This window comes from Phenylobacterium sp. (assembly GCF_041913825.1).
Taxonomy (GTDB): Bacteria; Pseudomonadota; Alphaproteobacteria; order Caulobacterales; family Caulobacteraceae; genus Phenylobacterium.
Genome location: NZ_JAYSEO010000003.1, coordinates 175,893 through 231,415 on the forward strand (window position 1 = coordinate 175,893; position 55,523 = coordinate 231,415).

The window sequence follows — 55,523 nt, forward strand, 5'->3', positions numbered from 1 at the left end:
CCCAGAGCTGCAGGATCTCCAGCGATCCGCCCTGGCGCAGGAACCCCTCGGGCGAGACCTCGGCGTGGACCAGGCCGGAGCCGGCCGTCATCCACTGCACGCCTCCGGCTTTGATGACGCTTTCGTGCCCGGCCGAGTCCCGGTGCGCCAACTCGCCCTCGAGGATGAAGGTGACCGTCTCGAACCCGCGGTGCGGATGCGGTCCGAACGGCAGGCCGCGGTTGTTCGGCGGATAGACCTGTGGGCCGTGGTGGTTGAGAAACAGGAACGGGTCCACCTGCGCCACCCGTGCGCCCGGCACCGGACGGCGCGTCACGAGGTCGCCGATGTCGTCGCGGGCGGCGGCGTGCTGGGCGATGACGGTCTTGGCGGGCATGACGGCTCCTCTTCGGGGGCGTAACGCATATAGAGGCGTTCGGCCTCTTGCGAAGCTGTCGCCTTGGCCCGAAGAACGGCGGCGATGGACGCTTCCTTCTTCGACCTGCGGGCCACCCATAACCCGCATCGCTGGTACATGCCGCTCAGCCCCGCCGTCTGCGTAGGCCCGCCGGACAACCTCTTCATGTTCGGCGGCGTGGGGCTGGCCTCGGCGGTGAGCGCCATGGAGCGCACCACCGGGCGGCCGGTGATCTGGGCGACGGCGCAGTACCTCTCCTACGCCCGGCCGCCGAGCGTGGTGGACCTGGACGTCTGGGTGCCGGCGGCGGGCAAGTACAACAGCCAGGCGCGCGTCACCGGACATGTGGACGACCGGGAGATCTTCACGGTCAACGCGGCGCTCGGCAGCCGGCCGAGCGAGCTGTCCGAGCAGTGGCTGCAGATGCCCGAGGCGCCGCGCCCGGAGGACTGCGAGCCGGCAGACCACTGGCGCGGCGGCGGACATGGCCTGCACAGCCGGATCGAGGTGCGGGTGGCGAAGGGGCGCTACGGCGCCGACCGCGTGGGCAACCCCGAGAGGGACGGGCGCTCGCTGCTGTGGGTCCGGCCGCGGGAGCGCTTTGCCATCGACGCGCCGATGCTGGCGATCATGGCCGACTTCGTGCCCTCGGGCATCGGCAATGCGCTGGGCCAGAACGCCGGCGGCAACAGCCTCGACAACACGCTTCGGGTCCGCCGGATCGTACCCACCGAGTGGGTGCTCTGCGACATCCGCATCCACGGGGTCCACGGCGGCTTCGGCCACGGCGCCATGTACCTGTTCGCGCAGGACGGCGAGCTCATGGCCACGGCCAGCCAGAGCCTGATCGTGCGCGTGCGCGAGACGGCGAAGGACCGCTAGGCGAGGGCGCTAGAACGGCGTCGCCACGACGCCCGAGCGCTCGTTGTCCCAGATCATCGAGATGATCTTCCAGGCGCCGTCCGGGCCCTTGTAGAGCTGGATGGAGTTGATCCCCCGACGCTCAGGCTCTGGGTCGGCTGGGTCGTTCCGGGCCTCGTAGAGGCTCCAGACGTGGGCCATGGCGCCCATCACGTCGATCCGCCGGGCAATCTCCACCTCGAAGAAGCCCGTTGTGTCGAAGAACGGCTGCACGTTCGCCCGGTAGTCCGCCGGGCCCATGATGGTGATCGTCGAGCGGCCGGCCTCGTCCACGCCGGTGCGCATCTGGCGCGAGTCCGGGTGGAAGAGGTCGGCTTGCCTGGCCCAGTCGCGGGGCCCGGCGGGCCCCGAGATCATGGCGTACATGCCGTCGATGACGGCTTCGATCGCGGTCCTGTCGTCCATGGCGGCCTTTGTCGCCGCAAACGACGCGCCAGGTCTAGAGGCGGCGGGGGATGACCACCGGAAGGTGTTCGTAGCCCTTGACGAAGGTCGAGTAGACCCGCTTCGGCTCGCCGACCACGACGATCTCGGGGAAGCGCTTCATGATCTCTTCCCAGATGATCTTGAGTTGCAGCTCGGCCAGGCGGTTGCCCACGCAGCGGTGGATTCCGAAGCCGAACGAGATGTGGTTCCGCGGCCGCTCGCGGTCGATGATGTAGTCGTTCGGGCGCTCGATCACCTCGTCGTCGCGATTGCCCGAGACGTACCACATGACGACCTTGTCGCCCTTGCGGATCTGCTTGCCGCCGAACTCGATGTCGGCCAGCGCGCGGCGGCGCATGTGGGCGAGCGGGGTCTGCCAGCGGATGGTCTCGGAGACCATTGACGGAATCAGGTCCGGGTTGGCCCGCAGCTTGTCGTACTGATCCGGGTTCTGGTTCAGCGCCAGGATCGAGCCCGAGATGGTGTTGCGGGTGGTGTCGTTGCCGCCAACGGTCAGCAGCACGATGTTCCCGAAGTACTCGCGCGGCTCCATGTTCCGGGTGGCCTCGCCGTGCGCCAGCATGGAGACGAGATCCCCGGTCGGCTCGGCGTTCACCCGCTCGTTCCAGAGCTTGGTGAAGTAGGCGTGGTACTCCACGAAGATCTGCATCTTCTGCTCGACGCTCTCCACGAGGCCGCCGGGCATCGGGATCGCGGTGACCACGTCCGACCAGTAGATGAGCTGGCGGCGGTCCTCCTGGGGCATGCCGAAGAGCGTCGCCAGCGTCATGCCGGTCAGCTCCTTCGACACGTTGTCGACCCAGTCGAACTCCTCGCCGATCGGCAGCTCGTCCAGGATCTTGGCGGCGCGCTCGCGGATCAGCGGCTCGAGACGCTGCAGGTTCATCGGCGACACGGCGGGCGACACCGTCTTGCGCTGCACGTCGTGCTTGGGCGGGTCCATGGCGATGAACATCGGCAGCGGGCCGTCGCCCTGTGTCTGCTCGGCGATGGTGATGCCGCCCTCGGACGAGAACACCTGATGGTTCGTGTCCACCGCCATGATGTCGTTGTACTTGGTGATCGACCAGTACGGTCCGTGCTCGCTCTCGGCGGTGTAGTGGACCGGGTCTTCCTTCCGCAGGCGTTCGAACATCGGCCAGTGGGCGTCGGCCGCGAACAGCGCCGGCTGGGCCGGATCGAGCTGATCGAGCGGGGTCGAATAAACCTCGTCCCGCGCCTTGTTGAGGGTCAGCAGATTGCCGTCGGCCATTCTATTTCCTCCGCCTGTTCCGCAATGGGTACAGGGAAGGTGACGCTGGCGTCAACTTTGTGGCGGGGCTAACGCGGTTTCGTGATCGTGCAGCCCACGACCGCGATCCGCTCCACGTCGGCGTAAGCCGGCGTGTCGAGCTCCTCGCCGAACACATCGGGATCGAGCTCGCGGTAGGCGAGGGCGCAGCCCGCCGCCTCGGCCATGGCGTAGAGTTCGCCCTTCAGGCGGTCGCGGCCGCCGCGGACGATGGCCGAGCCGGTGTAGAGCAGGAACCGGCCGCCGCCGGCGAGCTTGTCGATCGCCTGGCGCGCCCAGTCCAGCGAGATCTGGCCGCCCTGCAGGTCGCCGCCGTCCCGGTAGGCCCGGCCGGCCGGATCGACGATGTAGGGCGGGTTGGCGAGGACCAGGTCGCAGTCTGCGGGCGCGTCCTCCAGCCCCGAGGTAAGGCGGGTGGCGAGCGGCAGGCCGGCCTGACGGGCGTTGATGCGGGCGAACCGCAGGGCCTGCGGGTTCACGTCGGTCAGCAGCACCTCGCGCACCCAGCACCGGGCCGCCACGGTGAGCGCGCCCGCGCCCGCGCCGCCACCCACGTCCACGACCCGCTGCAGCCGGCAGTCGTGGCCCATCTCGGCGGCGACGAAGTCGGCGAACCGGTAGCTGTCGGGCCCGAGGAAGACCGAATTCTCGTCCTCGGTCGGGAAGGCCGAATGCAGGAACAGAAGGCCGTGCACCCGGGAGACCCGCACGGTGCTCTTCCACAGGTCGCCAGCCGGCTCGAGCACGCCGCCGGCCTGCAGCGCCTCGAACAGATCCCGCGGCAGCGCGGAGGGCTCGAACGGCAGGCTCCAGCCCAGCACGTCGCGCACGCTTCGCGCCAGGCGCATCCCGGGTCGCCGGACCACCCGCTGATGGGTCAGCGGCGTCGGGGTGACGAAGTCGTAGCCGAGCTCGTCCAGGCGCCGCAGCAGGGCGTGGAGGGCGTCGTCGGTGGAGGTGAGGGCGGCGGTGTCGGGCATCGCCAGTGAAAAGCGCGACCATGCCTGCGGGTTCACCGCATCCGATCGGCGAGGCTGGCGTTCCTGTCCCCGGTGTCCTCTTGAAGGAAGGAGCGCGCGTGGCGTCACGTTGGCCCGAGCGGCTGTGGATCGTCCGGCATGGCGAAAGCGCCGGCAATGTCGCCCGCAACCTGGCGGAAGCCGGCGGGCAGGGCCGTATCGACATCGCCGACCGCGACGTGGACGTGCCGCTCTCGCCGCTGGGCGAGGCCCAGGCCTGCGCGCTCGGCCGCTGGTTCGGCGACATGCCGGAGAGCGAGCGGCCAGAGGTGGTGCTGAGCTCGCCCTATGTACGGGCCCTGCGCACCGCCGACATTGTCCGCGACTGCGGCGGATTCTCGCCGGAGGCCCACCGGCCGACGCCGGACGAGCGGCTGCGGGAGAAGGAGTTCGGCATCCTCGACCGGCTGACCCGCCACGGCATCAAGGAGCTGCATCCCGAGCAGTCCGAGTTCCGGCGACTGCTCGGGAAGTTCTACCACCGTCCGCCGGGCGGCGAGAGCTGGTGCGACGTGATCCTGCGGCTTCGCAGCGCGCTCGACACCCTGTCGCTGCACCACGCGGACCGTCGCGTCCTGATCGTCACCCACCAGGTGGTGGTGCTTTGCCTGCGCTATCTGCTGGAGAACCTGACGGAGGCGGAGATCCTGGCCATCGACCGCGAGCAGGACGTGGCCAACTGCTCAGTGACCGAGTACCGCCTCGACCGCACCTGCGGTCCGAACGGGGAGCTGAAGCTCGCGCGCTACAACTTCACCGCGCCGCTGGAGCGGGAGGGCGCGCCGGTCACCCGCGAGCCGGACGCGGCGGTGGCGGCCCGATGAGCGGTGTGGAAGCGGTCACCGACGAGCTGCTGAGGTCTTGGCCGCCGCCCCAGATCAGCGACGACAGCGACAAGGAGAGCCGCGGGCGGGTGCTGGTGCTGGCCGGCGGCGCGCAGGTGGCGGGAGCGACCCTGCTCACGGCCGTGGCCGCCATGCGGGGTGGGGCCGGCAAGTTGCAGATCGCCGCGCCGCGCAGCCTGGCGCAGGGCCTTGCGCTGGCCATGCCCGAGGCCCGGGTGATCGCCGCGCCCGAAACGCCTGGCGGCGAGCTCTCGCCTGACGCGGTGGCGGTGCTCCAGTCGGCGCTCGGCCGCTGCCAGGCGGCGGTGATCGGTCCCGGCATGATCGAGGACGAGCCCGCCGGCGAACTCGCCCTGCGTCTGGTGGAGGCTGGCGGCCCGCCGATGGTCGTCGACGCCGCCGCCATGCGCGGCCTGACCGAGTCGCCGGAGCGCGCCGCCGCGCGCCGAGGCGAACTGGTCCTCACGCCCCATGCCGGCGAGATGGCGGGCCTGATGGGCTGCTCCAAGGACGATGTGATCCGCGACCCGCTCAGCCTCGCCCGGCAGGCGGCGGCCCGCTGGAAGGCGGTGGTGGTTTTGAAGGGCGCTCATTCCCTGATCGTCAGCCCGGACGGCAAGGCCTGGCGCAATGAGGGTGGCCACGTGGGTCTCGCCACCTCCGGCTCCGGCGACGTGCTGGCTGGGATCATAGCCGGCCTGATCGCCCGCGGCGCGCCGCCGGCCCAGGCGGCGGTGTGGGGCGTGGCCGCCCATGCGCGGGCCGGCGGGCGGCTCAGCGAGCGGATCGGCCGGGTCGGCTTCCTCGCCCGGGAGCTGCTGGACGAGGTGGCCCCGGTGATCGCTGGCCTCGGCGGCGCATGACAAAGCCGTAAGGCGCGGCGGCCGAAATCCGGTGTAGGAAGCCCCAAAGCGCGCGGGCCAAGACCCGCGCCCAGGGAGTTTCCATCCGCATGACCCTTCGCAAGTCCTGGCTCGCCGCGGCCTCCGCCGCCGCCCTCCTGAGCGCCTGCGCCACGCCCGTCGAGCCGCCCGCGCCCGTCGCCCAGGGACCCGCCCAGCCGGCGCCGGTGCGGCCGAAGCCGACGTTCGGAACCTTCGGGTTCGACACCGCCGGCATGGACCGGTCGGTGGCCCCGGGCGAGGACTTCTTCGAGTACGCCAACGGGACCTGGGTCCGCACGACCGAGATCCCGGCCGACCGGTCGAGCTTCAACAGCTTCACCGCGATCGCCGAGACCGCCGCCCAGCGTACCCGCGAGATCATCGAGCAGTCGGCGCAGTCGAACCAGGGCGGCGAGGCCCGCAAGATCGGCGACTTCTATGCGAGCTTCATGGACGAGGCTCGCATCGAGCAACTGGGCGCCGCCCCGCTGAAGCCGGCGCTGGACCGGATCGCCGCCATCCGCACCCGCACCGACCTGTCGCGCGCGCTTGGCGGGTCGATCCGCGCCGACGTCGACGCGCTGAACGCCACCGACTTCTACACGCCCAACCTGTTCGGCCTGTGGGTGGCCGAGGACCTGGACGACACCAGCAAGTACCGGCCCTACCTGATGCAGGGCGGCCTCGGCATGCCGGACCGCGAGTACTACCTGGGCTCCGGCGCGCGCTACGCCGAGCTGCGCAAGGCCTACCAGACCCATGTGGCCCGGATGCTGACGCTGGCCGGCTATCCGAATCCGGAGGCGGCGGCCGCCCGCGTGCTGGCGCTCGAGACCGCGATCGCGCGGACCCACTGGACCGTCGACCAGACGGCCGACATCACCAAGGCCAACAACGTGTGGACGCGGGCCGAACTGGCCCGCAAGGCGCCCGGGATCGACTGGGACGCCTTCCTGCAGGCCGCCGGCCTCGCCGATCAGCCGCGCTTCGGCGCCTGGCAGGACTCCGCCATCGCCGGCGCCGCCCGGCTGGTGGGCAGCCAGCCGGTGCAGGCTTGGCGGGACTACCTGGCCTTCCGCACGGTCGAGGACGCCGCGCCCTTCCTGTCCAAGGCGTTCGACGACGAGCACTTCGCCTTCAACGGCACGGCGCTCTCCGGCACGCCCCAGCAGCGTGAACGGTGGAAGCGGGGCGTGGACGTCACCTCGGTCGCCCTCGGCGAGGCCGTGGGCCGGATCTACGTCGAGCGGCACTTCCCCGCCGAGCGCAAGGCGCAGGTGGAGGCGATGGCGAAGAACGTGCTGACCGCCTTCGGCCAGCGGATCGACCGCATCGATTGGATGACCCCGGAGACAAAGGCGCGGGCCAAGGCGAAGCTCGCCAACTTCCGCGTCTACGTGGGCTATCCGAACCGGTGGCGCGACTACTCGGGCCTGGAGGTCGTGCGCGGCGACGCCTACGGCAACCATGTCCGGGCCGATCTCTTCGAGTACCGCCGGAACCTCGCCAAGCTCGGCGGGCCGGTGGATCGCGAGGAGTGGTTCATGACGCCACAGACGGTGAACGCCCTGTTCGCGCCGTCGCAGAACTCGATCATCTTTCCGGCGGCGATCCTCGAGCCGACCTTCTTCGACCCGGCCGCCGACCCGGCGGTGAACTACGGCGCCATCGGCGGGGTGATCGGCCACGAGGTCAGCCACGGCTTCGACGACCTGGGCGCCCAGTTCGACGAGCAGGGCAACCTCAAGAACTGGTGGACCCCGCAGGATCTCGCCCAGTTCAAGGCGCGCACGAAGAAGCTCGCCGAGCAGTACAGCGCCTACCAGGTGTTCCCGGACCTCAAGCTGAACGGCGAGCAGGTGCTGGGCGAGAACATCGCCGACGTGGCCGGCCTCGCCGCCGCCTACGACGCCTGGAAGCTCTCGCTGGGCGGCCAGGAAGCCCCGGTGCTCGACGGCTTCACAGGCGATCAGCGCTTCTTCCTGGGCTGGGCGCAGAACTACCGCTCCAAGTTCCGCGAGGCGTCGCTGCGTCGCGCAGTGGTGACCGGCGTCCACTCGCCGGGCCAGTGGCGGGCCTACACGGTGCGCAACCAGGACCCCTGGTACGGAGCGTTCGACGTGCAGCCGGGGCAGGGGCTCTACCTCGCGCCGGCGGACCGGGTGCGCATCTGGTAGCCGTCGTCCGCATCGAGGCTCCCGACGATCCGCGCATCGAGCCCTACCGCTCGGTGCGCGAACGGGACCTGGTTGGCCGCGAGGGGCTGTTCATCGCAGAGGGGCGCGTGGTGATCGAGAAGGCGGTCGCCGCCGGCCGCCACCCGCTCGCCTCGGTGCTGGTGGCCGAGCACCGGTTGTCGTCCCTCGGCGAGGTGCTGGACACCCTGCCGGCGGAGACCCCGGTGTACGCGGCCGGCCAGGCGGTGATGGACGCCGTCGTGGGCTTCCCCATCCATCGCGGCCTGCTTGCGCTCGGCCGGCGGGCGGAGCCCCTGGCCACGGACCTGCTCGCGGGGCTGCCCGCGGAGGCGCTGCTGGTGGCCCTTTCAGGCATCGCCAACCACGACAACATGGGCGGCCTGTTTCGCAACGCCGCAGCCTTCGGCGCCGACGCGGTGCTGCTGGACGCCGCGTGCTGTGATCCGCTCTACCGCAAGGCCATCCGGGTCTCGGTGGGCGCGGCGCTCACGGTCCGGTTCGCGCGGTTGGCCGCGGGCGAGGACCTAGCCGACACGCTGGCGGCGGCGGGGTTCGAGGTTGTGGCGCTGTCGCCGCGCGGCGAGGTCGAGATCGACGAGATCGAGCCAGGCGCCCGCACGGCGGCCCTGTTCGGCGCGGAGGGGCCGGGGCTCTCGCCCGAGGTGCTGGCGCGGACGCGCACGGTGCGGATCGCTATGGCCGGCGATTTCGATAGCCTGAACGTGGCCACGACCAGCGGGATCGTCCTGCACCGCCTGGCGGCGGCGCGCCGCTGACCTCAGCCGAAGCGGAAGGCGGAGACCACCACGTCCATCACCTGGTCGCGGAAGGCGACCTTGCCGGGCTCCCCGGAGGCCGCGCCTGCGGCCACGAAGAGGGGCGCGAGATGCTCCTCCCGCGGGTGGGCTTCGCGGGCGTGCGGGGCCTCCTCCCAGCGGGCGATGGCGGCGTTGCGCGCCGCCGGCTCGGCGATCGCCTGTTCGAGCCAGGCGTCGAAGGCGGCCGAGCGGGCGGTGAACGCCGGGCTGAAGCCGCGCATGTTGTGCCAGCTCATCCCGGAGCCGACGATCAGCACGCCCTCGTCGCGCAACGGGGCGAGCGCCCGGCCGGCGGCCAGGTGCGCCTCGGGGTCGAGGTCGCGGCGGAGCGAGAGCTGCACGACGGGGATGTCGGCCTCCGGCGTCACCAGCTTCAGCGGCACGAAGACGCCGTGGTCGTAGCCCCGCGCCGGGTCCTCGGCGGTGGGGAAGCCCGCGCAGCCCAGCAGGTCGCGCACCCGCCGCGCGAGCGCCGGCGCGCCGGGCGCGTCGAAGGTCAGCCGGTAGGTGTGTTCCGGGAAGCCGTAGTAGTCGAACAGCATCGGCGGCCGCTCCGCCGTCTGCACGGTGAAGGCCTCGGCCTCCCAGTGGCCGGAGACCACCAGGATGGCCTTTGGCCGCTCGGGGAGGTCGGCCACGAGGCCGGACAGCCAGGCGGCCGTCCGGTCCCAGGTGTCGGCGGGGCCGCGGGTCCATTCCATGAAGAAGCAGGGGCCCGCCCCGTGGGGGATGAAGAAGGTCGGGAGCGTCATGGGCAGGTCTCCGCGGCGCCCAGCGTTAGGCCGCCTCGCGGCGGACGGCCGGAGCGTTGCGCTCCACGAAGCCGGCGAAGGCCTCGGAGACGGTGCGCAGGAACTCGGCGGTGGTCTCGCTCACCAGCGTGCCCGCCTCGTCGAACAGCGACAGGGAGTTGCCGATGTAGACCTCGGGTTGGCCGAGGATCGGCATGTTGAAGAAGCTCACCATCTGGCGGAGCTGGTGGTTCGCGCCGAAGCCGCCCAGCGCGCCCGCCGAGGTGGACACGATCAGCGTCGGCTTGTCCGTCCAGACGGCCTTGCCCCAGGGGCGCGAGCCCACGTCGATGGCGTTCTTCAGGAAGCCAGGGACCGAGCGGTTGTACTCGGGCGTGACGAACAGCACCGCGTCGGCGGAAGCCACCTCCTGACGGAAGCGCGTCCAGCTCTCCGGCGGGGTGTCGGTCTCCAGGTCCGGGTCGTAGTGCGGCAGGTCGCCGATTTCGACGAAGCGGAACTCAAGGGAGTCCGGCGCCTGGTCGGCGAACGCCTTGGCGATCTTGCGGCTGGCGGAATCTTGGCGGAGCGAGCCGACCAGGACGGCGACGGTGCGGGTGTGCGACATGAGATCCTTCTCCCGTTCTCGGGTGTGCCCGCCCTAGATGGATGTATGCGTGGCTGTTGATAATCGAGCGGCGAGGCATAAGTTTCCTGCTGGAAGGGAAACAATCGCATGGACCGCTTCGACGAGATCGCCGCCTTCGCCGCCGTGGCGGACGCCCGCAGCTTCACCCACGGCGCACGCCGGCTCGGCGTTTCCAGCGCCCAGGCGTCCAAGCTGGTGGCGCGTCTGGAGAACCGACTGGGCGCGCGGCTGCTCAATCGCACCACGCGCGACGTCTCTCTCACCGACACCGGTCGGGCCTATCTGGAACGGGCGCGCCAGCTCATCGAGGACTTCGAGGCCCTGGAGGGCTCGGTCCGCGATCAGGACGGGTGTCCGCGTGGGACGCTGAAGATCTCGGCGCCCGTGTCGTTCGGCGCAAGCCAGCTCATCCCGGCGCTGCTCGACTTCGCCCGGGCCCATCCGGACGTGTCGCTCGACGTCTCGTCCACCGACCGGATGGTCAACCTCGTGGAGGAGGGGTTCGACGTGGCCGTTCGGATCGGCTCACTGAGCGATTCCTCGCTGGTGGCGCGCAAGCTGGCGGCGGTGCGGATGGTGACCTGCGCCTCGCCCGAGTACCTGGCCCGGTCCGGCACGCCGAAGAGCCTCGAGGAGCTGGCGGCGCACGAGGCGATCATCGACACCAACGCCAAGGATCCCACCGTCTGGCGCTTCGGCGGCCAGGGGGAGCGGCACGACGTGCGCGTCCGCGGTCGGCTGAGCTTCTCCGGCGCCGAGCCCTGCGTCGCCGCCGCCCGGCAGGGCTTCGGTATCACCCGCACGCCGGCCTTCGCGGCCGCCGAGGACCTGCGGGCGGGTCGCCTGCAGCCGGTGCTGTGCGCCTTCGAGCCCGAGTTGATCCACGTGCACGCGGTCTATCCGCACGCCCGGCATCTGGCGCCCAAGGTCCGCTTCTTCGTGGATTTCCTGGCCAAGCGCTACGCCGGCGAGCCCGAGTGGCACAAGGGCTGGGGCTCGGCGCATCCCGTGCCGGCTGAGCTCGCCGCCGTCTAATCTCCGGGCGGGCCGAGATACCCCGCGCCGTACACCGCCTCACGGAAGTCGCGGTGGAGCGTCCCGTCGAACGGCATCTTCTGGACGAAGAAGACCGCCGTCAGTCGATTGGCGGGATCCACCCAGAAGAGGGTCGAGGCCGCGCCGTCCCAGAAGAATTCGCCGGCCGCGCCCCTGTTCTCGGTCGCGCTGAGCGGCGGGCCCACCCGCACGGCGAAGTCGAAGCCGAAGCCGACGTTGCCCTTGCTGGGCAGGAAGTGGCGCTTGGTGACCGCCGGGTCGAGCTGGTCCGAGGCCACCAGCCGGATCGTCGAGGCCTTCAGCACCCGCGCGCCGTCCAGCTCCCCGCCGTTGAGCAGCATGCGGGCGAAGCGCATGTAGTCGTCGAGCGAGGAGACGAGGCCCGCCCCGCCCATGGTCAGCCGGTGCGGCGCGAAGTTCCGCGCCAGCATCTCCGCCTCAGGTTGGCGCGTCAGCGCGCCGTCGGGACCGACCAGGTAGGTGGCGGCGAGCCGGGGCAGAGCCGCCTGCGGCTGGGTCCAGGCGGTGTCGCGCATCCGCAGCGGCTCCAGGATCTGCGTCCGCACATAGGTTTCGAACGGGACTCCGGCCAGCTTCTCCACGAGCAGGGCCTGCACGTCCACGGAGGCGCTGTAGCTCCACTCCTGGCCGGGGTCGAAGTGCAGCGGGACCTCCGCGAGCCTGCGGCCCATCTCCGGCAGGTCGTTGCTCAGCGCCAGGGGGTCGAGGCGGCGGTACTCGGCGTCCGGCTGTTCGCCGCGCATGCCGTAGGAGAGGCCGGCGGTGTGGCGCAGCAGGTCACGGATGGTGATCGGGCGCGCGGGGGCCTTCAGCAAAGGACGGCCCGAGGAATCGAGCCCTGCGTCCACCCGCACCTGGCCGAACTCCGGCAGGTAGGCGGACACCGGGTCGTCGAGACGGAAGCGGCCCTGCTCCCAGAGCTGCATCAGCGCCACGCCGGTGACGGGCTTGGTCATGGACCAGATCTGCACGAGGGTGTCGCGGCGCATCGGTCGCTGCGCCTCGCGGTCGGCGGCGCCCACCGCGCCGAAATACCGCTCCCGGCCATCCTGCCAGATCAGCGCCGAGACACCGGCGGCCCGGCCGCTCGCCACCATCTGGCCGAGCGCCGCGTCGAGCCGACCCTTGTCGATCCTAACCGGCTGCGCCTGTGCTGCGCCGCCCGCAGCCAGCCACAGCGCCGCGGCCAGCGCCGACACCACTCGCCACATGTCTCCCCCCGTTACCGCTCACATTCTGCGGTTACTTTCGGCTGCGCAGACGGGTTTGGCCAGACGGCTCAGGCGGCGTCGGCGTCGAGAGCAGCAGCAAGCTGGTCGCGCATCATGCCGAGCGCCGTCTCGAGCGCCCGGATGCGCACCTCGGCGCGGCCGACGTCGCCATACCGCAGCTCCTGGTGCACGGTCGCGCCGCCCTGCCGGGCGCAGGCGAAGTGGACGAGGCCGGCGGGCTGGCCTGGCCCGCCTTCGGCGAAGCCGGTGATCGAGACCGCCACGTCCGCCCGGCTGTGGGCGAGGGCGCCCTCGGCCATGGCGCGTGCGGCCCGCTCGGAGACCGCACCGTCGTTGTCGAGGATCTCCATCGAAACGCCGAGCATCTCGTGCTTGGCCTCGTTGGTGTAGGTTACGAAGCCGCGCTCGAAGGCGTGGGACTGGCCGGGGATGTCGGTGAGCAGGGAGGCCAGCAGGCCGCCGGTGCAGGACTCGGCGGCCGCCAGCTTCAGGTCGCCGTCGCAGGCCCGGGCGAGGACCAGCTTCGCGAGCTCGTCCACCTGGGTCGGCAGGGCGGGGTCGAGGGCTTCGGCCATGCGATCCCTAGTGGGTGGCGCGGCTGCCCGGGCCGGCCATCTCGCCCATCAGCTCTTCCTTCCGCGCGAGGATGCGTTCGCCGACCGCCTTCGTGTCCATCTCGGACTTCAGGCACTCGGGGAAGTACTCCTTCTCCTCCTCCTCGACGTGGTGCTCGACCATCTCCTTGAGGACCGTGACCTTGGCGTCGTAGTACTCGTCGGAAGGCTCCATCTGCTCGAGCTGAGCGATCAGGTCCTTGGCTGAGGCGTGCTCGACCTCGGCCTCGTTCACCGTGTCCTGGTCCTTCACGTACTCGCGGGATTCCGGGTAGAAGATCTCTTCCTCGACCTGGGTGTGGACCTTCAGCTCCAGCGCGATCTGCTGGAAGATCTCCTGCTTACGGGCGTCGTCCTCCTTGGCCTGTTCGTACTGCTTGAAGAGGCGCTCGACTTCGCGGTGGTCGCGCTTCAGGACGGCCACGGCGTCGTTCCCGCGCGCGACGGGCGTCGTGCTCTTCTTCGCGGTGGACTTGCTCTTGCTGGCCGAGGACTTGGCGGACTTGCCGCTGCTGGACGTGCCGGTGGTGGCCATGGATCCCTCCAAACGAGGCTCCTCCGGGAGCCTTCGACTTGCCTGAACCCCGAGACCGGGCGCCGGTTCCGCTTGCATTTGGCGAGTCGAGCGGCTGGTAAGGGACCATGAGCCGGGGCGCGACAGTGACGGTGGCGGGTGCGGGCGCGCTCGGCCTGAGCGCGGCTCTGGCGCTGGCGGACGCGGGCTGCCGGGTGACGGTGTTCGACCCCGCCGCACCGCTCGCCAGCGCCTCAGGGGTCGCCGCGGGGATGCTGGCGCCGGTCTTCGAGGCCGTGCTCGATCCTGAGGCGCGGCCGCACTTCGACCTCCTGATGGCCGCGCGGAACCTGTGGCCGGCGCTGGAGGCGCGCGTTGGGCTGACGCTCGACCGCTCCGGCGCGCTGGCGGTGGGCTCACCGGGCTGGCTGGGCGCGATCGACGCCGAGCTCGCCCGCCTGGGCGAGCATGCCGCGGAGCTGCCGAGGGCGGCCCTCGAGGAGCTTGCTCCGGGACTCTCACCCGTGTTCGGCCGCGCGCTCTGGACCCGCGAGGACTGGCGCCTCGACGCCGCGGCGGCGCTCTCCGCCCTCCGCCGCGCCTGCGACGCCGCCGGCGTGGCGTTCCGCCAGGAGGCGGCGACGGGCTTCATGGACGCCGAGCGGCTGGTCGTGGCTACCGGCGCGGGGCAGGGCCTCGCTGATCTCGCGCCCGAACTCGCGGCGCTGACGCCGATCAAGGGGCACATCTTGCGCGTCGGGATGTCGCCGACGCCGGCCATGACCGTGCGCGGCGAGGGAGTCTATGTGGCCGGCGCGGACCGCGAGGCGGCGGTCGGCGCCACCATGGAGGCGGGAGTGGACGATCCCACGCCCGACCCTGCCCAGGCGGAGCCGCTGCTGCTTCGCGGCGCACGGCTGTTCCCGGAGCTGAGGGGAGCCGGCCACGTCCTGGCGGCCGGAGTGCGTGCCGCGACGCCCGACAGCCTGCCGCTGGTCGGGCCCGGCCGCACGCCCGGCGTGGTCCTGGCGGTCGGCGCGCGGCGCAACGGCTGGTTGCTCGCGCCCATGGCCGCCGGAATCGTGGCGGCTTGCGTGACGGAGCGGGACCCCGGGCCCCATGCCCACCGCCTGGCGCCGGGCAGGTTCGAGGCGGAGGGGGCATGACGGGCTTCTGGCTCAGCGACGAACAGCAGGCGATCCGCGAGGGGGTGCTGCGGCTCTGCGCCCGCTTCGACGCGGAGTACTGGCGCCGCACGGACGAGAGCGGCGAGTTCCCGGAGGCCTTCGTCGCCGCCATGGCCGAGGCCGGCTGGCTGGGCGCGGCCATGCCCCAGGACCTGGGTGGCTCGGGCCTCGGCCTCACCGAAGCTGCGATCGCTATGCAGGCGGTGACGGAGAGCGGGGCCGGCTTCACCGGCGCCAGCGCCCTGCACCTGAACATCTTCGGCCCCATGCCGCTCGCGAAGTTCGGCAGCGAGGAGCAGAAGCGCCGGCTGATCCCGCGCCTGATCTCTGGGGCGGACAAGCTCTGCATCGGCATCACGGAGCCGGACGCGGGGCTCGACACCACCAGCCTCACGACCCGCGCCGAGCGCACCAATGACGGCTGGAAAATCTCCGGTCGTAAGGTGTGGACGACCTCGGCCCAGCGGGCGAACAAGATCCTGATCGTCGCCCGCACGACCCCGAGGGATCAGGTCCAGAAGGCGACCCAGGGCATCAGCCTGTTCTATGCGGACTTCGACCGGACGCGCATCCACGCCACGCCCATTCCCAAGATGGGCCGCAAGGCTGTCGAGTCGAACTCGGTCTTCATCGACGACCTGCACGTTCCGGCCGACGCCCTGGTGGGCGAGGAGGGACGGGGGTTCTACTACCTCCTGGAGGGGCTGAACCCCGAGCGAGTGCTGTTCGCGGCAGAGGCGGTGGGGCTGGGCCGGGCTGCGCTCGCCCGGGCGGCGGACTACGCGAAGACCCGCGTGGTCTTCGGCCGCCCGATCGGCCAGAACCAGGGCGTGGCCCACCCGCTCGCCAAGGCCTGGGCCGAGCTGGAGGCGGCGAACCTGATGGCCTTCAAGGCCGCCGCCCTCTACGACGCCGGCCGCGAGTGCGGAGCAGAGGCCAACGCCGCCAAGTACCTGGGCGGCGAGGCGGGCTTCCGGGCCTGCGAGGCGGCGGTCCTCGCCCACGGGGGCATGGGCTACGCCAAGGAGTTCGACGTGGAGCGCTACTTCCGCGAGTCCATGATCGCCCGCCTCGCTCCGATCAGCCGGGAGATGGTGTTCAACTTCCTGGCCGAACGGGTGCTGGGCCTGCCGCGCAGCTACTGAGGCAGGCGGAACGCGATGGGGATCACCACGTGGGCGCCGTCCACAGGCCGGCCGTCCACCGTCTGCGGGCTCATCCGGAAGTAGCGCGACAGCTTGAGCGCCGCCTCGCCGAAGCCCGCGTCGGCCGGAGTCTCGGAGACCACGGCGCAGCCGGTCAGGCTCCCGTTGGCGGTCACCGAACAGCCAATGGAGGCCCGGCCGTCGAGCCCCAGCCGCTGCGCCCGCTCGGGATAGAACCGCGCCAGCTCGTTGGCGCCGGGTCGTTTCAGCCAGGTGGGCGAGCGGATCACCGGGTCGGCGCGGACCGGCTCCGGGGCCACTACGGGTTCCGGGGGAAGGGGCGCCGGCTTGAACGGCTCAGCCGGGCCGGGCGTAGGCTGCACGGGCGTCGGCGCGACGTCGATGGGGCCGGGAATCGGCGCGGGTGGCCTGACCTTCACCGGCGGCTTGTCGAGCTTTGGCGGATCGAGCGGCTTCGGCTTCTCCAGCGTCACCCAGGGGGCCTCGATGACCACCTCGTCGGGCAGGTCGGCGGGCGCCGCAGAGAATTTCATGTATGCAACATAGGCGCCGACCACCACATGTACGCCGAGGGAGGCGGCGATGGCGACGGTGAGGTGCTTGGGACGCCCCGTCCCTCGGGAATCGAAGGTAAGCGGGACGAACTGGCGGGCTATCACGGCGTGTCCTCCTGTGTTTTGCAACATTGCAACAATGTTGCAATGTGGAGAGAACGCGCGAACCTGCACGCCGTCAACATGCTCCGTAGGCGTGACGGTGTAAGAAATGCCGCAGGGGGCGCGAGCGGGGCGTGGCGGGTATGGTTAGCGGCGCGTTAACCATGCCGGCCGCAGGACTCGGCCATGGCGATCCAGGGAATCCGCGGCGCGGTGGAAGGGGCGATCCAGCGCGCCTCCAAGGCGACCGGTGTCGACTTCTCGTTCCTGATGCGCACCGCCAACCGCGAGAGCGGCTTCAACCCGCACGCCAGGGCGTCGGGCTCCTCGGCCACCGGCCTGTTCCAGTTCGTCGAACAGACGTGGCTGCAGACACTCAAGAACCACGGTTCCAAGCATGGGTACGCCCGTTACGCTGAGCTGATCTCCAAGGGCTCAGACGGCAAGTACCGGGTGGACGGCCCGGAGGCCCGCCGCGCGGTCATGGACCTGCGCCTCGACCCGCACGCCGCCTCGCTCATGGCCGGCGAGCTGGCCTCGGACCACGCCGCCTATCTCAAGGGCCGGGTGGGGCGGAACCCGACGGCCGGCGAGCTCTACGCCGCCCACTTCCTTGGCCCGCAGGGGTCGGCCAAGCTGATCCGGGCCATGGAGCAGCGTCCCGACGCCAGCGCCGCGAGCCTGTTCCCCGACGCCGCCCGCGCGAACAAGGCGATCTTCTACCGCGACGGTCGCGCGGCCTCGGTGGCGGAGGTCTATGCGAACCTCACGCGGACGGGCGGCGCGGGCCAGGCGACGGAACTGGCCGAGGCGACCCCGCCGCCCGAGGACGAGTTCATCCAGTACGCCTCGGCCCGTCGGGACGACCGCGTCCGGCAACAGGACGCCCTCGTGGCGCTGATCCTCAGGGGCTCGCAGCCGGCCGACCAACTGGGGGTCGGCTCGCGCCTGACCGGCTCGATCTTCACCACCGAGATGCTGAAGATCCTGGCCGACGCCCGGGACGAGAGCTGACGGCCGCCGTCAGCCGGCCTCCGCGGCCCCGTTCTTCAGCAGCGCCTCGATCTCCGCCTCACCGTAGCCGATCTCCGCAAGCACCTCGCGGGTATGTTCGCCGAGCTTCGGGCTCGCCGGCCGCACGCCCGTCTCGACGCCCGGGAAGACCGCCGGGGCCGCGGGCTGGGGATAGGTCCCGCCCTCGCCGTCGGCGACCTGCAGGATCGCGCCCGCGGCGGCCACCTGCGGATCGGCCACGACCTCGGCCGGGGTCTGCACGGGGGCCCAGACGAGGTCCGCCTCGTCCAGCCGCCGGGCGATCTCGGCCATGGGGAGCGTGGCGAAGGCCCTGTCGAACTCGGCGGTGATCTCGACCGTGTTCTCGCGGCGTAGACGCCCGGTGGCGGCGCGCGGGTCCTCGATCAGGTCCGGGCGGCCGGCCACCCGGCAGAAGGCCTCCCAGCCACCGGACGCGCCGCGGGGGTTGTGCACGAACCAGTGGCCGTCGGCGCTCTGGAACACGTTGGCCAGCGGGTTCATCGGCTGGCTGCGCGGCTTCAGCGAGGCGAGCCGGCCGAACTTCATCTGGATCGCCAGGTCCGAGCTCAGGGCATAGACGCCGGTCGCAAGCAGCGAGGTCTGCACCAGCCGCCCCTTGCCGGTCCGCTCGCGCTCGTAGAGGGCGGCCAGGATCGCCGAGACGGTGGCGAGCGACGTGGTGTGGTCGCCGACCCCGGTGCGCAGCATGAAGGGCTCGGTCCCCTTCGGCGGAATCATGTTGGCGACGCCGGCGCGGGCCCAGAAGGCGGTGACGTCGAACCCGGGCTTGTGGGCATCCGGCCCCTCCAGCCCGTAGCCGGTGATCACCGCGTAGACCAGCCTCGGATTGGCGGCGAGCAGCGCCTTGTCGTCGAGGCCCGCGCGCTTGAGCGACGCCGGGCGCACGTTGGTCAGGAACACGTCGGCCTGGCCGGCGAGCCTGGCCAGCGCCTCGCGGCCCTCCGGCTTGGCGATGTCCAGCACCACGCCGCGCTTGCCCCGGTTATCGAGGTCGAAGACGGGGTTGCCCGAGAGCTGGCTCTTGGTGTCGGCCAGGGTGTGGCGCATGGCGTCGCCGCCCGGCCGCTCCACCTTGATGACGTCCGCGCCCCAGTCGCAGAGGATGCCCGCGGCGCCCGGTCCGGCGATGTAGGCGGAGAAATCGACGACCTTCAGGCCCTGCAGCAGCACGGCGTCCCCCAGGCTTCTTGTGCGTTTGGGGGCAGTCTAGAACAGGTTGCGGTTTACGCCACGACGCGGTCGTTCGCGGCCGGGTCGGCGGCCAGCGCCTCGGCGATGGCGCGGGCCACCGCCGCCGGGGTCACGGGCTTGCGCAGCAGGGCCTCTGCGCCGGCCCCTAGGCAGTCGCGCGCCTCGTCGGGCCCGCCGATCACCGCCACGATGGGCGTGAGCGACGCGCGTCCGTCCAGCGACCGCACCGCGGCCATGGTGGCCGGCCCGTCCAGGCCCGGCATGCGGGCGTCGATCATCATCAGGTCGAGGTCGCAGACCCGTGCCAGCTCCACTGCGCGTTCGCCGCTGGCGGCGTGCACCACCTGGTGTCCGAGCTGTTCGAGCTGGGCGCGCAGCATGGCCGCGTTCAGCGCCTCGTCGTCGGCCAGCAGGATCCGCAGGCGGCGGGCCTCGGCCTTGGGCTCGGGCGTGGCGGCGGGCAGGGGACGGGCGTGCCGATCGTAGGGCATCTCCAGGGTGAAGCAGCTCCCGACGCCCAGGGTGCTGTGCGCCCTGAGCTCGCCGCCCATGAGCCGGGCGAGCTGGCGGGCGAGCGTCAGGCCGAGGCCAGCGCCGGGCGCGCCGGCGCTGGTACGGGCGACACGCTGGAAGGGCTCGAAGGCCACGGCCAGCTCGTCGGCGGTGAGGCCTGGACCGGTGTCGGCGATCTCGATGACCAGCCGGCCGTCGATGACGGCCAGCCGCGCCTCGACGGCGCCGCGGACGGTGAACTTCAGGGCGTTGCCGAGCAGGGCGTTCAGCACCTGCCGCAGGCGCACCGGGTCGGCGATGGCCGCTCCCGAGCCGGCCGCGAGATCCGGCTGCACCTGCACCTTGAGCTCGAGCCCCTTGGCCGAAGCCTGGGGCCGGCTCAGCAGCACGAGGTCGCGGACAAGGGCGATGGCGTCGACCGGCTGCGGCCGGACGGTTAGTCGACCGGCCTCCGCCGTCTCGGCGTCGAGGGTGGTATCCAGCACCTGCAGCAGGTCGTTGGCCGCGTCGAGCGCCGCGGAGAGCTGGCTGCGGGAAGGCGCGGTGCGTCCGCCGCGCCCGGCGGCGGCGGCCAGCACGTGGGCCACACCGGTCAGGCCGTTGCGGATCTCGTCGCCCAGAGTCGCCACGAGGTCGGACTTCGAGCGGGCGAGCCGGCGGGCGGCCTCGGCCTGGCTGGCGCGCTCGGCGATCAACATCTCGCGTTCGGCCGCGAGCGCAAACTGCCGGCGTAGGATGCGGTTGACCACCAGGCTGAGCGCCAGCGCGAGCGCCACCGCGCCCCAGGCGATCTGCGCCGCCTCTCGCGCCCCCTCGGTCGTGAAGAGGCCGATGAGCGGCCCGGCGAGGGCGACGGGGGCGACGATCAGCAGGCTGGGCAGCCAGGGCGCGGTGAAGACCACGCAGACGATCGCCGCCGCGAGGGCCGCCAGCAGCAGCAGTTCGCGGTAGGGACCTGCCCCCATGGCGAAGGCGGCGATCTGGGCGATGGCGCCGGCCCAGATAAGCCCGCCGAGGATCTGCACCCGGGCGCGCCGCCGCGGGTCGGCGGCCTGCGGCTCCTTGAGCCAGTTCACCACGGCATAGAACGCGCCCCAGCCGATCGCGAAGATCACGAAACTGACGCTCATCCAGGCGGCGTTGGGGGCATGGCTGCCCGCCCAGACGTAGGCCGGCAGGCAGACGCCGAAGGCGGCCAGCGCCCACGGCAGCAGCGCGCATTGGGCCTGCAGCGCCTGTTCGCCGAGGGAGAGGCCGCCGCGGAGCGGCTCGCTGGCGATGGGCTGACGCACTCTTCACACGACCCTGGCTGTTCGTGAGCAGGCTATGGGAAGCGCGGTTGGCGGCGGGTTACGGGAAGAAGTTAATCAACAGATTCGCCCGGCAAGGCCCCGTTAAGCATGGCCGTGGCAGGGTCGACTCGTGGGACTAAAATGGTCTCACGAGGGACCAGAAGGGGCCATGGCGACGACGCGCGCAGCGTTGACGGAGGAGGATATCCGCACGCTCGTGAAGGGGGCGACGCCCGACGAGCGGGCGGCGGCCGCGCACAAGCTGTGCCGGAACCTCGACCGCCTGCCCCTGACCGACGACGATCGCACGCTGGCCGCCGAGATCCTGCGGATCATGGCCGCCGACGCCGCCGAGCTCGTCCGCCGGGCGCTGGCCGTCACCCTTCGTGAGTCCAGCCTGGTGCCGCGCGACGTGGCGCTGCGGCTCGCGCGCGACGTCGAGAGCGTCGCCCTGCCGATGCTGGCGTTCTCGCCGGCCTTCACCGACGAGGACCTGGCCGAGATCGTCCGCCTGGGCGGGCCGGTCCGTCAGCTCGCCATCGCGAAGCGGCCCAGGCTCGGCCGCAAGGTGACGGAAGCCATCGCCGAGCACGGCGCGCAGCGCGCGGTCTCCACCGCCTGCGCCAACGACGAGGCCGACTTCAGCGAGCGCTCCCTGCAGCGGGTCGTCGACCGCTTCGAACAATCCGAGAAGGTGCTGGCCGCCGTCGCCTTCCGCCAGGCCCTGCCGCTGTCGGTCACCGAACGGCTGATCGGCCTCGTCTCGGACCAGGTGCGCGAGCACCTCGTGACCCATCATGCGCTTTCCCCGCAGACCGCGCTGGAGCTGGCGGTTGCGTCCGGTGAGCGGGCCACCGTCGACCTGGTGGACCAGGCCGGCCGCGCCGCCGACATCAAGAGCTTCGTGGCGCACCTGGCCAAGGGCGGCCGGCTCACGCCCTCGCTGCTGCTCCGTGGCTTGGCGCAGGGGCACATGACCTTCTTCGAGTGGGGCCTGGCCGAGCTGGCCGGCGTGCCGCACCACCGCACCTGGCTGATGATCCACGACGCCGGGCCGCTGGGCCTACGCGCCATCTACGAGCGCGCCGGGCTGCCGGCCCGCCTGTTCCCGGCCTTCCGGGCGGCGGTGGACACCTTCCACTCGATGGAGTTCGACGGCGGCGCCCGCGACCGCGAGCGCTTCCAGGAGCGGATGATGCAGCGTTTCCTCACTCAGCCGCAGGCGGCGGCCCGGGAGGACGTGGACTACCTGATCGAGAAGATGGACCAGCTCTCCCGCAGCGCCCGCAAGGAGGCGGAGAAGGTCACCGCCTGACGCTTGCTTGACCCGGGGGCGCCGGCCCAAGCTGGCGCCATGTCAGAGTCCGCTTCCTCCGCCGAGATCAAGCCCGCCGCCACCATCCTGTTGCTGCGCGACCAGCCGGCTTTCGAGGTGCTGATGGTGCGGCGGCACCACCAGATCGACTTCGCCTCGGGCGCGCTAGTCTTCCCGGGCGGCAAGAGCCACGCGGGCGATCACGACCCGGCCTGGGCCGATCACGTTCTTGGCTGGGACGCACACGACGCCGAGCAGCGGGCGCTGCGCATCGCCGCGATCCGCGAGGTGTTCGAGGAGGCAGGCCTGCTGCTCGCCCGTCGCCGCGACGGCTCGACCATCGGCGGCGAGGCCTGTCCGATGGAGGTGCGCCAGGCGGTGGACGCCGGCCGCACGGCCTTCCTGGACGTGGTCCGCGACCTCGACGCCCGGCTGGAGCTGGACGCCCTGACGGTCTTCGCGCGCTGGATCACCCCGCCGCTCACGCCCAAGCGGTTCGACACCTGGTTCTATGCCGTGCGTGCGCCCGAGGACCAGCTCGCCGCGTGCGACGGGCGCGAGACGGTGGACGCCGAATGGATCCCGCCGTCGGAGGCCCTGCGGCTCGGTGAACTGGGCGAGCGGAAGATCATCTTCCCCACGCGCATGAACCTGAAGCTGCTGGCCGAGGCGGAGAGCGCCGCCGACGCCGTCGAACGGGCGGGGGCGCGGACGCTGGTCACCGTCCGGCCGCAGATCGAGAGCCGCGGGGCGGGCAAGGTGCTCGTGCTGCCGCCCGACGCCGGCTACGGCGCGGTGGAGGAGCCCCTCGAGCGCGTGATGTAGCCGCTCAGGCGCCGGCTTCGGTGACGGCGGCCTCGAGTTCCTTCACGAGCACGGCGCCCACCGGGTGGGTGTCTTCCTTGATGTCGTCCCGCACGGCCGCCTTGATGGCGTCGATGTGCGCGTCCACCAGCGGCATCGGCGCGGAGGTGCGCTTGGACTTGTCGTCGGTCAGGCGGCACAGCGAGGCGGCGATGCGGGTGATGATCGGGAATCCGTAGGTGGCGCCCAGCCCCTTCAGGTCGTGGGCGCGCAGGTAGAGCGCCTCCATGGTCTCGGTCGTGGCGCCTTGGGCGCGGACCTGCTGGCGGGCGGCGTCGAGCTTGTTGATCTCGTCGTGCAGCCATTGGGCGAAGTTGCCGGACAGGCTCTTCAGAGCGGCCTCGGCCTTGGCGATCGCCGCCGGATCGATGGCGCCCAGACGGCCCAGTCCGCCGCCAACCTTGGCCCCGAGCTTGTTGGGGACCTGGATCATCTGGCCCGAATTCTGCTGGCTCACGCGGTAGCCTCCTGCCACTCGGGGGGAAACGCTAAAGGTAAGCCGTTAACAAAGGGATGACGCGCAACCCACGGTTTTCTATGAAGAAAACTGTTCCGCCAGCACCCGTTCCTCGAGGCTGCGGCCGGCGTCGAACAGCATGGTCAGGCTGACCTCGCGGTCTTCGCAGACGTTCACCTGGCGCACGTCGCGCACCTCGTAGTTGTCCGCCACGGCGCTGACCGGCCGCTTGTCAGCCTCCAGCACCTCGAATTGCACCGTGGCGGTGTGTGAGAGCAGGGCGCCCCGCCAACGCCGGGGCCGGAAGGCGCTGATCGGGGTCAGCGCCAGCACGCGCGCGTCGAGCGGGATGATGGGGCCGTGGGCCGACAGGTTGTAGGCGGTGGAGCCGGCGGGCGTCGCCACCAGGGCGCCGTCGCAGGACAGCTCCGGGAGGCGCACCTTGCCGTCGACCGTGATCCGAAGCTTGGCGGTCTGCCGGGTCTGGCGCAGCAGCGAGACCTCGTTGATGGCCAGCGCGCGGTGGGTCGCGCCGTCGACCCCGACAGCGGTCATGCGCAGCGGATGGATGATCGCGGTCTCGGCGGCGTTGATCCGCTCCAGCAGCCCGTCCTCGCTGTACTCGTTCATGAGGAAGCCCACCGAGCCGCGGTTCATGCCGTAGATCGGCTTGCCGCTCTCCAGGTGCCGGTGGAGCGTCTCCAGCATGAAGCCGTCGCCGCCGAGTGCGACCACCACCTGGGCCTCGCTCTCGGGTGTGTCGCCATAGCGGGCGGCGAGCGCGTCGCGCGCCTCCTCGGCTTCCGGCCGGTCGCTGGCCACGAAGGCCAGGCGGGTCACCATGGGCTGGGCGTTGAACATCGGACGGCCAAAAGCGGCCAAGCCGGTCGGCTTGTCAAACCGCCTCAGCGGGCGCCGACCGCCTGACGGAAGGCGTTGCCGGCGAGGTCCTGCGGCACCGGGCCGAGCACGCCCGTGGCGCGGCCGGCGATCCCGCCCGAGGGACGGCCGTTGTTCAGGCGTCGGACCATGTCGAGGATCGTCGGGAAGACGCTGCGGTCGATGCCGACGGCCGCGCAGGCCAGCGCCAGCAGCTCGGGGCGTTCGGAGTCGAGCGCCCGGTGGATGTGGTCTTCCTCGAAGCCGCCGAGCCGCGCCAGCGCGGTGGCGAACAGCGACAGGCGCCGTTCCCGGAGCGCCCGCACCAGGTAGCCGGGGCGGAGCTGGCCGGCGGCGTGCAGCTTGTCGATGAGCTTGCGCTCCATCTCCTCCCGCTCGCCCTCGCGGGCGACGACCAGCAGGCCTTCGGCCTCGGAGGGGGCGTTGGCGTGGGCGTCACGGACCGAGTCGGCGATCGCCTGCTGAACGGCGGCGCCGTCGAGGCTGAACCGGTCGGCCAGGGCCGCGCGCAGCGACTGGCCGACCCAGACGTAGAGCTGCAGGGCGAGGTCGGCGGTCAGGCGCGGGTGGCGCGACAGGGGCGTGCGGAGCGCTGCCACCTTGCGGGCGGCGGCCACCAACTGGCGCATGTCCTCGTCGCTGAGGTCCGCGGTCGGGTTGTTGGCCAGCGCGGTGAGCACGGCGGGCTCGGCCTGGCGCAGGATGGCGGCCACCACCACGCCGCCCAGGTGCGGTCGGCGGGCCACCTCGATCTGGTGCTCGATGGTGGCTTCCACCAGCAGGCGCACGAGGTCGTGGTCCTTGAGCAGCGGGCTGGCGGCGATGATCGGCCGGGCGATCTCGATCTCGTCCAGGGCCAGGACGTTGATCAGGCCGGCTGGCGCCCAGTCGGCGCGCGACAGGCGCTCGGCGAGGCGGCGGCGGATATCCCGCTCGGCCTCGACCACCAGGGTCATGAAGATGGACGACAGCAGGCCCTGGACGGCGGGCGCGGACACCACGGCTGTCCCCCCGCCGCCGGTCGCACACAGATCCACGAGGCCCAGCAACAACCGCTCCCGGTCTCCCGGCGCGCGGCTCCTGGCCAGCTCAAGCAGACTTTCGCTGCTCAGCGCGAGACCCACAGCCTTAAACCCCCATACCCCGGGCCCGTTCTGAGCCCTCGGGCCCGAATCTGCTGAGTCCGGATGAAAACATGCTTAAAGGGCATAGACCAAAGACGGGGGAGGAAACCGCCAGATGGCCGAACCGCTGATCCTGGCGCTCGACCAGGGCACCACAAGCACCCGCGCCATCCTGTTCGACCGCCAGGGCCGGGCGCTGGCCGAGGCCGGCCGGCCACTGGAGCAGCACTATCCCGCCGACGGCTGGGTCGAGCACGACCCGGACGAGATCTTCCGCGCCTCAGTGGAGGTCCTGGGAGAGGCGGTGCGCAAGGCGGCGCGCGCGATGGACGAGGTGGCGGCCATCGGCATCACCAACCAGCGCGAGACGGTGGTGGTCTGGGAAAAGGCCACCGGGCGACCGATCCATCCGGCCATCGTCTGGCAGGACCGCCGCACGGCCGACCTCTGCGAGAGATTGCGCGAGGCGGGGCGGGAGGGGGAGGCCACCGAGATCACCGGTCTGCTGCTCGACCCCTACTTCTCCGGGACCAAGATCCGCTGGCTGCTGGACAGGGTGACCGGCGCCCGGGCGCGCGCCGAGGCCGGCGAGCTGCTGGCCGGCACCATCGACACCTGGCTGATCTGGAAGCTCACGGGCGGACGGGTGCACGCCACCGACGCCACCAACGCCTCGCGGACCCTGCTGTACGACATCCGCAAGGGCGCCTGGTCGGCGGCCATGGGCGAGATGCTGGGCGTCCCGCTCGGCCTGCTGCCGGAGGTGCGGGACTGCGCGGGCGACTTCGGCGAGACCGAACCCGGCCTGCTCGGCCGCGCCATCCCAATCCGGGGCGTGGCCGGGGACCAGCAGGCGGCGCTGATGGGCCAGGGCTGCATCCGGCCGGGCGAGATGAAGGCCACCTACGGCACCGGCTGCTTCATGCTGATCAACACGGGCGAGGCGGCGCCGGTGTCGCGGGCGCGGCTGCTCACCACCGTCGCCGCGCGGGTGGACGGCCGCACGACCTACGCCCTGGAAGGCGCGATCTTCATCGCCGGCGCCGCCGTGCAATGGGTCAACGAGGGTCTAGGCGTGTCGGGCGGCCCCACCGCCGTGGAGAGCCTGGCGGCCCGCGCCCGCGAGGACCACGGCGTGGTGCTGGTGCCGGCCTTCACAGGGCTCGGCGCGCCCTGGTGGGACGCCAACGCCCGCGGCGCGATCTTCGGCCTGACCCGCGACGCCGGCCTCGCCGAGATCGCCCAGGCGACGCTGGACGCCTCCGCGCTGCAGACCCGGGACCTGATCGAGGCCATGCGTTCGGACGCGCCGCACGCGTTCGAGGGCTCGGTGGAGCTGCGCATCGACGGCGGCATGTCGCGCAGCCTGTGGTTCAGCCAGCGACTGGCCGACCTCACCGGCGTGTCGGTTTGCCGGGCCACCTACCAGGAGACCACGGCGCTCGGCGCGGCGCTGTTCGCGGGCCTGGGGGCGGGGATCTACGCCTCGCTGGAGGAGGCGGCGTCAGCCCGGCCACGCACCGAGGGCTTCCAGCCCGGCATGGCCGCGCATCGGCGCGAGGCGGCGTACGCCCGCTGGCTGGACGCGGTGACCCGGGTGCGCACCTGATCCTGGTTCCGGCCAGGGTCGAACGCAGCGCACGCGCCTTGGGCGGCGCGGCGGAGGCGTGGCTGGCGACGCTGCCCGCGACCATCGCCGATCTGGCCCAAGGCTGGGGGCTGCGCCTGGGCGCGACGCTGGAAGGCGGGTCCAGCGCCTATGTGGCGGAAGCCGTCACCGCGGCCGGGGCGGCAGCCGTCCTGAAGATCACCATGCCCGGGGACGAGCCCGTGGAGAGCGAGATACGCGCCCTGGCGCTGGCGGACGGCCACGGATATGCGCGGCTGCTCGCCGCCGATCCCGCGCGCCGCGCCCTGCTCGTGGAACGCCTCGGCGCGCCCCTGGCGGACCTCGGTTGGCCGCGCGAGCGGGCGCTGGAGGCTTTGGCCGCCACCTTGATGGCCTCATGGCGTCCCTTGCCGCACGCCGACGGGCTGCTGAGCCTGCCCGACAAGGCCGCCTGGCTGGCGCGTTTCATCCCGCAGACCTGGGAGGCGCTCCGCCGGCCGTGCCGTGCGGCGGTGGTGGAGCGGGCGGTCGCCTACGCGGAGCAGCGGGGCCGGGTCCACGATCCCGCGAAGGCGGTCCTGCTGCACGGCGATCCCCATATCCACAACGCCCTGGCCGATCCTCATGAGCCGGGCCGGTTCCGGCTGATCGATCCAGACGGGATCTGGGGCGAACCGGCCTACGACATCGGGGCCCTGTTGCGGGGCGGCAGCGAGGCCTTGCTCGCCGGCGACCCCGCGACGCTCGGCCGCGCCCGCTGCGCCAGGATGGCCGCGCTCACCGGTCAGCCGGAGGACGCGATCTGGGCCTGGGCGTTCGTGGAGCGGGTCTCCACCGCGCTGTACGCGTGGAAGCTAGGGGCCGCAGATGATGGCCGCCGCATGCTGGAGGTTGCGGAGGCGTGGACGGCGGCTGCCGCTTGACGCTGGGTCCGTGCGGGAGGACTTTGCGCCGAACGATCGTATGAACGGGAGACGCCCCATGGCCGATGGTTTCGCCAATCTGCCCTCGCTCAAGGACCGGGTCAGCGCCGAGGAGTGGCAGGCCCGGGTGGACCTGGCGGCGCTCTACCGGCTGGTGGCGCTCTACGGGTGGGACGACCTGATCTACACCCACATCTCGGCCCGGATCCCCGGGCCGGAGCACCATTTCCTCATCAATCCCTACGGCATGCTGTTCGAGGAGATCACCGCGTCGTCGCTGGTGAAGATCGACCTCGACGGCAACGTGCTGCAGGAGACGCCGTACTTCATCAATCCGGCGGGCTTCACCATCCACTCGGCCATCCACGCGGCGCGCGAGGACGCCCGCTTCGTGATGCACCTGCACTCCGACGACGGGGTGGCTGTGGCCGCCCAGTCGGAAGGCCTGCTGCCGCTCAGCCAGCACGCCCTGATCGTGATGCCGCGGCTCGCCTATCACGATTACGAGGGCATCGCCCTGAACCTCGACGAGCGCGAGCGGCTGGTGGCCGACATCGGCGACAAGACCCTGATGCTGCTGCGCAACCACGGCACGCTGTCGGTGGGCGACACGGCCGCGAACTGCTGGATCGGCATGTACTACCTCGAGCGCGCCTGCTCCATGCAGGTGAAGGCGCTGTCGGGCGGCCGGGACAAGGTCCTGTTCGCGCCCGAGGCGTCGCAGACCGAGGTGCGGAATCAGGTGGCCCGCGGCATCGGCGGCGGCCTCGCCTGGCCGGGCTGCCTGCGCAAGCTCGACCGCGAGCTGCCCGGCTACGACACCTGAGTCCACCTACCACTTTCGTCTAAGCAACGGGCGCCCGGTCCCCGGGCGCCCGTCAGTATTTGAGCGCCTGTTTCACGGACGCAACGCAGAGCCATCCTTCTGTCACTGGACGGCGTGTATCGGGTCACCCTAAGAGCCTCATTCTTTTCGACGATCAGCCCGCGGGACGGCGGGCGCGGAGCCCATCCATCTTGCTGAGACGCCACTTCTTCCTCGTCGCCGCCATCGTGATCCTGGCCGTCATGCTCATCGTCGGCGGGGTGAAGGTGCTCGGCCGCAACGCCGAGGCGGGCCCCGGCGGCGGCGCGGCCGGCGGCGGCGCGGCCGCAATGAAGGGCGGTCCGGGCATGAAGGGCGGCCGCGGTTTCGGCGGTCCCACCCTGGTCTCCGTGGCCGTGGTCCAGCCCCGCGCGTTCGCCGACACCCTGGAAGTTCTCGGCGTCGCCAAGGGGCGGCAGTCGGTGACCCTGACGGCGGCGGCCACCCAGCTCGTCGAGCGGGTGCGCTTCACGGACGGCCAGTCGGTCGCCAAGGGCGCGGTGCTGGTGGAGCTCCGCGCCACCGAACAGAACGCCGGCATCGCCCAGGCCGAGGCCCGCCTCGTCGAGGCGCGTCGCGCCTACGACCGCTATCGTGAACTTGGGCAGCGGGGCTTCGCCTCGCGCGCCCAGATCGACCAGTACGAAGCCGCCTGGCGCACGGCCCAGGCCGACGTGGCCGCGGCCCGGGCGCGCGAGGCGGACCGCATCATCCGCGCGCCGTTCGCCGGCGTGGTCGGGCTGTCGGACGTGGCGCCCGGCGCCTTGGTGAACCCCGGCGCGCCCATCGTGACGTTGGACGACGTCTCGGCCATCCGCGTCGACTTCCAGGTGCCCGAGCGCTTTCTGAGCCAGCTCTCCGAGGGCCAGACGATCCTCGCCAGGGTCGACGCCCTTCCGGGCGAGACCATCACCGGCCGCATCGCCCGTCTCGACACCCGCGTGGACGAGCGAACCCGGGCGATCACCGCCCGGGCCGAGTTCCCCAATCCGGGCCGGCGGCTGAAGCCCGGCATGCTGGTGCGGGTGGGCGTCTCCCGCGGCGACCGCCAGAACCTGAGCGCGCCGGAATCGGCGGTGTCCGTGCAGGGCGAGAACGCCTTCGTCTACGTGATCCGCCAGGCCGGAGAGCGCACCGTGGCTGAACAACGGCCGGTGCTGACCGGCGTGCGCCAGCAGGGCTTCGTGGAGATCCGCGACGGCGTGCAGCCCGGCGAGCGGATCGTCGCCGACGGCCTCAACAAGGTGCAGCCCGGCCAGCCGATCCGGATCGCCGGCGCCCGCCAGCCGGGCGCCCGGCCCAACGGAGCGCCGGCGCAAGCCGCGCGGTCGCCCGCATGATGATCTCCGACATCTCCGTCCGGCGCCCCGTCTTCGCGGCCGTGGCGGCCATCATCCTGTGCGTCGTCGGCTTTGCCTCGTTCAGCGCGCTTACGGTGCGCGAGCTGCCCAGTGTCGACCCGCCCGTGGTGTCGGTCTCCACCACCTACCGCGGGGCCTCGGCGGAGGTCATCGAGGAGCGGATCACCGAAGTCATCGAGCGGCAGATCGCCGGGATCGAGGGCATCGACAGGATCAACTCCGCCTCCCGTGACGGCTCCTCGCGGATCAGCATCTCCTTCACCCTCGACCGCGACCTCGACGACGCGGCCAACGACGTGCGCGACGCCGTCAGCCGCGTGACGGCGCAGCTCCCTGAACAGGCTGACCCGCCGCAGATCCAGAAGGCGAACGCCGACGCCTCGCCGATCATGTTCCTGAGCTTCACGTCGACGACGCTCAACCGGCTGCAGCTCTCGGACTACGCCCAGCGCTACCTGGTGGAGCGGTTCTCCACCGTGCCAGGGGTCGCCAACGTGGGCGTCGGCGGCGCGCAGTTCTACTCGATGCGCATCTGGCTCGACCCCAACGCCATGGCCGCCCGCGGCGTGACCGTCGAGGACGTGGAGAGCGCGCTCAACTCGCAGAACCTGGAGCTCCCGGCCGGCTCGCTGGAAGCGCCCGCCAAGGACTTCACCATCCGGGTGGCCCGCGGCTACTCGACCCCCGAGCAGTTCGCCCAGCTCCCGGTCGTGCCGCAACGGGCGACCACCCAGGCGCAGGCCTCCGCCGCGGTCGGCGGCACGGCGTCGGTCGCCGGCGCGCCGCAGGGCGTCACCCGCGACGTGACCACGCCGACCGCGGGCCAGACCTACATCACCCGGCTGGGCGACATCGCCCGCGTGGAGGAGGGGCCGGACGAGTACCGCCGCAGCTTCCGCTCGAACGGCCGCGACCAGGTGGGCATCGCCATCTTCCGGCAGAGCCTGGCCAACGACCTCGAGATCTCAGACGGCGTCCGCCAGATGATCACCGAGATCAAGCCGGGCCTGCCCAAGGGGACCGACCTGCAGGTGGCGGTGGACTACACCGAGTTCACCCGCCACGCGATCGAGGAGGTGTGGATCACCATGGCCATCGCCCTCGGCTGCGTGGCCCTGGTGAACTTCCTGTTCCTCGGCACCTGGCGCGCGGCGCTGATCCCGTCGATCGTCGCGCCGATCTGCATCCTGTCGACCTTCATCGTGCTCGCCCCGCTGGGCTTCTCGATCAACCTGCTGACCCTGCTGGCCCTGGTGCTGGCCATCGGGCTGGTGGTCGACGACGCCATCGTGGTGGTGGAGAACATCCAGCGCCGGATCGACGAGGGCGAGCCGCCGGTGGTCGCCGCCCAGCGCGGCGCCCGCCAGGTGTTCTTCGCCGTGGTCGCCACCACCATCGTGCTGATCTCCGTCTTCGCGCCTCTGATGTTCATGCCGGGCTTTACCGGTCGGCTGTTCGTGGAGCTGGCGGTGGCTGTGGCCGCCGCGGTGGCCTTCTCGGCCCTGCTGGCGCTGTCCCTGTCGCCGATGCTCGCCTCGAAGCTGCTGCGTCCCGCCAAGGGCGAGGGCCGCCTGGCGCAGGCCATCGACAAGTCCATGGAGCGGCTGAAGACCTCGTACCACGCGTCGCTGGAGGCGGTGCTCGGCAAGCGCTCGGCCTCGTTCGGCGCCGGTGCGCTCGTGCTGGTGCTGGCCGGCCTCGCCGTCGTTGTGTTCAACGTCCTGCCCAAGGAGCTCACCCCCGAGGAGGACCGCCGCCGCGCCCAGGTGATGATCACCGGGCCCGAGGGCGCGGGCTTCGACTACACCCGCCAGGCGGCCCAGCAGCTCGAGCAGATCCTGATGCGTCACGTGCGCGAGGGCACCCTCGACCGCTACGTGCTGTCGATGCCGCGCTTCGGCGGGGCGTCCAGCTTCAACAGCGCCGGCGGCAACACCATGCTGTCCGAGAAGGCCGACATCACGACCCAGGAGTTCGCGGCCCAGCTCAACCGCGAGCTCGCCAGCATCACCTCCGTGCGCGCCATCGTTTCGCCCGAGGGCGGCCTGCAGCGCGGCGGCCCCGGCGGAGGGGGCGGCGGCTCCAGCGTCCAGCTCATCATCACCGGCAACGACTACCCCGAGATCGAGCGCGCGATCCGCCCGATCCTGACCGCCGCCGAGCAGAACCCGGGCCTGGCCCGTCCGCGTCTCGACTACGAGCCCACGAGCCCGCGCGTGGTGGTGGACATCGACCGCGACAAGGCTGCCGCCCTCGGCGTGTCGGCCCAGTCCGTCGGCCGGGCGCTGGAAACCATGTTCGGTTCGCGCCGGGTGACGACCTACATCAAGGCAGGCCAGGAATACGATGTCCTGCTCCAGACCCAGCGCTCTCAGCGCCAGACGGAGGAGGACCTGAAGAACGTCTACGTTCGGGCGAGCTCGGGCGAGCCGATCCCGCTGTCCACCCTGGTCACCACCCGGGTGCGCGGCGACACCCCCGACCGGGCCCGCGTCGACCGCCTGCGTTCCATCACGCTCACCGCGCAGCTCAACCCGGGCTACTCCATGGGAGAGGCTATCGATTTCCTGCAGGCCGAGGCCAATCGCCAGCCGGGCGGCCTGGGCGTGAAGTGGGGCGGCGGGGCCCGCGACTACCTGGAAAGCTCGGGCGCCGTGGGCGTCGCCTTCGGCATGGCGCTGCTGCTGGTCTTCCTCGTGCTGGCGGCGCAGTTCGAGAGCTGGATCCACCCCAGCGTGATCATGCTCACTGTGCCCGTGGCGGCGCTCGGCGGGCTGTTCGGGCTGCTGGTTGCCGACTCCTCGATCAACACCTACAGCCAGATCGGCCTGATCATCCTGGTGGGCATCGCCGCCAAGAACGGCATCCTGATCGTCGAGTTCGCCAACCAGTTGCGCGACGAGGGGCTCTCGGTGCGCGAGGCGGTGATCGAGAGCGCGTCGCTGCGCCTGCGACCGATCATCATGACCTCGATCTCGGCAGCGGCCGGCGCCATCCCGCTGATCGTCTGGGGCGGCATGGGGGGCGAGGCGCGCAAGACCATCGGCGTGACCATCTTCTTCGGGGCGATCTTCTCGACCATGGTCACGCTGTTCATCGTGCCGGTGTTCTACAACCTGCTCGGCCGGTTCACGAAGTCGCCGCAGGCCACCGCCCGGCGTATCGAGGCCTTCGAGGAGGCCGAGAAGGCGCGCGTCGCCAACGCCGCCGAGTAGGGGCTCCGCCCGAAAGCAAAATGGCCTTCCCCGGCAGTCGGGGAAGGCCAGGATGCGGGACGCGCATCGACCGCGCGGGGGACGCGACCGGCGCGCTCCGCGCCCTCGCTTGGGGTTCGAAGGCGCGGAGAGATGTCGACCGGACAGCAGGCTCGACAGGGACGAGCATGCGCCCGCCGCCGCTGCGCGTCAAGGTTGTCGGAGGCGTTTTGATCGCCTGTGGGAAGAGTTCCCCCGACCTCTTACGGATGGTAGCCGGTCTCCACCATCAGGAAGGCGATCAGGTCGCGTCGGTCGTCGGCGTTCTTCAGGCCGGCGAAGGTCATCTTGGTGCCGGGCAGGTAGTTCTTCGGGTCGGCCAGCCACTGATCCAGGTGCGTGGCGTCCCAGGTGATGTTCGCCTGCTTGATGGCGTCGGAATAGTTGTAGTTCGGCTTCGACGCCGCCTTGGTCCCGAACACACCGTGCAGGTTCGGGCCGGTCATGTTGGCGCCGCCGGGCGTGATGGTGTGGCACGAGCGGCAGAGGCCGAACTTGGTCTGGCCGTTCGCGAGGTCAGCCTGGTTGTAGGGCGCCGGGTAGGAGGCCAGCAGCGCCTGCTTGTCGGCGTCGCTCATGGCTGGCGCCGCCTCGACCTGGCCGGCCGCGCCGGACTGGGCGGAGGAGGCCGCCTGGCTGTTCTCCGCGTCCTGCCCGGTCTGCGACTGGCCGCAGGCGGTGAGGATGGCGGCCACGGCCGCGACGGCGAACATCGAACCCACTTTGCGCATGGAGGTCTCCTGAGGCGAAAGGCGCGGCAAGCTAGCGCAGGGCCAAGCCGATGCAAGCCGCGGGTGCTCGACGGTCAGCGCCGCTTGCGGCGTTCGCGGTTCACCGCCTCGTCGAGGGCCTGCAAAAAGCGTGATCGGGCGTTGCGATCGAAAGGCTTCGGCCCGCCGGTCATCTCGCCCAGGCTGCGCAGGTGCTCGCCGATGGCGCGCTGCGCCAGGGCCTGGCCGATCGAGTCCGGCGTGAAGACCCGGCCGTTAGGCGCGATGGCCGCCCCGCCTGCCTTCAGGACCCGCTCGGCCAGGGGAATGTCGTTGGTGACCACGATGTCGCCCGGCCCGGTCCGCTCGGCGATCCAGTCGTCGGCGACGTCCGGCCCCGCGTCGACGATCATGCGCTCGATCCGGGGCGAAACGGGAATCTGGATGAAGCTGTTCGACACCACCGTGGTGGTCAGGCCGTAGCGCGCGGCAACCTTGTAGACTTCGTCCTTCACCGGACAGGCGTCGGCGTCGATGAAGATCCGCATCCATGCGGGTTAGCGGGCGGTGTAGCCGCCGTCCACCACCAGCTCCGTGCCCGTGACGAACTTCGCCTCGTCCGACGCGAGATAGACGCAGGCCCAGGCGATGTCGTCCGGCTCGCCGACGTGCCCGAGGGGGTGCAGGGCCTCGAGCCCATGCCGCGCCTGCGCCTGGTCCGCCTGCCCGGAGAGGTAGCCCTCGACCATGGGCGTCCAGATGAACCCCGGATGGATCGAATTCACCCGGATCCGGTCCGACGCGTAGATCAGGGCGTCGGTCTTGCTCATCAGCCGCACGGCGCCTTTCGAAGCATGGTAGGGCGGCACGTCGGCCGCGCTCACCAGGCCGTAGATGGACGACAGGTTGACGATGCTGCCGCCGCCCGCCGCCTTCAGGTGCGGGATGGCGTGCTTGGTCCCGAAGAAGACGCCCTTGACGTTCACCGCCTGCACCCGGTCCCACTCGGCCTCGGTGAGTTCGTGCGTGGGCTTGTTCGCGCCGGCGATGCCGGCGTTGTTCACCAGAATGTCCAGCCGACCGAAGTGCTTGGCGGCCGCGTCGACGGCCGCCTTGACCTCGGCCTCCGAGCTGACGTCGCAGCGCCAGAAGCGCGCCTGCAGCCCTCGATCGGCCAGCTCCCGCGCGAGCGCCTCGCCGCGGTCCTGGTCGGTGTCGAGAATGGCGACGGCGCAGCCTTCCTCCGCCATCCGGATGACGGTCGCCCTGCCGATTCCCACCGCGCCGCCGGTGACCACGGCGGCCTTGCCCTTCAGACGATCCATGGCCGGCTCCTGCTGAAAGCTCGTATGATCCTCCGCCCACGGGCGCGCGGCCGCCTTGCCCCAGATCAAGGGCGCGGAAGCCAAAGCCCGCTTTGAGGGTAGCATGTCCACCGCCGACGCTCATCCGGGCCTGAGCCAGGCCGAGGCCGAACGGCGGCTGGCGGCGGTCGGCCCCAACGAGCTTCCGCGTCCGGTCGCCCGCAGCGTGCCGCGGATTGTCCTGGAGACCCTGCGCGAGCCCATGTTCCTGCTGCTGCTCGGCGCGGCGGGGCTCTACCTTGCCCTGGGCGACCTCTCAGAAGGCCTGTTCCTGACGGCCGGCGCGGCCGTGGCCATCGGGCTCGTCATCCTGCAGGAGGCGCGGAGCGAGCGTGCCCTCTCCGCCCTGCGCGAACTCGCCCAGCCGTTGGCGCGCGTGATCCGCGACGGGGCCGAGCAACGCCTGCCGGCCCGGGAATTGGTCCCCGGCGACCTCCTGCTCGTCGGCGAGGGGGAGCGGCTGCCGGCCGATGCGCTCCTGGTGGCGGGCGACGTGCTCCGCGTCGACGAGTCCGCCCTGACCGGCGAGTCCGCGCCGGTGGCCAAGCGGCTGGCCCTGGCGGAGGAGGGCGGCGGCGACCCGGCGCCGGGGGAGGCGCTCTCACCCCACCTGTTCGCCGGGACACTCGTGGTGGCCGGGCAGGGGGTGGCGGAGGTCCGCCGCACCGGCGCCGGCTCGGCGATCGGCCGCATCGGGCGCTCCTTGGCCGACATTCCCTCCGAGCCCACGCCCCTGCAGCGGACCGCCGGGCGACTGGCCGGGATCCTCGGCGTCCTGGCCCTCGTATTCTGCGCCGGCGTCGCCGTGGCCTACGGTCTCGTGCGGAGCGATTGGATCGACGGGGCGCTGGCGGGGATCACCTTCGCCATCGCGCTCATCCCTGAAGAATTCCCGATGGTGCTGGCGGTCTTCCTGGCGCTGGGCGCCTGGCGGCTGGCGACGCGCCAGGTGCTGGTGCGGCGCTCGGCGGTGATCGAGACGCTGGGCGCGGCGACCGTGCTCTGCGTCGACAAGACAGGCACCCTGACCGAGAACCGCATGGAGGTGGCGAGGCTCTGGACGCGGGTGGGGGAGAGCGACCCCCGCGCCGGGCCTCCCGCGGCCGACGCCCTGGCCCTGCTGGACCTCGCCGCGCTCGCCTCGGCGGTCCGTCCGACCGATCCCATGGACCGGGCGGTGCGCCGCCTGGCGCAGGGCCGTCCGGGAGAGCCGGAGCGTACCTGGCCGCTCACGGCCGGACGGATGGCGGTGATCCAGGTTTGGGGCGAGGCCGGCGGCGCACGGCTCGCCGCCGCGAAAGGCGCTCCGGAGGCGATCTTCACGTTGTGTCGCCTCGACCCCAACGAGACCGAGGCGCTCCAAGCGGCGGTGTCGCGGCTTGCCGTCGAGGGCCTGCGCGTGCTCGCGGTCGCTTCGGCGCGCACGCAGGGCGGCTTCCCGGACGAGCCCGCCCAGGCGGACTTCGCCTTCGCCGGCCTCGTCGGCTTCCTCGATCCGCTGCGCCCCGAGGCGGCCGCCGCCCTCGCCGAGGCGCGGGGGGCGGGGATCCGCGTGGTGATGATCACCGGCGACCACCCCGCCACGGCGCTGGCCATCGCCCGGGCCGCCGGCCTGGACGTGGGGGCCGGCGTGCTGACCGGCGCCGAGGTGGCGGCCATGCCGCTGGACGCGCTCGCCCGCAGGCTCGCCCACGCGCAGGTCTTCGCCCGTGTCGTCCCCGAGCAGAAGCTGCGGATCGTCGAGGCGCTGAAGGCGGACGGCGAAGTGGTGGCCATGACCGGCGACGGGGTCAACGACGCCCCGGCCCTGGAGGCCGCCCACATCGGCATCGCCATGGGCCGCAAGGGAACGGACGTGGCCCGTGAGGCGGCCGACCTCGTGCTGCTGGACGACAGCTTCCCGGCCATCGTCGGGGGCGTGCGGATGGGGCGGCGGATCTTCGCGAACCTGCGCCGGGCGCTCACCTACATCACCGCCATCCACGTGCCGATCGCCGGTCTCGCCCTCGCACCGATCTTGCTTGGCCTGCCGCCGATGCTGTTCCCCATGCACGTGGTCCTGCTGGAACTGGCGGTGGACCCCACCTGCGCCCTGGTCTTCGAGGCGGCCCGCAGCGACGCCCGCGCCATGCGCCGGCCTCCAAGGCCGCGTGACGAGCCGCTGTTCGGGCCGGCGCAGGTCGGCGTCGCCCTGATCCAGGGGCTGGGAGTGCTGACCGGCGTGCTCGCCGTCTACATGCTGGCCTTGCAGGACCATCCCGAGGCGCAGGCCCGCGGGGCGGCCTTCCTGGCGCTGGTGCTGGGCAACCTGGTGCTCGCTCTGGCCGACTCGAGCGGCGGCGGTCGGCTGTTCTCCCGCGACCGGGTGGCCTACTGGCTGATCGCCGCGGCGGTCCTGGCGGTGCTGGCTGCGGTCCTCGCCCTGCCGGCGCTCGCCGCCGTCTTCCGGGTGGCCTTGCCTTCGGCCGATCTCCTGGCGCTGGCCGTCGCCGCCGCGCTCGCGGCGGGCGGCTGGCCCGCCGTCGTGAACCGCTTGCGCCTCGCCCGCGCACGGTGAGGCTGGTGCCGGATGCAGGGCTCGAACCCGCGACCTTCGGTTTACAAAACCGCTGCTCTACCAGCTGAGCTAATCCGGCCCGCCTAGCGGGCGGACGCAATGCACGATGGCCGCCGCTCCGACAAGCCGCAAGTGCGTCAGCCGCGCGCGACGAAGCGGACCAGGATCACCGAGACCGGGCGGCCGGCGCGAAGCGTCAGCGGCTCGTCTTGGACGAGCGCCGCGTCCCATGGCCCGAGCGTCAGGACATCGCCTGCCGCCTCCACCTCCACGCCGCCTTGGGGCGCGAGGGCGATCACGGCCGACGCGGGCGGCGCCGTCGTCGCGCCCGTGAGCACGAAACGCTCCACCGTGTGTGCGTAGGCGTCGCGGCGGCTCATCACGTTCAGGTCGCGGATCGGCCCCTCGTGCAAGACGGCGGAGGTGGCGGCCTCGCCGCCGAACCGGCACGCCGGCTGGTCCGGCGTGAGGGGCGCCTCCGTGCCGGCGATGGCCAGCGTCATCCCGGCGCCCTCCAGCAGCGTCAGAGTCCGCTCGACGCCCGGGAAGGCCGAGAACGGGCCGTCCGTAGCGACGTCCGCCACGCTGACGCGCCAGCCGAAGTCGGAGAGCCCCGTGCCCGGCGGGTGGGCGGCGATCTCGGTCGTAACGCCGCCGCCGTTCTTCCAGGCGCTGGGCCGCCGGTCGGCCGCCGACAGCAGGCGCATGGCTAGCCCAGGCTCGGCAGGTCGAGGCCGTGCTCGCGGGCGCACGCCACGGCGTCCTCGTAGCCGGCGTCGGCGTGACGCATCACCCCGCTCGCCGGGTCGTTCCACAGGACGCGCTCCAGCCGGGCCGCCGCCTCCGCCGTGCCGTCGCAGACGATGACCATGCCCGCATGCTGCGAGAAGCCCATGCCGACCCCGCCGCCGTGGTGCAGCGACACCCAGGTGGCCCCCGAGGCGCAGTTCAGCAGGGCGTTCAGCAGCGGCCAGTCGGAGACCGCGTCGGAGCCGTCCCGCATCGCCTCGGTCTCGCGGTTGGGGGAGGCGACGGAGCCGGAGTCCAGGTGATCGCGGCCGATCACCACGGGCGCGGAGAGCTCGCCCTTCGCCACCATCTCGTTGAACGCCAGACCCAGGCGGTGCCGGTCGCCCAGGCCTACCCAGCAGATCCGGGCCGGCAGCCCCTGGAACTGGATCCGCTCGCTGGCCATGTCGAGCCAGTTGTGAAGGTGCGGGTTGTCGGGGATCAGCTCCTTCACCTTAGCGTCGGTCTTGCGGATGTCCTCCGGATCGCCCGATAGCGCCGCCCACCGGAAGGGCCCGATCCCGCGGCAGAACAGCGGGCGGATGTAGGCCGGCACGAAGCCCGGGAAGTCGAAGGCGTTCGCCACGCCGGCCTCCTTGGCCATCTGGCGGATGTTGTTGCCGTAGTCGAAGGTCGGCACGCCGGCGGCGTGGAAGGCCAGCATGGCTTGCACGTGCTCGGCCATGGAGGCCTTGGCGGCGGCTTCGACGCCCTTCGGGTCCGAGGCCCGCCGCTCGGCCCACTGCTCGAGCGTCCAGCCCTTCGGCAGGTAGCCGTTCACCGGGTCGTGCGCCGAGGTCTGGTCTGTGACCGCGTCGGGGCGCATGCCGCGACGCACCAGCTCCGGATAGATGTCGGCCGCATTGCCCAGCAGGCCGACGGAGACGGCGCGTCCGTCGGCCTTCGCCTCGTCCAGCATCCGCAGCGCCTCGTCCAGGTCGCGCGCCTGGACGTCCAGGTAGCGCGTCTTCAGCCGCATCTCGATTCGCGACGGCTGGCACTCGACGGCAAGGCAGGAGGCGCCGGCCATGGTCGCCGCCAGCGGCTGGGCGCCGCCCATGCCGCCGAGGCCCGCGGTGAGGATCCAGCGGCCGGCCAGGTCGCCCGCGTAGTGCTGGCGGCCCATCTCCACGAAGGTCTCGTAGGTGCCCTGAACGATCCCCTGGCTGCCGATGTAGATCCAGCTCCCGGCGGTCATCTGGCCGTACATCATGAGCCCCTTGCGATCGAGCTCGTGGAAGTGGTCCCAGGTGGCCCAATGCGGCACCAGGTTGGAGTTGGCGATCAACACGCGCGGTGCGTCCGGGTGCGTGCGGAACACGCCGACCGGCTTGCCCGACTGGACCAGCAGGGTCTCGTCGTCGGCCAGCCGCTTCAGGGTCTCGACGATCCGATCGAAGCTCGCCCAGTCGCGGGCCGCCCGGCCGATGCCGCCGTAGACCACCAGGCTCGCCGGATCCTCGGCCACCTCGGCGTCGAGGTTGTTCATCAGCATCCGCAGCGGCGCCTCGGTCAGCCAGCTCCTGGCGTTGAGCTGGTCGCCGCGCGGGGCCCGGACGCTGCGGATGTTGGGGATCACGGTCATTTCGGGTCTCGCGTGGCTTGGGCGAAGGCGATGCAGGCTTCCAGCGCCCCGCGCAGGATCGCGCGGGTCGGCCCGGCGCGGGCGGGGTCGAGGGGCGTCGGCCAGTTCTGCGGGGTGGGCGGCTCGGGCTCGGCCATGTAGCCGCGGCAGGCGAGCTCCATCTGGATCGCGTGCACCCCGTCGTCCGGCCGCCCGTAGTGGCGGGTCGTGTGGCCGCCGCGGAAGCGGCCGTTGACCACCTGGGTGTAGCCTGGCGCCTCGCAGGCGGCGGCGACCGCCGCCTCCAGCGCCGGATCGCAGGTCGCCCCGTTGTTGGTGCCGATGTTGAAGTTGGGCAGCGCGCCATCGAACAGCCGCGGGATCACCGAGCGGATCGAATGGGCGTCGTAGAGCACCACGCGCGGGTGGATCGTGCGCAGCCGGGCGATCTCGCCCGTCAGCGCGGCGTGGTAGGGCTGGAAGTAGGCCGCGCGCCGTCGGGCGATCTCGGCCGCGTCCGGCTCGGCGTCCGGCCGGTACAACGGCTCGCCGTCGAAGGTGGTGGTCGGGCAGAGTTCGGTCGTCGCCTGGCCGGGGTAGAGCGAAGCGCCGGAGGGGTCGCGGTTGGCGTCGATCACCGTGCGCGAGATGCGTGTCCGCACCACCGTGGCGCCCAGCTCCGAGGCGAAGTCGTAGAGGCTTTCGATCCACCAGTCGGCGTCGCGCCGGGCGAGCCAGGGCGACACCAGGCCGGCCTCGATCTCCGGCGGGATCTCAGTTCCGGTGTGGGGCATGCCGACCACCAGCGGCGCCTCGCCCTGGCGGACCTCCAGCCAGTCCGGGCCGCTCATCGCACCGACCCGGCGACCGCGGGCAGGGGGATGTCGGCCGCCGCGGCCAGCAGCGCCTCGCCGCGGACGAGAGCCAGCGCCGCCTGCAGGTCCGGCTGCATGTGCCGGTCGTCGGCGAGGTGTGGGACGAGGGCGCGAACCAGACCCCGCACCGCCTCGAGCGGCGTGCTGGAGGTCAGCGGCGCATGGAAGTCGCAGCCCTGGGCCGCCGCCAGCAGCTCGATGGCCAGCACGCCCGCCAGGTTCTCGGTCATGGCTAGCAGCCGGCGCGCGCCGTGCGCCGCCATGGACACATGATCTTCCTGGTTGGCGGAGGTCGGGATGGAGTCGACGCTGGCCGGATAGGCCTTCTGCTTGTTCTCGGAGACCAGGGCCGCGGCGGTCACCTGCGGGATCATGAAGCCGGAGTTCAGTCCGGGCTTCGGCGTCAGGAAGGCGGGCAGGCCGCTGAGCGCCGGGTCCACCAGCATGGCGATGCGACGCTCGGCCAGCGAGCCGATTTCGCAGACCGCGAGCGCGATCATGTCCGCGGCGAAGGCTACCGGCTCGGCGTGGAAGTTGCCGCCCGACAGCGCCACGTCGTCCTCGGCGAAGATCAGCGGGTTGTCCGAGACGCCGTTCGCCTCGCGCTCAAGGGTGGCGGCGGCTTGGCGCAGCACATCGAGGGCCGCGCCCATCACCTGCGGCTGGCAGCGAAGGCAGTAGGGGTCCTGCACCCGCTCGTCCTCCTTCAGGTGGGAGGCGCGGATCGCCGAGCCGGCCATCAGCTTGCGAAGCGCGTCAGCCACCTCGATCTGCCCCGGCTGGCGGCGCAGCACATGGATACGGTGGTCGAAGGGCGTATCCGAACCCTTGGCGGCCTCGGTGGCGAGCGCCCCGGTGACGAGCGCGGTCTGCAGCAACCGCTCGGCCTCGAACAGGCCGGCGAGCGCATAGGCGCTGGAGAACTGGGTGCCGTTGATCAGCGCCAGCCCTTCCTTGGGCCCGAGCGTCAGCGGCGTGAGCCCGGCGTCGGCGAGCGCCTGGCCGGCGCCCCCGCGGGTCCCGTCCACGAACACCTCACCGACGCCGATCATGGCGCAGGCCATGTGCGCCAGCGGCGCGAGGTCGCCCGAGGCGCCGACCGACCCCTGGGCCGGGACCACCGGCGTGATCCCATGCGCCAGCATGGCCGCGATCAGGGCCACCGTCTGCGGCTGCACGCCCGACGCGCCCTGGGCCAGGCTGGCGAGCTTCAGGGCCATCATCAGCCGCACCACGGGAACGGGCGTCGGCTCTCCCACGCCGGCGGCGTGCGAGAGGATGATGTTCCGCTGCAGCGTGGCGAGATCGTCGGCCTCGATGCGGATGCTGGCGAGCTTCCCGAAGCCGGTGTTGATCCCGTAGACCGGCTCACCCTTCGCCAGGATCCGGCCCACGGCCTCGGCCGAGCGTTGCACCGCGGCCATGGCGCCGTCGGCCAGCGCCGGCGTCTCGCCCGCCCAGATCGCCCGCCAGTCGGCCAGCGGCGTCTCGCCCGGTCGGATCGTAATCGTCACGCACCCCTCCACACGCGGGCATGGAGCGGGTTGAACCCCATGCGGTAGACCAGTTCGGCCGGTGTCTCGATGTCCCAGATCGCGAGGTCGCAGGACTTGCCCGCTTCCAGCGAGCCGACCTCGCCGGCGAGGCCCAGCGCATGCGCCGCGTTCAGCGTCACGCCGCGCAGGCACTCCTCCACCGTCAGTCGGAAGAGGGTCGCCCCCATGTTCATGGCCAGCAGCAGCGAGGTGAGCGGCGAGGTGCCGGGATTGCAGTCGGTGGCCAGCGCCATCCTCACCCCGTGCGTACGCAGCAGGTCGAGCGGCGGCCGCTTGGTCTCGCGGGTGAAGTAAAAGGCGCCCGGCAGCAGCACCGCCGTAACGCCGGCCCGCGCCATGGCCGCGACGCCGGCCTCGTCGGCGTGCTCCAGGTGGTCGGCGGAGAGCGCGCCGAACCGCGCGGCGAGCGCCGCTCCGCCCAGGTCCGAGAGCTGGTCGGCGTGCAGCTTCACCCTGATGCGATGCGCGGCCGCGGCCTCGAACACCTGCGCCACCTCGTCCGGCGTGAAGGCGATCCCCTCGCAGAACGCGTCCACCGCATCCGCCAGACGGTCGCGGGCCGCCGCTGGGATCATCTCGTCGGTCACGCTGCGCAGGTATCCGGCGCGGTCTTGGCGCCGCTCGGGCGGAAGGGCGTGGGCGCCCAGAAGCGTGGTGGTGACGCGCACCGGCCGCGCCTCGCCGAGCGCGCGGGCGGTCCGCAGCAGCTTCAGCTCGTCGGCGGTGGTGAGGCCGTAGCCGGACTTCACCTCGATCGTCGTCACGCCTTCGCCGATCAGCGCGTCGAGCCTTGGCAGGGACTGAGCGAGCAGGGCGGCCTCGTCCGCCGCCCGGGTCGCCTTCATCGTCGACAGGATGCCTCCGCCGGCCCGGGCGATCTCCTCGTAGGTGGCGCCCTCCAGGCGCAGCTCGAACTCGTGAGCCCGGTGGCCGCCGAACACCAGGTGGGTGTGCGGATCGATCAGGCCGGGCGTGACCCAGCGATTATCGAGGTCGATGACCTCCAGGGCATCGAGGCCGGGCGCCTCCGCCGCCGGTCCGGCGAAGACGATCCGCCCGTCGCGCGCTGCGATGACGCCGTCCTCCACCAGGCCCAGGCCCTCCCGGCGGGACGCCAGCGTGGCCAGTCGGCCATTCCGCCATATACGATCGCAGAGCATCGGGAATCCGGGGCCGGAGCGGCTTAATGTCTAGACATAAGCAAGCGGCCGGACCACTGTCCAGCCTCGATGACGGGGGTGATCCCATGAGCCGCGAACGCCTGTGGTTCCGCTCGGCGCTGCTGCCGGACGGCCCGGCCGAGCGCGTGCGCGTCGAGATCGCGGCCGGCCGGATCGCATCGGTCGAGGCGGGGGTCGATCCGGCGACCGGCGAAGCCTGTGGCGGCTTCGCCCTGCCGGGCCTGCCCAACCTCCACAGCCACGCCTTTCAGCGCGCCATGGCCGGTCTCGCCGAGGTGCGCGGTCCGGCCGGCGACAGCTTTTGGACCTGGCGCGAGCTGATGTACCGCTTCCTCGACCGCTTGGATCCGGAGGCGCTCGAGGCGGTCGCCGCCCAGGCTTTCCTGGAGATGCTGGAGGCCGGCTTCACGCGCGTCGGTGAGTTCCACTACGTCCACCACGACGCCGCCGGCGCGCCGTACGCCGACCCGGGCGAGATGGCCGCGCGCATTGCCGCGGCGGCCGAGGCGGCCGGCATCGGCCTGACCCTGCTGCCGGTGTTCTACGCCCACGGGGGCTTCGGGGGCGCGCCGCCGGCTCCGGCCCAGCGCCGCTTTCTGAACGACCTCGACGGCTACGCGCGTCTGCTGGAAGCCAGCCGCCGGGCGGTCACGGACCTGCCGGGCGCGGTGGTCGGCGTCGCCCCGCACAGCCTGCGCGCCGTGGCGCCGGACGAGCTCGGCCCCGTCGCCGCCTTGGCGGATGGCGGACCGATCCACATCCACATCGCGGAGCAGGTGAAGGAGGTGGAGGACTGCCTGGCCTGGTCCGGCCGCCGGCCGGTGGAGTGGCTGCTCGACACCGCCGCCCTCGACCGCCGCTGGTGCCTGGTGCACGCGACCCACATGACGCCGGAGGAGACGACCGCGCTCGCGCGGTCCGGCGCGGTCGCCGGCCTCTGTCCGGTCACCGAGGCGAACCTCGGCGATGGGGTCTTCCCCGCCCGCGAGTTCCTGGACGCCGGCGGCGCCTTCGGCGTGGGCTCGGATTCCAACGTGCTGATCGACGCCGCCGAGGAGCTGCGCGTCCTGGAGTATTCCCAGCGGCTCACCCGCAGGGCGCGCAACGTGCTGGCCCAGGGGGCGGGCCGATCCACCGGCCGCGACCTGTTCGAAACCGCCGCGCGGGGCGGAGGCCAGGCGCTGGGCGCGGAAGCTGCGGGGCTCGCCCCCGGCGCGCCGGCCGATCTCGTCAGCCTCGACCTCGATGCGCCGGAGCTGGCCGGCCGCAGCGCCGAGGCGGTGCTCGACGGCTGGGTGTTCGCCGGCTCCAAGCGGCTCGTCGACGGCGTCTGGCGCGCGGGCCGGAAGGTGGTGAGCGGCGGCCGCCACCACCGGCGCGACGAGATCGCGGCCCGTTACGTGCGCACACTCGAGGGCCTGCTCCGATGAGCGACGGCGACGCGGCCCCGACGCTGCACCAGCGCATCCGCGGCGACATCGAGGGCCGCATCCTGACGGGCGCCTGGCGGCCCGGGCACCGGGTGCCCTCCGAGCACGAGCTGATGGCCGAGTATGGCTGCTCGCGGATGACGGTGAACAAGGCGCTGTCGTCCCTCGCCGAGGCCGGGCTGATCGTCCGGCGCCGCCGCGCCGGCTCCTTCGTCGCCCGCCCGCACCTGCAGTCGGTGGTGCTGGAGATCCCCGACATCCAGGCCGAGGTCTCGCGCCGGGGCCTCGCCTACGGCTACCGCCTGCTCGGCCGGCGGGGCAGGGCGCCCCGGCGCGGCGACGCCGACGAGGCGGCGCTGGCCGGCGGCGGACGGTTGCTGGAGCTGGACTGCCTGCACCTTGCGGGCGGGCGGCCTTTCGCCCTGGAGCACCGGCTGATCGCTGTGGCCGCCGCGCCGGAAGCCGCGGAGGCGGATTTCTCGGAGATTTCGCCCGGCGCCTGGCTCTTGGGACACGTGCCCTGGACCGAAGCCGAGCATCGGATCACGGCGGTCAACGCGACAGAGGCTGAGGCCGAGCTGCTGGGCCTCGACCCCGCGGCCGCATGCCTTGTCCTCGAGCGCCGGACCTGGCGGGGCGGCGAGCGGATCACCAACGTCCGCCAGCTCTTCCCCGGCGACGCCTACGACCTCGTCGCCAGGTTCGCGCCGGCGCACGGCTGAGGGTGGCGCGCCGGCGCGCCCCGTGCTTGCCTGCGGGCAACCAAGAAGGGGAGGACAGCCGATGGACTTCGCGGACTACCGCCGCCACGACGCCGTGGGCCTGGCGGAACTGGTCGCTCGCCGGGAGGTGAGCCCGGGCGAGCTGCTCGACGCCGCGGCGGCGCGGATGGCCGAGGTGAATCCGAAGATCAACGCCGTCACAGCCGACCTGACCGCGCGGGCCCGCACCGAGCCGGCGGGGGAGGGGCCGCTGTCGGGCGTACCGTTCCTGCTCAAGGATCTCGGCGCCACGCTCGCCGGCACGCCGACCACCGGCGGCTCGCGCCTGTTCGCCGACGAAGTCGCCGACGCCGACAGCGCCATCGTTCGGCTCTACCGCCAGGCCGGAGTCTCGATCTTTGGCAAGACCAACACGCCGGAATTCGGCCTGTGGCCGTTCACCGAAGGCGACTTCCTGGGCGTCTGCCGCAATCCCTGGGACCTGTCGCGCACGCCGGGCGGCTCGTCGGGCGGGGCGGCGGCGGCCGTCGCCGCGGGCATCGCCCCCGCCGCCCACGCCAGCGACGGCGGCGGCTCGATCCGCACGCCCGCCGCCTGCTGCGGCCTGTTCGGCCTGAAGCCCTCGCGCGGCCGCGTCTCCTTCGCGCCGCAGGGGGAGGGATGGGCGGGCGCCTCGATCCAGCATGCCGTCACCCGCTCGGTGCGAGATAGCGCGGTCCTGCTCGACGCCACCTGCGCGCCCCAGGTGGGCGATCCTTACTTCCTCAGTTCCCCGGCCCGGCCGTTCGCCGATGAGGTCCGCCGCGATCCCGGCCGCCTGCGCGTCGCCTTCACCACGGACGCCCTGCAGTCGGCCGCCCTCGATCCCGAGTGCGCCGAGGCCGTCCGGGACACCGCCCGCCTGCTGGAGTCCCTCGGCCACGATGTGGAGGAGGCGAGGGTCCCCGGCGACTTCGCGGCCATGCAGGCCGCCGCCGGCCTGGTGATCGCCGCGAGCGTGGCGGCCACGCTTGACGCCGAGGCGGAGCGCCGCGGCCGGCCGATCGCCGACGGCGAGGTGGAGCCGCTGACCTTCGCCACCTATCGCCGAGGTCAAGGCGTCACCGCGTCGGCCTACGTCCAGGCGATCCAGACCCTGCACGCCTTCGGCCGCGCCTGTTCGTCGCTGTTCGAGACCTACGATGTCCTGCTGCTGTCGACTCTCGGCAGCCCGCCGATTCCCATCGGCCACATTCTGGAGGACACAGGTCAGATCGCCGAGCGGCTGTTCGCCTTCATGCCGAACACCCAGCCCTTCAACAACACGGGCCAGCCGGCCATGACCGTGCCGCTCGCCTGGAGCGCGTCGGGCCTGCCCATCGGGATGCAATTCGTCGGCAGGATGGGCGACGAGGCGACGCTGTTCCGGCTGGCCGGCCAGCTCGAGCAAGCCCGGCCCTGGTTCGACCGCACGCCTCCGCTTTAGCGGGCGCCGCGCCGCCGCTGCACCAGCCAGACGGCGAGCACCCCCGTCGCCACCGCCCCGATCAGCAGGGTGGAGACGGCGTTGATCTCCGGGTTCACTCCCAGCCGGACCTGGCTGTAGAGCCGCATGGGCAGGGTGGTGGCGCCCGGTCCGGAGGTGAAGCTGGCGATCACCAGATCGTCCAGCGAGAGGGTGAAGGCCAGCATCCAGGCCGCGGCCACGGCCGGCGCGATGTTCGGCAGGGTCACCTTCAGGAAGGCCTCGGCCGGGCCGCAGCCGAGGTCGCGGGCCGCCTCCTCAAGGCTGAGGTCGAAGTCCTGCAGTCGCGCCTGGATGACTACGGTGGCGTAGCAGAGGGTCACGGTGGCGTGGCTCAGGGTCACCGTCCAGAAGCCTCGGGGCAAGCCAAGCCCTACGAACAGCAGCAGCAGCGACAGGCCGAGGATCACCTCCGGCATCACCAGCGGGGCGTAGATCATGCCTGAGAACGGCAGCCGCCCGCGGAATTGACCGCCGCGCACCAGGGCTACGGCGGCGAGGATCCCCAGCACCGTCGCGATGGTCGCCGAGATCACGCCCACCCGCAGCGTGACCCAGACGGCGTCCAGCATCTGCTCGTTGCGGAACAGGCTCTCGTACCAGCGCGTGGAGAACCCGCCCCACACCGTCACCAGCCGGCTGGCGTTGAACGAGTAGAGCACCAGCAGCGCGATGGGTGCGTAGAGAAAGGCGAGCCCCAGGCCGACCGCCGCTATGTTGAAGGCCGACGGCCGCCTCATCGCAGCACCTTCTGTTGCTGGCGCTGGAACAGCAGGATCGGGATCACCAGGGTGGCCAGCAGCACGATCGCCACGGCGGAGGCCGCCGGCCAGTCGCGGTTCGCGAAGAACTCCGTCCAGATGACCCGGCCCAGCATCAGGGTCTCCGAGCCGCCGAGCAGGTCCGGGATCACGAACTCGCCCACCATGGGGATGAAGCAGAGCAGGGCGCCGGCCACCACGCCCGGCAGGGAGAGCGGGAAGGTCACCCGCCAGAAGGCCTGCGCCTTGGTCGCGCCAAGATCGCGGGCGGCCTCGATCAGGCTGTCGTCCTGCTTCTCCAGCACCGCGTAGAGCGGCAGAACCATGAACGGCAGGTAGGCGTAGACGAGGCCGATAACCACGCCCGTCTCGCTGTTCAGCAGGTTCACCGGGGGCAGGCCGAGCGCCGCCAGCCCGGTGTTGAGCAGGCCGGCCGGCTTGAGAATGGCGATCCAGGCGTAGATGCGGATCAGGAAACTGGTCCAGAACGGCAGGATCACCGCCATCACCAGCGCCCGACGCGCGGCCGGCGGGAAGCGGCTCATCCCGTAGGCGATAGGATAGCCGATCACGAGCAGAATGCCCGTGGCGACCCCGGCGAACCTGAGGCTCGAGCCGTAGGCGTCCAGATAGAGCCGGTCGGCCCCCAACCTGGCGTAGGTCTCCAGGTCCAGCGCCCGCAGGAAGGCGCCGAGGCCGTCCGCGCCGGCTGACCAGTGGAGCCGGGGCGTGTAGGGCGGGATGGCCAGCGCCGTGTCGGACAGCGACAGCTTCGCCACCAGCACGAACGGAAAGGCGAAGAAGACGACCAGCCAGATGTAGGGGAGGAGGGAGGCCAGCCCCGCGCCCGGCCGCCTCACGAGGTCAGCACCACGGCCGCGTCGGGGGCGAAGGTCAGCCAGACCTCGTCGTCCCAGCCCACCGGCCGCTCGGCCATTCGGGTGGCGTTGGCCCGCGCCGCACGCACCATCCGGCCGGGCGCGATCTCCACCACGTAGGTCGTCCAGTCGCCCAGATAGGCGATGTCGTGGACCTTGCCGGACAGGCGGTTCGGTCCCGCCGGGGGCGGCTCGGTGTGCACCACCATCTTCTCCGGCCGCACGGCCAGCCAGACGGCCGCCTGATGTGCGAGCCCGTCGTCGGTGGCGGCCGCGAGTCCGTGGTCCGCCTCCGCCGAGCCGACCCGCGCCAGCCCGCCGGAGACGCTGTCCACCCGCCCTTCGAACAGGTTCACGTCGCCGATGAACTCCGCCACGTCGCGGTTGGCGGGGGCTTCGTAGACTTCCGCCGGCCGGCCTACCTGCACGACGCGGCCCTCGCGCATCACCGCGATCCGGTCGGCGACCACCATCGCCTCCTCCTGGTCGTGGGTCACGATCATGAAGGTCATGGCGAGATCGTGCTGCAGGCGCATCAGCTCGAACTGGGTCTCGTCGCGAAGCTTCTTGTCGAGGGCCGCCAGCGGCTCGTCGAGCAGCAGGATGCGCGGCCGGGGTGCGATGGCGCGGGCCAGGGCCACCCGCTGCCGCTGGCCGCCCGAGAGCTGGTCGGGTTTGCGGCCGCCCATCCCCTCCAGCTTCACCAGCGCCAGCATCTCCTCGACGCGCGCGGCGATCTCCCGCTTGGGCAGGCGCTGCTGCCTCAGGCCGAAGGCGATGTTCTGGGCCGCGGACAGGTGCGGGAACAGCGCGTAGGACTGGAACATCATGTTGGTCGGCCGGGCGTGCGGCGGCAGGCCGGCGATGTCGCGGCCCTCCAGCAGGATCCGCCCCTCGTCGGGAGCCTCGAAACCGGCCAGCATCCGCATCAGGGTGGTCTTGCCGCAGCCGGAGGGACCCAGCAGGGCGAAAAACTCGCGCTCGTAGATGTCAAGCGTCACGCCATCCACGGCGGTGACCTCGCCGAACCGCTTGCGCACGCCCTCAAACCGCACGAGCGGCCGGGCGGCCGGGTCGTCCCAGGGCGCGAAGGTCGAGCGGACCGCGCCTATTACCGGCCGGCCGCTCACCGGCCGGTCAGCACGCGCGTCCACTGGCGGTTCACCTCGCGCAGCAGGGCCTGGTCCTTGGTGGTGGTGACGAACAGGCGTTGCGCCACATCCGCCGGCGGATAGACGCTCGGATCGTCGCGCACGTCGGGGTCAAGCAGCGCCGTCGCCTGGGCGTTGCCGTTGGCGTAGTGGGTGTAGTTGGACGCCCGCGCGATGACCTGCGGCCGCAGCATGAAGTCCAGGAAACGGTAGGCCGCCGCCGGGTTCGGGGCGTCGGCCGGGAGCGCGAACACGTCGAACCAGACCTGGGTGCCTTCCTTGGGAATGACGTAGGCGATGGTCACGCCGTTCTTCGCCTCCTCGGCCCGGTCCGCGGCCTGCAGCACGTCGCCCGAGTAGCCGATGGCCACGCAGATGTCGCCGTTGGCGAGCGCATCGATGTATTCCGACGAATGGAACTTGCGCACGTAGGGGCGCGCCTTCAGCAGCATGTCGGTGGCCGCCGCATAGTCCGCCGGATTGGCCGAGTTCGGGTCCTTGCCGAGATAGTGCAGGGCGACCGCGTACATGTCCTCCGACGCGTCGAGGAAGTAGACGCCGCAGTCCTGCAGCTTGGCGAGATTCGCGGGGTCGAAGACCGCCTTCCAGCTATCCATGGACACCCCGCGCTTGGCGACGGCGTCGGCGTTGTAGCCGATGCCGATGGTGCCCTGCATGTAGGGCACGGTGTAGGCCTGACCCGGATCGAAGGGCTGCATGTGCCGCAGGGTGTCGGGCGACAGCGCGGCGAGCCCGGTCAGCCTGGACTTGTCCAGCTTCTGGAGCGCGCCGGCCTGGATGTAGCGCGGCACGTTGTGGTTCGAGGGGACCACCAGGTCGTAGCCCGTGGCGCCCTGCAGGACCTTGGTCTCCAGCACCTCGTTGGAGTCGAAGGTGTCGTAGCGGACCTTGATGCCGGTCTCGCGCGTGAACTCGGCCAGCAACTCGGGGTCGATGTAGTCCGACCAGTTGTAGATCCGCAGCTCGCCGCCCTCGGCGTCCGCCGCGCCCCCCTGGCCGCAGGCCGCCAGCGCCAGAGCCGCCGCCACCGCGCCCAGCGCGCCGATCCATCTGCGCATCGTTATTCCCCCTCGCAGCCGCGCACGGTTATAGGCGGCGGAGCGCCGCCCTCAAATCCCCGCCTTGCACCGGAGATCAAGAGCTTGAACCCTGCCGTGACCCTGATCGCCCCGGTCCTGCTGCTGGTCGCCTCCAACGTGTTCATGACCTTCGCCTGGTACGGGCACCTCAAGGTCGACAAGGGGCCGCTCTGGGCGATCGTGCTGGTGAGCTGGGGGATCGCCTTCTTCGAGTACTGGCTGGCGGTGCCGGCCAATCGCATCGGCCGCCTGGTCTACGAGCCGGCCGAGCTGAAGGCCATGCAGGAGGTGATCACGCTCGCCGTCTTCGCGGTCTTCTCGGTGACCTTCCTCGGCGAGAAGCTGACTCTGAACCACGGCGTCGGCTTCGCCTTCATCGCGCTCGGCGCCTGGTTCGTCTTCAAGGGGCCGTTCTAGCCGTCCGTCAAAGGTTCGCCGCCAGGAAGTCGACGAACACCCGAACCCGCGCCGGGACGTTCGGCCCGCCGACGAACACGGCGTGGATGGTCTCGATGTCGCCCGGGTTGAACGCCTCCAGGAGCGGGACCAATTCGCCCCGCTCGATCTCGCGGGCGACACTGAACACCCCCACGCGGCCGATCCCCAGCCCCTGGGCCGCGAGCTGCCCCAGGGTTTCGCCGTTGTTCGCCTCCACGCCGCCGGTCACCGAGAGGGAGAAGTCCCGGCCATCGCGGCGGAACGGCCAAACCGGTTCGGCGCGCCGGAAGCTGAAGTTCAGGCAGTTGTGCCGATGCAGGTCCTCCGGGACGGCCGGAGTTCCGCGTCGGGCGAGGTAGTCGGGGGAGGCCACCACCACCCGCCGTGTCTCGCCGAGCTTGCGGGCGGTCAGCGTGCTGTCGGCCAGTGGTCCGAAGCGGATGGCCACGTCGGCCTCGCCCGCGGCCACGTCGGACAGGGCGTCGGTCAGGGCGATGTCCACCAAGATGTGCGGATAGAGCGCTGCGAAGCGACCGAGCAGGGGCACGACACACAGCCGCCCGTGGGAGAGGGCGGCGCTCACGCGCAGCCGACCCCGGGGCGCCCCTTGATCGGCGATCTGCTGCTCCACGTCGTCCAGGTCGGCGAGGATCCTGCGGGCCGCCTGCAGATAGGCCTGGCCCTCGGTCGTCAGCGTCAGCACCCGCGTCGACCGCAGCAGCAGGCGCACGCCCAGCCGCGCCTCGATGCGGTCGATGGCCCGCGCCACCGCCGATGGGCTGAGGTCCAGGACACGGCCGGCGGCCGAGAAGCTGCCCTCCTGGACGACCGCGGCGAACAGCGCGAGCGCCCGCGCCCGGTCTGCGCCGGCGGCGACCTTTGCGTCCATCGCATAAATCCTCTGTGCCGATGCGGGGTAATCCCGCGCCGGAGCGCCGCTATCTATGCGCACACTTCGCAACAGAAGGGTGGGTCATGGACGTGTCGTCAACCGTGGAGCAGGCGGGAAGCCGCGCCGGCGCCCTCAACCCGGGCCTGCTGGCGCTGGCGGTGGGGGCGTTCGGGATCGGGGTGACGGAGTTCGCGCCCATGGGCCTGCTGCCCGGCATCGCCGAGGACCTCGGGGCCAGCATTCCGCAGGCGGGCCTGCTGATCAGCGGCTACGCGCTTGGCGTGATGGCCGGCGCGCCGCTGATGATCTTGGCCACGGGCCGCGTGCCGCGCCGGACGCTGCTGATCGGCCTCGCGGCGATCTTCACGGTGGGTAATCTGCTGGCGGCGGTCTCCAGCTCCTACGGCATGCTGCTGGCCGCCCGCGTGCTCACGTCGCTCAACCACGGCGCCTTCTTCGGCGTCGGCTCCATCGTGGCGGCGGGGCTCGTCCGTCCCGATCGGCGGGCCAGCGCGGTGGCGATGATGTTCATGGGGCTCACCATCGCCAACATCGTGGGCGTCCCCCTTGCCACCTTCGCTGGCGACCACCTGGGCTGGCGAGCCTCATTCTGGGGCATCGCGGGGCTGGGCGTCGCGACCATGATCGCGCTCCGCCTGGCGCTGCCCGCCTTGCCGGCCCCCAAAGCCGGCGATCCGCTGGCCGAACTGCGGGTCCTGAAGCGGGGCGAGGTGCTGGGGGCGCTGGCGCTCACGGTCATCGGCTCGAGCGCCATGTTCACCGTCTTCACCTACATCGCGCCGATCCTGCGCGACGAGACTCAGGCCTCGCTCGGCTTCCTCACCGCGATGCTGGTGGTCTACGGCTTCGGCCTGACCGTCGGTAACTGGCTGGGCGGCAAGTCCGCCGACCGCTCTGTGGACCGTACCCTCGTGGTCACCCTGGCCGCGCTCGCCGCGATCCTGGTGGCTTTCGCCCTGCTGATGAGCCACGCCCTGGCCTCGGCCCTGCTCATCTTCCTCTGGGGCGCCGCGAGCTTCGCCCTGGTCCCTCCGCTGCAGGTCCGCGTCATGCGGGCGGCGGCGGACGCCCCGAACCTCGCCTCTGCGGTCAACATCGGCGCGTTCAACCTCGGCAACGCGTTCGGCGCGGCGCTCGGCGGCGGGGTCATCGCCGCGGGGCTGGGCTACCCGGCCGTCGCGCTCGCAGGCGCCGCCACAGCGGTCGCGGGACTGGGACTGGTCCTGCTGTCAGTGAGCCGCGGCAAGGCGACGGCCCAGGCAACCGCCTAGGCCGCCGCCGCTCACGCAAGGCGGGATCAGCCGCCGAAGCGGATCCGCATCCCGCCGTTGGCGGTGAACCCTTCGGTGGGCGCCCAGGCGTCGACGGTCCAGCGGCCGTCCGGCGCCCGCCGCGGGCGAACCAGCGGGTCGTGTTTCGTCTGCCGGACGTTCAGCAGGTTCTCGAGATTGAGGAAGACGCTGACCGGTCCGAACCGCCGCTCGGCCATGAAGCCCAGTTCGAAGTAGGGCTTCGACCGCCGGCGATAGGGGTTCTCCTCCAGCGCCTGCCGGCCGGTGTAGTAGGCCTCGAAGCCGATGCGGCCGATGTCGTGCTCCTCCCACATCGCGACGAACCCGGCCGTGTGGCGGGGCGTGAGCGGGACCGTGCGGCGGCCGGCGCCGGACGGGTCCGGTTCGCTGGCGTCGACGTACATGTAGCTGCCCGTCACGGTGAAGGCGTCCCGGCGGTAGCGGACCAGCACTTCGGCGCCCGCGGTGCGGGTCTCGCCGGCGACGTTGACGAGCCGGACCCGATCGGGCGTTGCCGCGGGGATTGGCTGGACCGCGTCATGGATGTGCGAGGCGAACAGCGTGACCGTGGCTTCCAGAGGCCCGGACGCATAGCCGCCCTCCAGCGAAGCGTTCTCGGCCACCTCCGCCTTAAGGCCGGACAGCGGTTCGAGGCGCGAGAGCCCGGTCGCCTCGATCTCCTCCACGAACGGCGTCGGCGCATAGAACCCTCGGCCGACCGAGGCCCGGACGGTCCAGGGCCCCGGGCGGTAGAGCATCGACAGGCGCGGGCTGAGGCGCGTGCCGTACTCGTCGTGGACGTCCACGCGGCCGCTCGCCGCCAGCGTCAGCTCCTCCCGGAGGTCGTGCTCCACCTGGGCGAACAGGGCCGGGACGGTGTGCGTGTAGTCGAAGCCTGGGAAAGTCTGCGAGCGATAGGCGTCGCGCTGGACGGCGATGCCCCCCAGCCAAGACGTGCCCCCAACGTCGGCCGACAGCGCCGCCTCCGCGAAGGCGGTGTCGTGGCGGTCGTCCTCCAACACCTCGCCGAACCGATGGTCGTGATTCTGCCGCATGGCCGAGGCGCGGAGGTGGAGCCTGCCCAATCCCTGCACCGGATGCTCCACGACCATGCCCGCGTCGAAGCGGCGGCTGTCCTGCGCCTCCGGGAAGGCCGCGCCGTCGGGAGCGGTGCGGCCGGGGAGGGAGCCGCCCCTGCGCGCCTCGCCCATGGCGCCGAGGGTGAACAGGGCCGTGCCCCCGCTCTCGCTCTCCCAGAAGAGGCGCGGACGCAGCGTCCAGCGGTCGTAGCCCGGCATGTCGGCCCAGCCGTCGCCATCCAGGTCCTGCCGCGACTGGTGGTGAAGGCCGCCCACCAGGGAGGCGCCC

At 71.7% G+C, this 55,523-nt stretch carries 51 protein-coding genes and 1 tRNA gene (1 of these 52 only partly in view); 22 read left to right on the forward strand and 30 right to left on the reverse strand.

The genetic code is table 11. The features are described 5' to 3' along the window. Positions 1–376, reverse strand: a 376-nt coding sequence (locus ACE3Q8_RS03375) for a pirin family protein (RefSeq protein WP_374468828.1), incomplete at its 3' end; no start/stop codon positions are given. 84 nt (positions 377–460) lie between these two features. On the opposite strand from ACE3Q8_RS03375, the gene ACE3Q8_RS03380 reads away from it, so the two are divergent. Further along, positions 461–1,279 (forward strand): acyl-CoA thioesterase, encoded by an 819-nt coding sequence (locus ACE3Q8_RS03380; protein WP_374468829.1) that lies wholly within the window; start codon positions 461–463, stop codon positions 1,277–1,279. A gap of 9 nt (positions 1,280–1,288) precedes the next feature. On the opposite strand, the gene ACE3Q8_RS03385 is transcribed toward ACE3Q8_RS03380, so the two are convergent. The 3 genes from ACE3Q8_RS03385 to ACE3Q8_RS03395 all read right to left on the reverse strand — a co-directional run bounded on the left by ACE3Q8_RS03385 (position 1,289) and on the right by ACE3Q8_RS03395 (position 4,036). Beyond that, the gene (locus ACE3Q8_RS03385; protein WP_374468830.1) at positions 1,289–1,723 is read right to left on the reverse strand and encodes a hypothetical protein; all 435 of its coding nucleotides are present in this window, start codon (positions 1,721–1,723) and stop codon (positions 1,289–1,291) included. Positions 1,724–1,757: 34 nt separating this feature from the next. Then, entirely contained in the window at positions 1,758–3,017 is a 1,260-nt protein-coding gene (locus ACE3Q8_RS03390; RefSeq protein WP_374468831.1) for a cytochrome P450, read from the reverse strand. 68 nt (positions 3,018–3,085) lie between these two features. After that, on the reverse strand, positions 3,086–4,036 hold the full coding sequence (locus tag ACE3Q8_RS03395) for a methyltransferase (RefSeq protein ID WP_374468832.1): 951 nt from the start codon (positions 4,034–4,036) through the stop codon (positions 3,086–3,088). Positions 4,037–4,134: 98 nt separating this feature from the next. Here ACE3Q8_RS03395 and ACE3Q8_RS03400 point away from each other — a divergent pair, with 98 nt between their 5' ends. The 4 genes from ACE3Q8_RS03400 (at position 4,135) to ACE3Q8_RS03415 (ending at position 8,778) form a co-directional block, all read left to right on the forward strand. Further along, positions 4,135–4,899, forward strand: coding sequence for a histidine phosphatase family protein (locus ACE3Q8_RS03400; RefSeq protein WP_374468833.1), 765 nt, complete (start codon positions 4,135–4,137; stop codon positions 4,897–4,899). Further along, a complete protein-coding gene (locus ACE3Q8_RS03405) occupies positions 4,896–5,783 on the forward strand; it encodes an NAD(P)H-hydrate dehydratase (RefSeq protein WP_374468834.1) in 888 nt (295 codons plus the stop codon). The genes ACE3Q8_RS03400 and ACE3Q8_RS03405 overlap by 4 nt, the downstream gene beginning before the upstream one ends. Before the next feature lie 89 nt (positions 5,784–5,872). After that, the gene (locus ACE3Q8_RS03410) at positions 5,873–7,981 is read left to right on the forward strand and encodes a M13 family metallopeptidase (RefSeq protein ID WP_374468835.1); all 2,109 of its coding nucleotides are present in this window, start codon (positions 5,873–5,875) and stop codon (positions 7,979–7,981) included. Positions 7,982–8,034: 53 nt separating this feature from the next. Continuing rightward, complete coding sequence (locus ACE3Q8_RS03415; protein ID WP_374468836.1) at positions 8,035–8,778, forward strand: TrmH family RNA methyltransferase; 744 nt, start codon at positions 8,035–8,037, stop codon at positions 8,776–8,778. 2 nt (positions 8,779–8,780) lie between these two features. Here ACE3Q8_RS03415 and ACE3Q8_RS03420 read toward each other — a convergent pair whose 3' ends face one another. Then, the gene (locus ACE3Q8_RS03420) at positions 8,781–9,572 is read right to left on the reverse strand and encodes a class III extradiol ring-cleavage dioxygenase (RefSeq protein WP_374468837.1); all 792 of its coding nucleotides are present in this window, start codon (positions 9,570–9,572) and stop codon (positions 8,781–8,783) included. A gap of 25 nt (positions 9,573–9,597) precedes the next feature. Then, on the reverse strand, positions 9,598–10,179 hold the full coding sequence (locus ACE3Q8_RS03425) for an NADPH-dependent FMN reductase (protein ID WP_374468838.1): 582 nt from the start codon (positions 10,177–10,179) through the stop codon (positions 9,598–9,600). A gap of 108 nt (positions 10,180–10,287) precedes the next feature. Here ACE3Q8_RS03425 and ACE3Q8_RS03430 point away from each other — a divergent pair, with 108 nt between their 5' ends. Then, a complete protein-coding gene (locus ACE3Q8_RS03430; RefSeq protein ID WP_374468839.1) occupies positions 10,288–11,235 on the forward strand; it encodes a LysR substrate-binding domain-containing protein in 948 nt (315 codons plus the stop codon). On the opposite strand, the gene ACE3Q8_RS03435 is transcribed toward ACE3Q8_RS03430, so the two are convergent. From ACE3Q8_RS03435 to ACE3Q8_RS03445, 3 genes are all read right to left on the reverse strand, one after another. Next, the gene (locus tag ACE3Q8_RS03435) at positions 11,232–12,488 is read right to left on the reverse strand and encodes a serine hydrolase domain-containing protein (RefSeq protein WP_374468840.1); all 1,257 of its coding nucleotides are present in this window, start codon (positions 12,486–12,488) and stop codon (positions 11,232–11,234) included. The genes ACE3Q8_RS03430 and ACE3Q8_RS03435 overlap by 4 nt on opposite strands. Positions 12,489–12,556: 68 nt before the next feature. Then, complete coding sequence (locus ACE3Q8_RS03440) at positions 12,557–13,084, reverse strand: CinA family protein (protein ID WP_374468841.1); 528 nt, start codon at positions 13,082–13,084, stop codon at positions 12,557–12,559. 7 nt (positions 13,085–13,091) lie between these two features. Further along, entirely contained in the window at positions 13,092–13,658 is a 567-nt protein-coding gene (locus tag ACE3Q8_RS03445; protein ID WP_374468842.1) for a hemerythrin domain-containing protein, read from the reverse strand. A gap of 107 nt (positions 13,659–13,765) precedes the next feature. On the opposite strand from ACE3Q8_RS03445, the gene ACE3Q8_RS03450 reads away from it, so the two are divergent. Next, positions 13,766–14,803 (forward strand): FAD-dependent oxidoreductase, encoded by a 1,038-nt coding sequence (locus ACE3Q8_RS03450; protein ID WP_374468843.1) that lies wholly within the window; start codon positions 13,766–13,768, stop codon positions 14,801–14,803. Next, complete coding sequence (locus ACE3Q8_RS03455; protein WP_374468844.1) at positions 14,800–15,969, forward strand: acyl-CoA dehydrogenase family protein; 1,170 nt, start codon at positions 14,800–14,802, stop codon at positions 15,967–15,969. The genes ACE3Q8_RS03450 and ACE3Q8_RS03455 overlap by 4 nt, the downstream gene beginning before the upstream one ends. Here the strand turns inward: ACE3Q8_RS03455 and ACE3Q8_RS03460 are convergent. Then, entirely contained in the window at positions 15,963–16,649 is a 687-nt protein-coding gene (locus ACE3Q8_RS03460) for a TonB family protein (RefSeq protein ID WP_374468845.1), read from the reverse strand. The genes ACE3Q8_RS03455 and ACE3Q8_RS03460 overlap by 7 nt on opposite strands. A gap of 183 nt (positions 16,650–16,832) precedes the next feature. On the opposite strand from ACE3Q8_RS03460, the gene ACE3Q8_RS03465 reads away from it, so the two are divergent. Further along, on the forward strand, positions 16,833–17,660 hold the full coding sequence (locus tag ACE3Q8_RS03465; protein WP_374468846.1) for a transglycosylase SLT domain-containing protein: 828 nt from the start codon (positions 16,833–16,835) through the stop codon (positions 17,658–17,660). A 9-nt stretch (positions 17,661–17,669) separates the two neighbouring features. Here the strand turns inward: ACE3Q8_RS03465 and ACE3Q8_RS03470 are convergent, their stop codons facing one another. Continuing rightward, positions 17,670–18,872, reverse strand: a complete 1,203-nt coding sequence (locus ACE3Q8_RS03470) for a CaiB/BaiF CoA transferase family protein (RefSeq protein WP_374468847.1) — start codon at positions 18,870–18,872, stop codon at positions 17,670–17,672. Between the two features lie 53 nt (positions 18,873–18,925). Continuing rightward, the gene (locus ACE3Q8_RS03475) at positions 18,926–20,698 is read right to left on the reverse strand and encodes an ATP-binding protein (protein ID WP_374468848.1); all 1,773 of its coding nucleotides are present in this window, start codon (positions 20,696–20,698) and stop codon (positions 18,926–18,928) included. Between the two features lie 169 nt (positions 20,699–20,867). On the opposite strand from ACE3Q8_RS03475, the gene ACE3Q8_RS03480 reads away from it, so the two are divergent. Both ACE3Q8_RS03480 and ACE3Q8_RS03485 read left to right on the forward strand, forming a co-directional pair. Continuing rightward, on the forward strand, positions 20,868–22,013 hold the full coding sequence (locus tag ACE3Q8_RS03480) for a DUF2336 domain-containing protein (protein ID WP_374468849.1): 1,146 nt from the start codon (positions 20,868–20,870) through the stop codon (positions 22,011–22,013). A 39-nt stretch (positions 22,014–22,052) separates the two neighbouring features. After that, on the forward strand, positions 22,053–22,838 hold the full coding sequence (locus tag ACE3Q8_RS03485) for an NUDIX hydrolase (RefSeq protein ID WP_374468850.1): 786 nt from the start codon (positions 22,053–22,055) through the stop codon (positions 22,836–22,838). 4 nt (positions 22,839–22,842) lie between these two features. Here the strand turns inward: ACE3Q8_RS03485 and ACE3Q8_RS03490 are convergent, their stop codons facing one another. The 3 genes from ACE3Q8_RS03490 to ACE3Q8_RS03500 form a co-directional block, all read right to left on the reverse strand. Further along, entirely contained in the window at positions 22,843–23,310 is a 468-nt protein-coding gene (locus tag ACE3Q8_RS03490) for an Hpt domain-containing protein (RefSeq protein WP_374468883.1), read from the reverse strand. A gap of 102 nt (positions 23,311–23,412) precedes the next feature. After that, positions 23,413–24,195, reverse strand: coding sequence for an NAD kinase (locus ACE3Q8_RS03495; RefSeq protein WP_374468851.1), 783 nt, complete (start codon positions 24,193–24,195; stop codon positions 23,413–23,415). A gap of 44 nt (positions 24,196–24,239) precedes the next feature. Further along, entirely contained in the window at positions 24,240–25,232 is a 993-nt protein-coding gene (locus tag ACE3Q8_RS03500) for a DUF2336 domain-containing protein (RefSeq protein ID WP_374468852.1), read from the reverse strand. 241 nt (positions 25,233–25,473) lie between these two features. Between ACE3Q8_RS03500 and glpK the strand changes: the two genes are divergently transcribed. The 5 genes from glpK (at position 25,474) to ACE3Q8_RS03525 (ending at position 33,331) form a co-directional block, all read left to right on the forward strand. Beyond that, positions 25,474–26,967 carry a glycerol kinase GlpK gene (glpK, locus tag ACE3Q8_RS03505; protein ID WP_374468853.1) on the forward strand — a complete coding sequence of 498 codons (1,494 nt, stop codon included), beginning with the start codon at positions 25,474–25,476 and terminating at the stop codon, positions 26,965–26,967. A gap of 38 nt (positions 26,968–27,005) precedes the next feature. Continuing rightward, positions 27,006–27,890, forward strand: coding sequence for an aminoglycoside phosphotransferase family protein (locus tag ACE3Q8_RS03510; protein WP_374468854.1), 885 nt, complete (start codon positions 27,006–27,008; stop codon positions 27,888–27,890). Positions 27,891–27,948: 58 nt separating this feature from the next. Next, entirely contained in the window at positions 27,949–28,716 is a 768-nt protein-coding gene (locus ACE3Q8_RS03515) for a class II aldolase/adducin family protein (protein ID WP_374468855.1), read from the forward strand. Positions 28,717–28,907: 191 nt separating this feature from the next. Next, positions 28,908–30,095: an efflux RND transporter periplasmic adaptor subunit gene (locus ACE3Q8_RS03520; RefSeq protein ID WP_374468856.1), complete on the forward strand. Its 1,188-nt coding sequence runs from the start codon at positions 28,908–28,910 to the stop codon at positions 30,093–30,095. Next, positions 30,095–33,331 (forward strand): efflux RND transporter permease subunit, encoded by a 3,237-nt coding sequence (locus ACE3Q8_RS03525; protein ID WP_374468884.1) that lies wholly within the window; start codon positions 30,095–30,097, stop codon positions 33,329–33,331. Before ACE3Q8_RS03520 ends, ACE3Q8_RS03525 begins: the two co-directional genes overlap by 1 nt. Positions 33,332–33,573: 242 nt before the next feature. Here the strand turns inward: ACE3Q8_RS03525 and ACE3Q8_RS03530 are convergent, their stop codons facing one another. The 3 genes from ACE3Q8_RS03530 to ACE3Q8_RS03540 all read right to left on the reverse strand — a co-directional run bounded on the left by ACE3Q8_RS03530 (position 33,574) and on the right by ACE3Q8_RS03540 (position 35,405). Beyond that, entirely contained in the window at positions 33,574–34,101 is a 528-nt protein-coding gene (locus ACE3Q8_RS03530; RefSeq protein WP_374468857.1) for a cytochrome c family protein, read from the reverse strand. Between the two features lie 74 nt (positions 34,102–34,175). After that, on the reverse strand, positions 34,176–34,628 hold the full coding sequence (locus ACE3Q8_RS03535; protein WP_374468858.1) for a YaiI/YqxD family protein: 453 nt from the start codon (positions 34,626–34,628) through the stop codon (positions 34,176–34,178). Positions 34,629–34,637: 9 nt separating this feature from the next. After that, positions 34,638–35,405 (reverse strand): SDR family NAD(P)-dependent oxidoreductase, encoded by a 768-nt coding sequence (locus ACE3Q8_RS03540; RefSeq protein ID WP_374468859.1) that lies wholly within the window; start codon positions 35,403–35,405, stop codon positions 34,638–34,640. 103 nt (positions 35,406–35,508) lie between these two features. Between ACE3Q8_RS03540 and ACE3Q8_RS03545 the strand changes: the two genes are divergently transcribed. After that, positions 35,509–38,001 (forward strand): HAD-IC family P-type ATPase, encoded by a 2,493-nt coding sequence (locus ACE3Q8_RS03545; protein ID WP_374468860.1) that lies wholly within the window; start codon positions 35,509–35,511, stop codon positions 37,999–38,001. A 3-nt stretch (positions 38,002–38,004) separates the two neighbouring features. Here ACE3Q8_RS03545 and ACE3Q8_RS03550 read toward each other — a convergent pair. The 6 genes from ACE3Q8_RS03550 to hutI all read right to left on the reverse strand — a co-directional run bounded on the left by ACE3Q8_RS03550 (position 38,005) and on the right by hutI (position 43,945). Continuing rightward, positions 38,005–38,080: transfer RNA gene (locus ACE3Q8_RS03550), tRNA-Thr, on the reverse strand. Positions 38,081–38,138: 58 nt separating this feature from the next. After that, complete coding sequence (locus ACE3Q8_RS03555) at positions 38,139–38,708, reverse strand: HutD family protein (protein WP_374468861.1); 570 nt, start codon at positions 38,706–38,708, stop codon at positions 38,139–38,141. 2 nt (positions 38,709–38,710) lie between these two features. Further along, positions 38,711–40,375 (reverse strand): urocanate hydratase, encoded by a 1,665-nt coding sequence (hutU, locus tag ACE3Q8_RS03560; protein WP_374468862.1) that lies wholly within the window; start codon positions 40,373–40,375, stop codon positions 38,711–38,713. After that, positions 40,372–41,205 carry an N-formylglutamate deformylase gene (gene hutG, locus ACE3Q8_RS03565; RefSeq protein WP_374468863.1) on the reverse strand — a complete coding sequence of 278 codons (834 nt, stop codon included), beginning with the start codon at positions 41,203–41,205 and terminating at the stop codon, positions 40,372–40,374. Before hutG ends, hutU begins: the two co-directional genes overlap by 4 nt. Next, a complete protein-coding gene (gene hutH, locus ACE3Q8_RS03570; protein ID WP_374468864.1) occupies positions 41,202–42,743 on the reverse strand; it encodes a histidine ammonia-lyase in 1,542 nt (513 codons plus the stop codon). Before hutH ends, hutG begins: the two co-directional genes overlap by 4 nt. Then, complete coding sequence (gene hutI, locus ACE3Q8_RS03575) at positions 42,740–43,945, reverse strand: imidazolonepropionase (protein ID WP_374468865.1); 1,206 nt, start codon at positions 43,943–43,945, stop codon at positions 42,740–42,742. Before hutI ends, hutH begins: the two co-directional genes overlap by 4 nt. Positions 43,946–44,031: 86 nt before the next feature. Between hutI and ACE3Q8_RS03580 the strand changes: the two genes are divergently transcribed. The 3 genes from ACE3Q8_RS03580 to ACE3Q8_RS03590 all read left to right on the forward strand — a co-directional run bounded on the left by ACE3Q8_RS03580 (position 44,032) and on the right by ACE3Q8_RS03590 (position 47,583). Then, positions 44,032–45,396, forward strand: a complete 1,365-nt coding sequence (locus ACE3Q8_RS03580; RefSeq protein WP_374468866.1) for a formimidoylglutamate deiminase — start codon at positions 44,032–44,034, stop codon at positions 45,394–45,396. Next, the gene (gene hutC, locus ACE3Q8_RS03585) at positions 45,393–46,118 is read left to right on the forward strand and encodes a histidine utilization repressor (protein ID WP_374468867.1); all 726 of its coding nucleotides are present in this window, start codon (positions 45,393–45,395) and stop codon (positions 46,116–46,118) included. The genes ACE3Q8_RS03580 and hutC overlap by 4 nt, the downstream gene beginning before the upstream one ends. A 61-nt stretch (positions 46,119–46,179) precedes the next feature. Continuing rightward, the gene (locus ACE3Q8_RS03590; protein WP_374468868.1) at positions 46,180–47,583 is read left to right on the forward strand and encodes an amidase; all 1,404 of its coding nucleotides are present in this window, start codon (positions 46,180–46,182) and stop codon (positions 47,581–47,583) included. Here ACE3Q8_RS03590 and ACE3Q8_RS03595 read toward each other — a convergent pair. The 4 genes from ACE3Q8_RS03595 to ACE3Q8_RS03610 are packed head-to-tail and all read right to left on the reverse strand — an operon-like array spanning position 47,580 to position 51,491. Next, positions 47,580–48,362, reverse strand: a complete 783-nt coding sequence (locus tag ACE3Q8_RS03595; protein ID WP_374468869.1) for an ABC transporter permease — start codon at positions 48,360–48,362, stop codon at positions 47,580–47,582. The genes ACE3Q8_RS03590 and ACE3Q8_RS03595 overlap by 4 nt on opposite strands. Next, positions 48,359–49,243 carry an ABC transporter permease gene (locus tag ACE3Q8_RS03600; RefSeq protein WP_374468870.1) on the reverse strand — a complete coding sequence of 295 codons (885 nt, stop codon included), beginning with the start codon at positions 49,241–49,243 and terminating at the stop codon, positions 48,359–48,361. Before ACE3Q8_RS03600 ends, ACE3Q8_RS03595 begins: the two co-directional genes overlap by 4 nt. Then, the gene (locus ACE3Q8_RS03605; protein ID WP_374468871.1) at positions 49,240–50,415 is read right to left on the reverse strand and encodes an ABC transporter ATP-binding protein; all 1,176 of its coding nucleotides are present in this window, start codon (positions 50,413–50,415) and stop codon (positions 49,240–49,242) included. Before ACE3Q8_RS03605 ends, ACE3Q8_RS03600 begins: the two co-directional genes overlap by 4 nt. Beyond that, positions 50,388–51,491 (reverse strand): polyamine ABC transporter substrate-binding protein, encoded by a 1,104-nt coding sequence (locus ACE3Q8_RS03610; protein ID WP_374468872.1) that lies wholly within the window; start codon positions 51,489–51,491, stop codon positions 50,388–50,390. The genes ACE3Q8_RS03605 and ACE3Q8_RS03610 overlap by 28 nt, the downstream gene beginning before the upstream one ends. Positions 51,492–51,635: 144 nt before the next feature. On the opposite strand from ACE3Q8_RS03610, the gene ACE3Q8_RS03615 reads away from it, so the two are divergent. After that, entirely contained in the window at positions 51,636–51,929 is a 294-nt protein-coding gene (locus ACE3Q8_RS03615) for a DMT family protein (RefSeq protein WP_374468885.1), read from the forward strand. A 7-nt stretch (positions 51,930–51,936) separates the two neighbouring features. Here the strand turns inward: ACE3Q8_RS03615 and ACE3Q8_RS03620 are convergent, their stop codons facing one another. Further along, positions 51,937–52,839: a LysR substrate-binding domain-containing protein gene (locus ACE3Q8_RS03620; RefSeq protein ID WP_374468873.1), complete on the reverse strand. Its 903-nt coding sequence runs from the start codon at positions 52,837–52,839 to the stop codon at positions 51,937–51,939. Between the two features lie 86 nt (positions 52,840–52,925). Here ACE3Q8_RS03620 and ACE3Q8_RS03625 point away from each other — a divergent pair, with 86 nt between their 5' ends. Further along, entirely contained in the window at positions 52,926–54,134 is a 1,209-nt protein-coding gene (locus ACE3Q8_RS03625) for an MFS transporter (protein ID WP_374468874.1), read from the forward strand. Positions 54,135–54,160: 26 nt separating this feature from the next. Here ACE3Q8_RS03625 and ACE3Q8_RS03630 read toward each other — a convergent pair whose 3' ends face one another. Then, positions 54,161–55,523, reverse strand: the 3' portion of a protein-coding gene (locus ACE3Q8_RS03630) for a TonB-dependent receptor plug domain-containing protein (protein ID WP_374468875.1). 629 nt of this gene lie beyond the right edge of the window; the window shows 1,363 of its 1,992 coding nt (coding positions 630–1,992); its start codon lies beyond the right edge, outside the window — the gene reads right to left on this strand; the stop codon is at positions 54,161–54,163.

Bases quoted from the DNA above. Each gene is read 5' to 3' on its own strand.
- ACE3Q8_RS03530 (WP_374468857.1), bottom strand. From the start codon at position 34,101: ATGCGCAAAGTGGGTTCGATGTTCGCCGTCGCGGCCGTGGCCGCCATC.
- ACE3Q8_RS03425 (WP_374468838.1), bottom strand. From the start codon at position 10,179: ATGTCGCACACCCGCACCGTCGCCGTCCTGGTCGGCTCGCTCCGCCAA.
- ACE3Q8_RS03580 (WP_374468866.1), top strand. From the start codon at position 44,032: ATGAGCCGCGAACGCCTGTGGTTCCGCTCGGCGCTGCTGCCGGACGGC.
- ACE3Q8_RS03615 (WP_374468885.1), top strand. From the start codon at position 51,636: ATGACCTTCGCCTGGTACGGGCACCTCAAGGTCGACAAGGGGCCGCTC.
- ACE3Q8_RS03480 (WP_374468849.1), top strand. From the start codon at position 20,868: ATGGCGACGACGCGCGCAGCGTTGACGGAGGAGGATATCCGCACGCTC.
- ACE3Q8_RS03525 (WP_374468884.1), top strand. From the start codon at position 30,095: ATGATCTCCGACATCTCCGTCCGGCGCCCCGTCTTCGCGGCCGTGGCG.
- ACE3Q8_RS03545 (WP_374468860.1), top strand. From the start codon at position 35,509: ATGTCCACCGCCGACGCTCATCCGGGCCTGAGCCAGGCCGAGGCCGAA.
- ACE3Q8_RS03485 (WP_374468850.1), top strand. From the start codon at position 22,053: ATGTCAGAGTCCGCTTCCTCCGCCGAGATCAAGCCCGCCGCCACCATC.
- ACE3Q8_RS03515 (WP_374468855.1), top strand. From the start codon at position 27,949: ATGGCCGATGGTTTCGCCAATCTGCCCTCGCTCAAGGACCGGGTCAGC.
- glpK (WP_374468853.1), top strand. From the start codon at position 25,474: ATGGCCGAACCGCTGATCCTGGCGCTCGACCAGGGCACCACAAGCACC.
- ACE3Q8_RS03455 (WP_374468844.1), top strand. From the start codon at position 14,800: ATGACGGGCTTCTGGCTCAGCGACGAACAGCAGGCGATCCGCGAGGGG.
- ACE3Q8_RS03445 (WP_374468842.1), bottom strand. From the start codon at position 13,658: ATGGCCACCACCGGCACGTCCAGCAGCGGCAAGTCCGCCAAGTCCTCG.
- ACE3Q8_RS03495 (WP_374468851.1), bottom strand. From the start codon at position 24,195: ATGTTCAACGCCCAGCCCATGGTGACCCGCCTGGCCTTCGTGGCCAGC.
- ACE3Q8_RS03465 (WP_374468846.1), top strand. From the start codon at position 16,833: ATGGCGATCCAGGGAATCCGCGGCGCGGTGGAAGGGGCGATCCAGCGC.
- ACE3Q8_RS03610 (WP_374468872.1), bottom strand. From the start codon at position 51,491: ATGCGCAGATGGATCGGCGCGCTGGGCGCGGTGGCGGCGGCTCTGGCG.
- ACE3Q8_RS03620 (WP_374468873.1), bottom strand. From the start codon at position 52,839: ATGGACGCAAAGGTCGCCGCCGGCGCAGACCGGGCGCGGGCGCTCGCG.
- ACE3Q8_RS03390 (WP_374468831.1), bottom strand. From the start codon at position 3,017: ATGGCCGACGGCAATCTGCTGACCCTCAACAAGGCGCGGGACGAGGTT.
- ACE3Q8_RS03420 (WP_374468837.1), bottom strand. From the start codon at position 9,572: ATGACGCTCCCGACCTTCTTCATCCCCCACGGGGCGGGCCCCTGCTTC.
- ACE3Q8_RS03385 (WP_374468830.1), bottom strand. From the start codon at position 1,723: ATGGACGACAGGACCGCGATCGAAGCCGTCATCGACGGCATGTACGCC.
- ACE3Q8_RS03395 (WP_374468832.1), bottom strand. From the start codon at position 4,036: ATGCCCGACACCGCCGCCCTCACCTCCACCGACGACGCCCTCCACGCC.
- ACE3Q8_RS03435 (WP_374468840.1), bottom strand. From the start codon at position 12,488: ATGTGGCGAGTGGTGTCGGCGCTGGCCGCGGCGCTGTGGCTGGCTGCG.
- ACE3Q8_RS03450 (WP_374468843.1), top strand. From the start codon at position 13,766: ATGAGCCGGGGCGCGACAGTGACGGTGGCGGGTGCGGGCGCGCTCGGC.
- ACE3Q8_RS03540 (WP_374468859.1), bottom strand. From the start codon at position 35,405: ATGGATCGTCTGAAGGGCAAGGCCGCCGTGGTCACCGGCGGCGCGGTG.
- ACE3Q8_RS03625 (WP_374468874.1), top strand. From the start codon at position 52,926: ATGGACGTGTCGTCAACCGTGGAGCAGGCGGGAAGCCGCGCCGGCGCC.
- ACE3Q8_RS03405 (WP_374468834.1), top strand. From the start codon at position 4,896: ATGAGCGGTGTGGAAGCGGTCACCGACGAGCTGCTGAGGTCTTGGCCG.
- ACE3Q8_RS03555 (WP_374468861.1), bottom strand. From the start codon at position 38,708: ATGCGCCTGCTGTCGGCGGCCGACCGGCGGCCCAGCGCCTGGAAGAAC.
- ACE3Q8_RS03380 (WP_374468829.1), top strand. From the start codon at position 461: ATGGACGCTTCCTTCTTCGACCTGCGGGCCACCCATAACCCGCATCGC.
- hutC (WP_374468867.1), top strand. From the start codon at position 45,393: ATGAGCGACGGCGACGCGGCCCCGACGCTGCACCAGCGCATCCGCGGC.
- ACE3Q8_RS03535 (WP_374468858.1), bottom strand. From the start codon at position 34,628: ATGCGGATCTTCATCGACGCCGACGCCTGTCCGGTGAAGGACGAAGTC.
- ACE3Q8_RS03590 (WP_374468868.1), top strand. From the start codon at position 46,180: ATGGACTTCGCGGACTACCGCCGCCACGACGCCGTGGGCCTGGCGGAA.
- ACE3Q8_RS03410 (WP_374468835.1), top strand. From the start codon at position 5,873: ATGACCCTTCGCAAGTCCTGGCTCGCCGCGGCCTCCGCCGCCGCCCTC.
- ACE3Q8_RS03490 (WP_374468883.1), bottom strand. From the start codon at position 23,310: ATGATCCAGGTCCCCAACAAGCTCGGGGCCAAGGTTGGCGGCGGACTG.
- ACE3Q8_RS03595 (WP_374468869.1), bottom strand. From the start codon at position 48,362: ATGAGGCGGCCGTCGGCCTTCAACATAGCGGCGGTCGGCCTGGGGCTC.
- hutU (WP_374468862.1), bottom strand. From the start codon at position 40,375: ATGACCGTGATCCCCAACATCCGCAGCGTCCGGGCCCCGCGCGGCGAC.
- hutI (WP_374468865.1), bottom strand. From the start codon at position 43,945: ATGCTCTGCGATCGTATATGGCGGAATGGCCGACTGGCCACGCTGGCG.
- ACE3Q8_RS03430 (WP_374468839.1), top strand. From the start codon at position 10,288: ATGGACCGCTTCGACGAGATCGCCGCCTTCGCCGCCGTGGCGGACGCC.
- hutG (WP_374468863.1), bottom strand. From the start codon at position 41,205: ATGAGCGGCCCGGACTGGCTGGAGGTCCGCCAGGGCGAGGCGCCGCTG.
- ACE3Q8_RS03440 (WP_374468841.1), bottom strand. From the start codon at position 13,084: ATGGCCGAAGCCCTCGACCCCGCCCTGCCGACCCAGGTGGACGAGCTC.